Consider the following 57671-nt stretch of genomic DNA (forward strand, 5'->3'; position numbering starts at 1 on the left):
AGAAAACAGATTACCTATCATTTATTTAGTAGATTCTGCAGGGGTATATTTACCAATGCAAGATGAAATTTTTCCAGATAAAGAACATTTTGGTCGCATTTTTCGTAATAATGCTGTAATGAGTAGCATGGGGATTACCCAAATTGCTGCCGTTATGGGAAGTTGTGTTGCAGGTGGTGCCTATTTACCTATCATGAGCGATGAAGCGATGATTGTAGACAAAACGGGAAGCATTTTCTTGGCAGGAAGCTATTTAGTGAAAGCGGCTATTGGAGAAAGTATCGATAATGAAGTATTGGGTGGTGCAACAACACATTGTGAAATTTCGGGAGTTACCGATTTTAAAGCGAAAGATGATGCCGATGCCTTAAAAAGAATCAAAAGTATTGTTGGTAAAATTGGTGATTTTGACAAAGCAGGCTACAACCGTGTGAAAGCAGCAAAACCTACTTTAGATCCGAAAGATATTTACGGAATTTTACCAAAAGCAAGAAACGAACAATATGATATGAAAGAGATTATCAATCGTTTGATTGATAATTCTGAGTTTGACGAATACAAAGAGGGTTACGGGCAAACAATTATTACGGGATATGCTCGTATTGATGGTTGGGCAGTAGGAATTGTTGCCAATCAACGTAAGATTGTAAAAACAACTGCAGCAAAAACCAAACCGAGCGAAATGCAATTTGGTGGTGTAATCTATTCGGATTCTGCCGATAAAGCAACTCGTTTTATTGCCAATTGTAACCAAAAGAAAATTCCGTTGGTCTTTTTACAAGATGTTACAGGATTTATGGTTGGTAGTAAAAGTGAACATGGCGGAATTATTAAAGATGGTGCCAAAATGGTAAATGCTGTTTCTAATTCGGTTGTACCAAAATTCACTGTGATTGTAGGAAATAGTTATGGTGCTGGAAACTATGCGATGTGTGGAAAAGCATATGACCCTCGATTGATTTTTGCATGGCCAAGTGCAGAATTAGCAGTAATGGGTGGTACACAAGCTGCAAAAGTTTTAGCACAAATTGAAGCTGCTTCTTTAAAGAAAAAAGGACAAGTGGTAGATGAAAAAGTAGAAAAAGAATTATTCGACAAAATAAAAGCACGCTATGATGAGCAGGTTTCTCCTTATTATGCTGCTTCTCGTTTATGGACCGATGGAATTATTGATCCTTTAGATACACGTACTTGGATTTCTATGGGTATTGAAGCGGCAAACCACGCTCCTATTGAAAAACCGTTTAATCTGGGTGTGATTCAGGTTTAAAAAAGTTGAAAAATATAAATGAAAGTATATTATAGCACTGAAATGTTCTCTACCGATAAATCAAATGAAAATAGTCTTTTACAGAATGAAATTTCTGAAAATGATACTTTAGAGAAGATTATAAATAGGATACATGAACAATCTCAAATTCCTAAAATAAAAAAAATAACTTTAGATGATGATAGGGCTTTTGAAATTATATATGATCATTACTATTTCTTTGAAAATACAAGTTCAAAATACCATTTTGTAGATGATTACACAAAAAAAATAAACGAATTAAGCGATTTTTCAAAGGATAAAGAACTCACAATAATTATTGACCGTGGAGGATTGGTTAATTAATTTTGTATTTTCAAATGAACTGGATTATAAACCCATTTCAGATATTTTAGATCAGGGAAAGAGTATTGTTTTATTAAAAAATGTCCCTTTAAATGATGATATTTTATCGAGTATTGTTTCACATTTAGGTATTCCAATTACCGAATTAAGAAATAACAATAATAAAGATGTTTTTGATGTAAAGGTCTTTAAAAATCAAGGTTTGTTTCGCTCAATAGCTAATTCAAACCTTGATTTTCCTTTGCATACTGATTGTGCTGACTTTAAAGAGACTCCAAATGTAATTGGTTTACTCTGTGTAAATCCTGCACCTAAAAATCAAGGAATAAGTACATTTGCTTTTGTTTCTGATATAGTAAAAAAACTAGATTTCGATACTATTACTGTTTTACTTGAAGAGAAATGGGCTTTTAAAAATTATTTCAAACCAATTTTAACTCAAAAAAAAGAACAATTCCGTATTTGCTATGATAGAATTACTATGGAGTCTTATACAGAACTAAAGGAGGAAAAAATAAAAAAACTAGACTTATTAGATACTATTTTTAAAGAATGTACTTTAGAGTTGAAATTAGAATCTGGAGATTTAATACTTTTTAGAAATGATTTATTATTGCATGGAAGAACTGGTTTTAAAATAACGTCTAATCGTTTATTTAAAAGAGTACGCTTTCATTTGAATTAAAATTTATATATATATAAATCATTCAACACTTTCAAATACATAATCAATACATAAAGGTATTTTAGTCGCTGAAATTTTACTTAATTCTTCAACTGAAAACTCCATATTTCCTTGATTTCCGTAACCATATATCCAAAATGACATAGCTGTTGCACCAGCCTTCTCAAATTCCGATTTATGTTTGATAATAAAGTCTGCCATCCATTCCACCCTATTCGATTTTATTCTTTCAGGTGTAACAATACAACAAGAACCATAAGGAAGTTTCTTGTCTTTATATTTTCCGATTTTACCAACCTCATCAAATTCATTAGTCAATCGCATTTCAATGTCGGAAATTTTATTTAAAAGCTTTGGAGAAAAGTTTTCTCCCCATAAATGGCATTCTGGTTCAACCCTTTTATTTTTCAAATCATTTATAATTTTATCCGAACAATATACAAAATGCTTTTGAGTGGTTTTTGTTTTTTATTGCATTTTGTATATTGAAGTTTTTTAATCCGATTCTCTTAAGTCTAATTGATAATAATACTCATCGTATTCAAAAATAATTTTCTCTGATTTGTAACTATCATAATATAAAAAAATAGATTGAGATTCTTTTATAAAAATACAATCAATCATTAAATACAATTTTCGAGAAATTTTATCCGACATATTTTCTTCAGAATTTATTATCTCTTTTCCTTTAAAAAGGAACTCTTTAATTTTCTCAGAATTATCTATTATTGGTTTAAAATCTTCTGTATAAAATCGTAAATGACTTTTTGTTTTTTCTTCTTTATAGAAACCAATCTCAAAAAAAGCATCTGAATCTTTTTCAAAGTTGATATATTCAGTAGCAAACTCAATAAAGCCCTCGATTAGGTTAACCTTATACTCTTCATTATTCATAAATGCTTCGACTCTATTTGTAATATCAAAATCGATTGAAATTAAAGATTTCGCTAACCAAGTTATGTCCCAGATTTCACTTCTAAACTCTAAACTTGTTGTATTATTTAATGATTTATAAATCAGGTTTATGAATCTTTTATCAATGACAATTTTTTCATTACAATTTGGATTACTAACATCAACATAATTTTCTTTATCATCATCTGTAATAACTATAGCATTCTGACCTAAGTAATACAATGAACACTTATCATCACAAACTAGATAATTAATTACTATTTCATCATAAATGTTAGTTTTTCGTATCGCAATTATTGGATATTGTTCAGCCTTTACAAATAATTGACTCGATTCTTCTTTTAGACGACATTTCATTTTTTAAGTAACTTTTGATAAGAATTCCAAAACCATTTTATTCTTCCTATTTACTAACATTAAATTCGCTCTTTATTATTACGTTTAATATATAAATGACATGTTTATCTATTAAATACAAGTACTTAAATTATTATTTGTTTTTTCTTCGAGAACTTGCCCCTGCTTCTATTTTTTCTTCAAGAACCAAAAGAACAGTCTTTTTTAAATCTTCATAATTTAAATCTTCGTTAAATCCGTATCTAAAAGTTGAATGTGCTCCTCCTTTGTCCATTCCTAATACATATTTAGGCCCACCTAACTCTACCGAAACTGGCGAATTTTCTGTTTGAATTGTAAATTCTGTTTCTCCTTTCTCATTAGGTATGTAAAATACATGTTTGTAATATAATTGTCCTTCTTTAACCGCAAATCGTTCAAAAGCAAGTATCAATTTTCCATTCCATTCAAATTGATCAAAACAAAACATACTTTTCAAATTCCCCTCTAATTCCCCGCCCTTATAGGCTTGGTATAGTTTTTCTCTTAAAGGTTTTGCTTTTTCATATTCTTTTTTACCATAATAAACTTGAATTAATTTAGCATAAGATTGATAATCATTTGGAGCTATTTCAATTAATTCTTTATAAGCAATTTCAGATTTGTCATAGTTTTTATTTAGATATTCATACAATCCTATGTTATAAAGTATGGTTATATATGAACCTGATTCTTTAGAAATGATTTCACTCGATTTATAGAATGCTTCTAAAGCTTTTTCAAGTTGATTGAGTTGTACATAAACTTGAGGAATCATCACAAAAGCCCTTTCGGTTGGATCATTCTTTTCTGTAGCAGTAGTGTAGGCAATAAGTGCTTTATTATATTCCTTTTGACTAAAATAAGAATCACCTAAACCACTAAAATAGTTTGTGTTTTTGGAGTCTAATTCTATCGCAGTATTGAAAGATGTAATTGCTTTATCAAACTGTCCCATATAATTATAGGTCATTCCTTTAATAAAGTGAGCATCTGGATTTGATTTATCTTTCTTGATTGAAATATCCATTATTTTAATGGCATTATTATCATCTGCCTTCATATAATAAGCCATGCCAATATAATAAACTGCTTCAGCGGGATATTCATTTACTTTATCAGAATGCTTCGAAATAATTAAATCATAACTTTTCTCTTCATAAGCTTTTTTTAATTCACTTATAATTTGCTCTTGTGCATAATTACTTATCCCTAAAAGACAAATTGCAACTGTTAGCAGAACTTTTTTCATAATTATAAACTTTTTTAATGTATTATATTGTAATGTGTATTTTTTAGACTATTGATTATTCTTACAAATCTAATCTATCTTTTCACAACTTACAAATAGGCGTTTTGGAGAAGTTTTATGGCAATAGTAATCTATACTTATTTTTCTCTTTTAATTCGTAAATGTAAATATCATTTGTGGCAACATTCACATTCTTTCTAATTTCAATTGGCTTTTTTTTCATATGTTCCATGCCTTCATTTCGGGTTATATTTGAACTTTTTAACACTGAAATAATAGGATGGTTTAAACTTATAATATAATCAACTTTAGATTTCTTATTTTTTTCTATTCCGTAAATTTTAATGCCTTGAATTTCTAAATCACCGATTAAATACCCATAACTATCTGGAGCTAAAAAAGTATCTAAAAACAGGCTGTCATTTATTATTTCATACTTAAATTTCCCAATGAATTTATATTCTGCTTTTATTTCATAATTACAACTTATTAAACAAAATGAAACGAATAAAAAAACACCTATAATCCTTATAGTATACATTAATAATCCTTTTAATTTTCGAAAATCATTTTCTGTTTTTTTCATACTAAGCATAATTGAATTTAAGTAATATTTTCTATTTACATTTTAAAAAACGAACTCCTATTCATACAACTTATAGTTGTGTTTTCAATAGTTTCTATTATTTAAAGATTTACCGCTATCCTATGTCTATCACTATTTCACGAATTTCATTATTAACCAGTAAATGAAATGAAATCTTTTTAAACGATACTTTTAAATCTGGATCAAAATTCAACCCTTTAAGTTCATTATCTATTGGTATCATCACCTTTGCACCTGATTCGCTTTGAAATAAGCTTCCAAGAACAATATCATAATCTTTCAAACTAGCATTTGGTATACAAACGCTATTGCTTTCAATATCAACAATTACAACAGGAATTCCTTCAAACGCTTTTACGTTCCTAAAATACAATATGTAATGGTTTCGTTTTTCAGTTTCTTCAAAATTAGACTTCGACAAGAAAAGCTTAGCATCATCTATTTTCAGTTGGTTACAGTACACCTCGCTTTTTGTTTTTTCTCCTATTATTCTAGCGCTCCCAACAATATACTTACCAATAATTGGATTTTTATAGCTAATGATTAAAAAAAGTACGACTACAAAAATGGTGAAAAATATAAGTGTCTTTTTCATTTTTTTAAATTCATTAACCATCAATTGACATATACTTGGGTTGCATTCCTTCAAAATCTATTGTAACAAAATGTCTCATCGATTTAGCATCATACGTGATTGACCATTCGGTATTTTCATTTTTAATTTCCCCAATTGAAATTGCATCAGAATCAAATTGAGAATCAAAGTTTTCTAGTCCCGATTCTTCTAAATTATCTTCTAGTTCTTTCTTTAAAAAAGGAAGGATTATATTTTCTTTAATTATTATGTATTCGCTATCCAGTTTTTTAAAAAATATTTTCTGCTCGTCGGTTGGTCCTTTTTCATCAGCAGTAAGAATTATTCCTATTAAGTTACCTTGAAATTGCACTTGTCCAGCATAATAGCTTTTTGAAGTCACTTTTAAGCTTCTATAGTTTAATTCTCCAAAAAAGTCGTCAACAAACTTTGGTTTCATCTTAAAAATATCAAAAATTCCCATACTGTTTTTTAAAAAAAAATTAAATCTAAATTCCTTATTTTCTTTTCATTATTCTGCTTTGGAAAATTTATCTGTTTTAAAAATTATTTTTTATTTTAATGTGGAAATAGCAGCATTTTATTCAGTACAGTTAATGTCTTGATAATTTAGAAGTGATGGGTTCCCAATCATTATAGAAATTCCAGAAAACATCACCTACATTCTTAACTTCAAAACCTGACTTTTCTATTTCTTTTTTACTAAAATCAACAATATATATTCCTTTTTTGTCGCAGATTTCAATTAACTTAATTTTTAAATTAAAATCAGATTTTCTTTTTTCTAGAAGAATTCCTCTTGCGTTACAGTTTCCTTCTTGATATAATTTTTCTTGCTCATCATCTATATAAGTTCTCAAGAATTTAAATGTTAGTGTATCACCAACTTTATATTTTCTAAAAAAACTTTTATCTTCTTTATATTTTTCTTTATTTACTTTCCTCCAATATCTTTGGTAAGGTTTGATAAGCGACTTGAAATTAACCTTTTTATTGTTTAACTTTCTATGAAATGCTTTTAAAACAATTGAGCATATATCTCTTTTCGAAAATATTCCATTTTTGATAAAAAAATCTATAGCAGGCGGTTCTTCTAGTATCCAAATTATTTTTGATACTTCTATAGGAAGATATCCTGAAATAGAGGTTTCAGGAAGATTTTTAAATTCTTTTTTATCTTTTTCACTCCAAATATATTCCATGTATTCTAGTCCATCTTCAAGATTTAATGGAGTATAATTTTCATCATATTTTTTTAACTCTTCTTGTGAAAAAGTCACTTGCAAATGAAATATAATAATCAGTACAAAAAGTTTTTTCATAATATGTCTATACTATAAGCTTATCTATATTCTCTATATAGACAATTATAAATTCTATTTACTACAAACCTACTCCATCTTTTTATAACTTACAAATAGGATTTTTCTATTATTCTACTTGGAAAAATTCAACTGTTTCCTAAACATCTTATTTTCTTTGATTGTAAGTAAAGAAAACATTGCTACACTTAGTAATTAGATTAGCTTTTGTTTATATAAAATCCTTTTTCTTTAGTTGCTAAATTTTCAATTATTAGTTTTTTACCGTAACAGAAAATTATTTTTGCTTTTCCTTGATTTGTTTCAATTATTCTATCGCTCACTTTAAAAGCGTTTTTTGCTAACCAATCTCCAATATGAGTTCCTTCTGCGTATTTCCAATCTTGATTTTCAATAAAAGATTCCGAATTAAGATAAATACATCCGACAATCGCAAGTCCAATTATTGGACTTACTATTTTTAAAATTAGTTTTTTATACATACAAAAAAGATATTCTAATGACTATACTCAATTTGTAAAAAATATAATTATTGATTAGTAATAAATTTAAAATTCTCTGACTTTAAACTCTTTTTAAAACCTTTACAGAATTAGTTATAAACGTTTTTAAATCGTTTGTTTCATAAGTAATCTCTAAGCTTCCACCAGTTGCTTCACCTTCAGCTTCTTCTAAACCACTAAAAATCATTAAATAATTACCATTTTCTTTCAGTTTAATATCGGTTTCACTTCTTCCAGAAATGTGAGAGAAATTTTTATTTTTTAATTTAATTATGTTTTCCAAACGTAAAGTTTCGGATTCTGTAAGTTTGTCAAAACCATTTCCTAAATCAATGATATTATTATTTTTAATTTGCATTTTTTGATAATGGACACAGCCACCTGTCCCACAAGTTTCCCAATAGAATGAAATTATATTATTTTCAAAACTAGTAATTTCCTTCAGATGATTTTTTTCGCCTTCATCAAACAAATCTGCTTTAAAAATCATGTTTTCGGCAATTTTATTAATAACTTCATCTGTATAATTAGACAACTCTTTAGAAAAATGATTGTTTTTTAAATCTTCTGAAACCTTTGCTATTGTTATTTCTGTTTCTTTTAAAGTATCTTTTTTAGTTTCCAACAATATTTGAGAATTTACTGTTGTCTTTTCTTTTTTACAAGACAAAACTGAAATAGCTAAAAAGCTATATAGAAAGATTTTTTTCATTTTATTTTTTTGCGTTAGTATATTCTGTGAACACAAACCTAAACCATTCCTTCCAAACATGCAATACGTATTTATACGTAATTTTGACTGTTTTTTGTACGTAGAAATACGTAGAAATGACAATTCATTTACTTTTTCAAAGATAGTATAGTGGTTTTTATTTTTTGTGCGGAAAACTGTAGATTAAGAAAGTTTTTATTTTTGTGAATATTAGACACAGAATATAACGATAAACAGAAATAACTTAATCTCTTAACACAAAACAGATAAGTCTATCATCTTTTATCTATTATCTCTCGTCTGATTAATATCTATAGAGTATTTAAAAAAAATCTTACTTTTGAAGTCTATAAACAAAAATGACAACCATGAAAAAAATTGTATTACTACTACTTTTTATTTTTAACCTTACTTTTTCGCAAAAAAAAATAACCGAAAAATCGGAAATGTTCTATTATAGTCTAGACCTATATAGTGAGCATTATGCAGATAAAGAATTTAAATTATCCGCAGCTGTTCGCATCGAAAACTTTTTACCCAATTCTAAATTAGATATGGGATTCATAGAAAAAGATGAAGATCAAAAATATATAAACTATACGAGTTTATACTATGATAATGTTAGAAATACCGATTGGAAAACTTATGAAGTTAAAGGGACTATTAATCCTAAATCTAAAAACTTTTCAGTAAGTATTATTTGTAGAAACAAAGGCGATTTTTATTTTGATGATTTTAAACTTCAAATAAAAAACGATAGAGGCAAATGGGAAACTATAAAACTTGAAAACCCTGGTTTTGAAGAAGGAATTAATTTAAAACAATGGAACAACTTTGTGAACAATGGGAATCAAATTGAACCCGAAAACTTCACCTATACGCATACTACAGAAAAACCATTTAAAGGAAAATCTTGTTTGCATATTAAAGGAACTGATATTTTAGGAAGTTCATCTCATGGTAAATTTTTAGAAGCCAATGGTGTTCAATTGTATTATGAAACTTATGGAGAAGGAGAACCGCTATTGCTATTGCATGGAAACGGTCAGTCTATCAATGCTTTTAGCAAACAAGTAGAAGAATATGCAAAACATTATAAAGTGATTCTAGTAGATTGTCGTGGTAGGGGAAACTCTGGCTATCAAGACGATGTGGAACTTACTTTTGATGTAGAAATTGAAGATTTGAAACAATTTTTAGAGAAAATAAACATAGAGAAAACACATATTGTGGGTTGGAGTGATGGTGGCATTTTAGGTATATTAATGGCTATTAAACATCCAGAAAAAGTAGATAAAATGGTTTCTATGGCTGGGAATATATTTCCAGCTGGTATGATTGATAAAGAAGAATTAATGGATTACATTAAACAACTTGAAAAATTAAATGACAAGCATCAATACGACAAAAATATAGATTTCATATATTTAGATTATAAATATCCAAATCTTGACTATAAAGATTTAAATGTAATAACGAGTAAATGTCTAATTATGGCTGGAGATCGTGACGAAATAAAAACAGAACATACAGTGAAAATTTTTGAAAACATTCCCAATGCACAGTTGGCAATTGTTCCAAACGCTACGCATTATCTACCAAGTAAAAATCCAGAATTATTTAATCAAATTGTATTGCGTTTTTTGAAAGAGTAAATAAAAAATAAATGGCATTAAAGTTGTAACACAACATACAACTATTTAAAAATCGAACTCGTCTATTTAAGTAAAATCAAAAACTATGATTCAAAAATTACACGCCCACAGCAACCAATTGCACTATAAGACGATAATTAAAACCTGTAGTAAAGGAGTAATTGTATTTTTTTTATCGCTGTTTTTAGTACAATGCACCTCTGTAAAAAAGCACAATGCTAAAATAGACAAGGAAATAAGCGTGAAACAACTGCATAAAGATGTCGATTTTACCTATAGAAAGTTACAAAAATTACAACCACAACTCTATCAATATATAAGCAAAACAGCACTAGATGCTAAATTTGATAGTTTGAAAACTACCATTACAAAGCCATTAACGAGTTACGCTTTTTTCACAAAACTAAGCCCTGTAGTAGCCAGTATTGGTCAAGGGCACACGTTTACGTATCCTAACATGAAGCGTTTCACAAAAAAGGAATCCAAACTACTCAAAAAACAAGACGGTCCATTTAGTCAATTCGAATTTGAAATTTTCGACAACAAACTTTATGTGGTCAATAATGAATCTGATTTGAAAGTCATTAAAGTGGGCGATGAACTAACACAAATTAACAACGAACCTGTGCAACCGCTTATTGAAGAATTCAAAAATTGGATCACTTCCGATGGGTATAACACAACATTTAAAGATAAGTTTATCGGACAACGTTTAGGTACATTCTATACTTTTAAAAACCAATATCAAGACAGTATTGCTTTCGAGTTTAATCATGAAAACTCCTATTGGGTGAAAAGGAAAGCCAAAGACAGCGCAACGCATACAATAAAAACTACAAAAGAGAAACTTACTACAATTCAGAAAGACAGTATTTCAAAAGTAAATAAACATTTAAGTAAATTAGGCTATAATAAGCTTACTAAAAAATACCATCGCGATTTGTCGTTTACAGCAAAAGACAGTTGCACAGCAATTATGAAAATTAAGAGTTTCACCGTTGGTAATTATCATGGTTTCTACAAAGAATCTTTTGAAACACTAAAGCAAACAGGAACACAAAACTTAATTATCGATTTGCGCTATAATTTTGGAGGTCGTTTAAACGAAATTGAAGAACTATATAGCTATTTAGCTGCCGATTCTACATATACTTTTTCTAGACCATCGCAAGTAGCAGGAAAAACTAGTATGTTCCAAATGGATTATTTTAAAGGTTCTAAACCCTTACTTTTCACAGTAAAAGCTTTAGTTTCTCCAATTGTGTATGGCTATCTATTTTTTAGAACCAATAAAAAAGACGATGGGAATTATTACATTACTTCATCAAAAGAGAAAAAAGCAAAAGAAAATAAATTTACAGGCAATGTATATGTATTAATTAATGGAGGAAGTTTTTCAGCTTCAAGTATTTTATCTACAAAATTGAAAGCCAATAAAAGAGCTGTTTTTGTAGGAGAAGAAACGGGAGGCGATTATAATGGTACTGTGGCTGGGTTTATGCCTAAAATTACGTTACCCAACTCTAAAGTAAAAGTACGTTTAGGTTTAATGTATGTAAATGCAGTTGAAAAAACAGAAGTAATTGGTCATGGAATCTATCCCGATGTTGCCATTTCACCAACTATTGATGATAGAGTAAAAGATAATGACCCAGAAATGAATTATATTTTAGAGACTATTAAAACCAAAACAACAGCAGAAATAACCGAATAGAAAATATAGAATTGTTTTTGTTTTATTGAGAGTTACCTCAAGGTTCGGGATTTATGCTTTATTCTTTTGTAGGAATTATAATAATAGGTTTATTTTTCTAAATCTACAAGATGAAGATACAATCCTAGTACTATTCATTTTGATTATTTTTTTTTCTGAGTTGATGTAATATTTACTTCTAAAAAACTCAGGTATTTGATAACCTGTCCCTTCTCTATCAAGCATCAACTCCTTTTTTAAGAATTGATCTAATAATTGAATAAATATATCAAATTGATTTGAGCATAAAAGTTTAGTGATTTGTTCACTAGAACATTCATTAAAAAGCAAATATTCACTATAATTTTCTAAAATATATCTATCAAACAAATCCATTATTTGAATAAATGAATCATTATCTTTTGCACTAAAGCGATAACCTTCTAAAAAGTAAAGAAAATCATCATACCTACAAATATTCATCATTTTACTATACCTAATTATAAAATTGATAAATACAATTTCTTTTTTTGGTTTTATCATAATTTAAAAGCTACCTTTTATCTATATACTCTAACAATAATCGCTTTAAAATATCCAAAGAATCAATATCATTTGAACACTGATGCCTAATTATACTATGCCATTCAAAATGAGAATAAGAACTGTAGTAATTATCTATAATATATTCTCTAAAATCCTTAAAAAAGCTAGTAAAATTCAAGTCAATTTCCATATTAAAAAAACCAACTCCTGTAAAATAATAATATGCTTGCTCAATATTTTTAATTTTCACGTAAAAGTGATTATTTATAATCTTAAGTACTAATTCTTTAACTTCCATTCTCTAAAAATTTAATTCTGAATTAATTTAATAACAGAAAAACCTCCTCTTAATCAAATAATGAAGAAATGCTTCACTCTACTCATACATAAAAAACAAATCTACTATTATAATTTAAAATTTACTTTTTAATAAAGTATAATTTCTTTCTCTATTATAAAACAAAAAAGGTCATCCTGAGAAAACTATTATTATTTATTGCTATGCAGGTATAGAAAATATTTCCGTTTATCGTATTTTTACATCGATCGCTAATACAAAATGCTCTTTCAATAAAAGTAAAGCTTTTCATTTCCAAATACATCCTTTTTAAATCGGTAAAATAGCCTATATTTGCTACATGTTACACGATTTTTTTCAAGCTTTCAAAACCGATATTTCAAGTATTTCATTACCTGAAAAATTCACTTTTCCTTTTTACTACGAACCCCACGAACTGAGTATTCTGGCTACAAAAGATTTACAACATTATTTGGAAACCCAAACAAATTTCATACACAATTTCGGACTACAAGAAGCCCAAGAAGGTTTGGTAATCGGAAAAATGTTTGGTGTTTTAGTTTGTCAGAACCAAGAAGGACAATTAGGCTATTTATGGGCCTATTCTGGAAAACTAGCAGAAAGTAATGAACATCTTTATTTTGTGCCACCCATTTTTGATATGCTTCCAAAAGATGGATTCTACAAAATTGAAGAAGAAGTGGTTAATGGAATTAATCGCGAAATTGAAGCACTCGAAAATGCTACCGATTATATTCTTGCGAAAGAAAATGGAAAAACGACACAAGAGAAAGCAGCTGAAGATATTCTGAAACAAAAAGAACGTATTAAAACTTTGAAAGCAGCTCGAGATCAAAGAAGAAAAGAGCTTTCGAATAATCTAACAACAGAAGAGCTAAATAAGTTAGAGTTAGAACTTTCGGAAGAAAGTAAGAAAGAAAGTATTTTGCTTAAAAAAATGACAAAATACTGGAACTATAAAATAGAAGCTGCTAAAAAAGAAATAGCTGTTTTCACCAGTCAAATCAAAGTACTTAAAGAGATCCGAAAACAAAAATCGGGAGAATTACAACAACAACTTTTTGATAGTTATGCATTCTTAAATCAGGCTAAAAAAATTAAAAGTGTTGGTCAAATTTTTGATAATAATCCACCAGCAGGAGCAGGAGAATGTGCCGCTCCAAAACTATTACACTATGCTTTTGAAAATGATTTAAAACCTATTGCAATGGCAGAGTTTTGGTGGGGACAATCACCAAAATCGGAAGTACGAAAACATAAAAATTTCTATCCTGCTTGCCGAAGTAAATGCGAACCTATTTTAGCACACATGCTAGATGGCATTGTGTTAGAGGACAATCCTTTTTTAGAAAATCCTGCCGCTGGGAAAGACATTTCTGTCGTTTTTGAAGACGATTATTTGGCTGTTATTAATAAACCGCCAGAATTCTTATCGGTTCCAGGAAAAAATGTAATCGATTCTGTTGCTAAAAGGGTAAAAGTTTTATATCCAACTGCTACTGGTCCTTTAATTGTTCATCGTTTGGATATGTCAACTTCTGGTTTGCTATTAATTGCAAAATCGGAAGCCATTTATAAAGAATTACAATCACAGTTCATAAAACGTACTATTAAAAAACGCTATGTTGCAATTTTAGATGGTATTGTTTCTAATGATGAAGGAGTTATCGATTTGCCTTTGCGGGTAGATTTAGACAACCGACCAAATCAATTGGTGTGCTATGAACATGGTAAACAAGCTCGAACTGAATATAAAGTAATCGAAAGAAAAGATGGAAAAACACGCATTCACTTCTTCCCTATTTCAGGTAGAACACATCAGTTGCGTGTGCATGCTTCCCATTCGTTAGGACTAAATTGTCCTATTGTGGGTGATGATTTGTATGGTACAAAATCGGATAGATTGCACCTTCATGCTGAAGAAATTACTTTTTTTCACCCTATTGTAAAAGAAAATATAACTATTTTTGAAGCTGCTGAGTTTTAATCCTGAAAAAATGAGAAAATTATTTTTTGTATTGTTTTTTATGTCCTTAAATGTGTATTCACAATTTAAAATTGATTATGCAGAAATTAAATTAAAATATAGAAATCATGATAAGAATGAAAATTATTTTGAGGTATCAAAAATAATTAACCAAGGAGAATATGCCGATTTTACTTTTCTAAAAAAAGATAGTTCACTTGTAACAATACATTTAAAAAAATTAGAGGGATATACAGAAGAAGATTTCAAAAATATTACAAATGATTTTATCGTTGATTACAATTCTACAATGTTCAAAGCTTGGGAAAATTGGAATTTATACTATGATGAAAAAAACAAAGTTCTTCTAATTAAAATTTTTAACAATCATTCAAAAGAAAAAATTGAGAGTATTAGTATTACAAATGATTCTGAGTATATTAACAATATGCTTCCATTATTCACAACTAGTCATTAATCAAATTATATAAAAATGAAAAAACTACTAATCATAGGGTTACTTGCTATTGGAATCCAAAACCTAACTGCACAAAATTTTACCCGTAGAGATTCCCTACATGGTGGATTGCGTTTTGAACGCAACTGTTTTGATGTGCAACGATATGATCTAAATATCAAGATTAATCCAGAAGAAAGGAATATTGTCGGTTATAACGAAATTACGTTTAAAGTAGTTGAACCTACGACAAAAATTCAATTGGATTTGTTTGATAATATGCAAGTTGATTCTATTGTTTGGAACAATCAAAAACTAACCTATAAAAGAGAATATGATGCTGTTTTTGTTAGTTTTCCAAAGGAATTAGCAAAAGACACCAATGATAAAGTCCGTTTTTACTATTCGGGAAAACCGAAAGTTGCTAAAAATGCTCCTTGGGACGGTGGCTTTGTATTTAAAAAAGATAACAACGACAAACATTTTATCGCTGTCGCAGTGCAAGGAACAGGTGCTAGTTTATGGTATCCAGTAAAAGATTCACAAACAGATGAACCTGACAATGGTGCTTCTATTAAAGTAGCGGTTCCAAATGGTTTAATGAATGTATCGAACGGTCGTTTTAAAGGTTCTGAAGCTATTGAAAATGGTTATACGCGTTGGGATTGGGAAGTAATTAACCCTATAAACAACTATACTATTACCGTAAATATTGCCGATTATGTTCATATTCAGGATAAATTAGACAATCTCGATTTAGATTATTATGTTTTAAGAGAAAATGAAGCGAAAGCCAAAAAACATTTTAAAGCTGATGTAAAACCAATGATGGATTGTTTTCAAACAAAATTTGGTCGCTATCCTTTTTGGGAAGATGGTTATAAATTGGTGGAAACTCCCTATTTAGGAATGGAACATCAAAGTGCTGTTGCCTATGGAAATAAATACAGAAAAGGATATTTAGGCAGAGATTTATCGGGCACAGGAGAAGGAATGAGTTTCGATTTTATTATTATCCATGAAACAGGTCATGAATGGTTTGGAAATAGCGTAACGAGTAAAGACATTGCCGATATGTGGATTCATGAAGCTTTTACAACCTATAGCGAAACTGTTTTCATTGAATGTGCCAAAGGATATGATGCTGCGATGAACTATATTAATGGTCAATCTAATAATGTACAAAATGACCGACCAGTTATTGGTCAATACGGTGTGAACAATGAAGGAAGTAGCGATATGTATTACAAAGGAGCTTTACTTTTAAACACGCTTCGTCATGTAGTTGATAATGACACGAAATGGTGGAACATTGTGTTGAAATATTCTGAAACTTACCGTAAAAAAATTATTGATACTAAAACTGTAGTTGACTTTTTTAATAAAGAAACAGGACGTAATTTAACACCTATATTCGATCAGTATTTGAATTATACTACAATTCCAAAATTAGAAATTAAAGCCTATAAAAAACGCTTTCAATACCGTTGGGTTACTGATGTAGCTAATTTCGAAATGCCTGTTGATCTTTTAATTGGTGATCGAAAAATACGATTAAATGCTAGCAACGAATGGCAAAAAGCAGGAGAAGTGATTACTAATTTTAATGATATAAAAGTACTAACAAATCACTTTTTCATTAAAGTGAATGAGTAATACCATTTATCATTTGAATTTACTGGAATAAAACACCCTTTTTTCCTTGATATGAAATAAAAACGTAGCGATGCTATGCTTTTCTATTTCATATCAAGAAAAAAACCATCATTTTCTTTTACAGTAAATTCAAATCACAACTAGTATAAAACAAAAGGAGCTTTAATTAGCTCCTTTTGTTTTTTCTAACGTTTCCAAACGGTTAATTTTTCCTGTTTCAGTTACGACAAATTTTGACAAAAACGCAATAGCTTTTGGTTTTTCAAACTTATCCAAAACATCAAATAATGAACTTGGAATTTCTTTTTCTTCGGATTCTATAATTAATATTAATTTTTGCCCTAATTTTTCATCTTCAATTCCTGCAACAAAAAAACGATTCGTTATTTTTTCTTGTAGTTTTGCTTCAATCTGTTCTGGAAATAGCTTCACTCCTCCACTATTAATCACATTATCAAGTCGCCCCAACCATTTGAATTCTGATTCTGAAATGATTTCAACACTATCATTGGTTACAATCTCTTCTTCAAGAATTTTTGTCGCATTAATAACTAAACAACCACGATCGTCTTTTTTTACAAACACATTTGGCAATGTTTTAAAATTATCTTCTCCAATTTTACGAACTCCAATATGTGTTATTGTTTCTGTCATTCCATAAGTTTCATAAGCAGCTACAGTTGTGTGCTGTAACTTTATTGCTAACGCATTAGAAACAGGTGCTCCACCTATAATTATTTTTTTAATTTGATCTAATTTATCAAATGAATTTTCTACTTGCAAAGGCACCATTGCTACAAAATCATACTCTTTTTCTATTAATGGTTTTCCATCTACCACAACTGTATCTAACTCTAAACCTAGAATTAAAGCACGTACTATCATCATTTTTCCAGCAATGTATTTTGCGGATAAACATAGTAGAGCTGAATTTCCTGGTCGTAAATTGAAAAAATCTCCTGTTGCTAAAGCCGATTGAATCATGGCTTGTTTTTTTAGCTTAATTACTTTAGGATTTCCTGTTGTTCCCGAAGTTTGCACTTCTATATATAAATCTTCATCCAACCATTCCAATAGAAATTCTCCAATGTGAATCTCTTCTTCATTTCCTTCTTTAATGAATTCATAAGCAATTGTTCGCATATCATCATAACTATAATAATAGCCATTTAATTTAAAACGATTGTGAACTTTTTTGTGGGTTAATTCTTGTATTATCATTTTAGCTTATTTACTTATTATCTAAATTTCCAGTTAATTTTTCTTTCCAATTTTTCCATTTATAAACTTTAGAAAACAAAAACAGTAACAGTGGAAAAATGATTAAAACAGGGAAAATAATTTCAAAACCAGCTGAAGGCTCTGAAATATCTTTAAAAACAGAATGTGTTTGAAATGCTGTCCAATCGGCTGTAACTAAAAGTGCTCCTACCAAATTATTGGCTGCATGAAAACCAAGAGCTAATTCTAAACCCTCGTCCATTATTGTCAGTATTCCTAAAAATAATCCTGTTCCTATGTAATAAACCATAATAATGTAACCCACTTTTCCAACTTCTGGATTCGCAATATGCATTAAACCAAATAAAATAGACGTCACTAATAATGGAATTAATCTACTTTTAGTAACCAATGCCATTCCTTGCATCATATTACCTCTAAAAAGATATTCTTCAAAACTTGTTTGCATGGGTACTAAAATTATAGCTAGAATTAAGAACACCATGAATTTTTCTGGTTTAAAATTCCAAACAAAACTTTCTGGATTAGTATAATAGGCTAATAGTGTCATTATTGTTGTAATTGATCCCCAAATAAAGAAAGAAAAAAAAATACGTTTCCAATCTACCTTAGATCGAGATGTGGTTAAGCTTCTTATCGTCTGACCTTGAATAAATTTTACCCAAAACAAAACACCTAGTAAACCTATAGAAAGCGGAGCAATAAGCATAATAAATGCACCATTCACTCCAAATGTTTTTATAATTTGTTGAATTAGTTCATTCGTATCTACACCTTCACTAGCAACATAATTCATTACCATTAAAGCTATAAATGCTACAGGAAATACAAAATATAAAATAGGATTAGCGGTGAATTTTTTAACTTGTTCTAAATACATTGACTTTGTTTTTATGATAGGTTATAAAATTAAGTATTTTGTTACAAAGAATAATATCATTTTCTTTGTATCTCAAAAAAAATTAAATTTATGATAACAATATACCACAATCCAAGATGTTCGAAATCCAGAGATGGTTTATGTGAGATTGAAACTTTAAACAAGCCTTTCACATTAAGAAAATATATGGATGAGCTTTTCACAAAAGAAGAATTAGAAGATGTGATTCAAAAATTGGGAATTGAACCTATAGAGCTTGTTCGAGTAAAAGAAAAAATCTGGATTGAAGAATACAAAGGTAAAACACTAACAAATGATGCAATAATTGATGCAATGCTAAAACATCCTAAACTTATTGAACGTCCTATAATTGTGAATGATAATAAAGCTGTTATAGCAAGGCCTTTAGATATGATTAACAAAATTCTATGATTTTTTTAACAAACAATTGGCATTCGTAGATTAAACCTAAGCATAAATTTGCGGTCTTAGAAAAATATACACAAATTTATCATGCTAAAAAACTACAACCTAATTCTTTTCTTTTTGCTTTCTGCATTAGCCTTTGGCCAACAGAAACCAGATGCTAAAAGAATAAAAATTACTGGAAAAATTTTCGAAAAAGGAACAACGCTTCCTTTAGAATATGCAACAGTTGTTTTTCAAGATGCCAAGAATCCTGAAAAACTTAATGGAACAGTAACCGATTTAAATGGAGAATTTAATTTCGAAGTACAATCTGGAACCTATAATGTTCGTTTTGAATTTATTTCATTTAAAACGGTAGAATTTAAAAATAAAACCTATAATACAAATACCGATTTTGGTACAATATATCTTGAAGCAGATATTGCTCAACTTCAAGGTGTAGAACTAATTGCAGAGCGCTCTACAGTTGAAATTAAACTTGATAAGAGAGTGTACAATGTTGGAAAAGACATGATGGTAAAAGGAGGAACAGTTAGTGACGTTTTAGATAACGTTCCTTCTGTTACTGTAGATCCAGAAGGTAATGTTGCGCTTAGAGGTAATGAAAATGTTAGAATATTAATTGATGGGAAACCATCTGGTTTAGCTGGAATAAATATTGCTGATGCTTTAAAATTATTACCTGCCGATGCTGTTGAAAAAGTAGAAGTAGTTACAAATCCTTCTGCTCGTTATGATGCTGAAGGTAGTGGAGGAATTATTAATATTATCCTTAGAAAAGGAAAAGCACAAGGATTGAATGGTTCTTTTGTAGCTTCTGCTGGTGATCCAGAAAGCTATAGTGGTAGTGCAAGTTTAAACTATAGAAGTGATAATTTTAATTTGTTTTCGAATACGGGTTATAATTACAGAACTTCTTTAGGGAATTCTTTAACTAATTCGACCTATTTTGACAATACTGGTGCTGTTAATAACTACATCGATGAAAGAAGAAATAACGAACGTTTAAACAAAGGGTATAATACAAACTTTGGTGTTGAATTATTTATTGATAAAACAACAAGCTGGACAAACTCATTAACGGTCCAGAATAGTAGAGGTGAAAACCCAGATAACGTTTTCTTCTATAATTATGATAATGCTAGAAATGCAACTTTTACAAGAAATCGTTTTAACGATCAAAGAAGTAAAGATTTCACTTTTGAATATGCTACAAATTTTACTAAAAATTTCAAAAAAGAAGATCATAAGTTAACTATTGACATGTCTTTTTCTGAAAATAGAGAAAATGATAATGCAATTATCAACGATCAAATTCTAGGCGATCCGAGTACTGCTTTCACAGAGAGAACTCTTAATCCGCAAAATCAAAATCGTAACCTTTTTCAAACTGATTATGTTTTGCCATTAGGTGAAAATTCTCGTTTTGAAGCTGGTTATAGAGGTAGTTTTCAAAAGAATTTAACCGATTTTGATATTAGCGCTTTAGATGCAGGTGGAAACTGGGTAAGAAATGATGTTTATTCTAATTTATTGGAATATAAAGAAAACATTAATGCATTCTATATGCAGTTTGGCTCTAAAATTAATAAGTTTTCTTATTTCTTAGGACTACGTTTTGAAGATAGTAATATTGAAGTAAATTCAATTTCTGCAAATGATTACAATACTAAGAACTATAATAACTTCTTCCCTACTGCTACTGTAAATTATGAATTTTCAGAAACAAGTAGCATGAGTTTAAGTTACAGTAAAAGAATTAACAGACCTAGAGGACGTTTCTTGAATCCTTTTTCAACTTATTCAAGTAGAATTAACATATTTAGAGGAAATCCAGACTTAAATCCTGCTTACACAAATTCAATTGATTTAGGCTATTTAAAAAGATGGAACAAAGTTACTTTCAATACATCTGCCTATGTTAATATTACAGACGACTCTTTTCAATTTATTAGAAGAGAATCTGGTTTAATTGCAGATGGTGTTCCTGTTATTGAATCAACTCCTATTAATCTAGCTACAGAACTTAGAGCTGGTTTTGAATTTAATATTAATTATTCTCCATTTAAATGGTGGAAATTAAACTCTAATTTTAATCTTTTCAGAAATGAAACAAAAGGAGATTACCGCTATATAAATTCTGTAAACACAGAAGTAGTACAAAACTTTGATAATACTGCAACAAGCTGGTTTACTCGAATATCTTCTAAAGTAACTTTACCTTATAAAATTGATTGGCAAGTAAACGCTACATATCATGCTCCTGAAAATAATGCACAAGGAAGAAGGTATGACATGACAAGTGTTAATCTTGCATTTAGCAAAGATGTTTTAAAAGACAAAGGTACTATAGCACTTAATGTGAGTGATTTATTTAACACTAGAAAAAGACGTTGGGAAACCAACTTAGAGAACATTACTAGTTATTCTGAGTTCCAATGGAGACAAAGACAAATTAATCTTTCTTTTACTTACAGATTTAACAAAAAGAAAAATGAGAGAGAAAACAACCGTAGAGATGACGGTGGTGGAGACGATTTCGTTGGATAATATATAAAAAAAGGACTGCAATAGCAGTCCTTTTTTATTTTGAAACATAGAATATTATTCTTGTTCTGCTTGCTTTTTTGCCTTTTTCTCTTTGATTAATTCAACAATAGCACCACCTAACCAATAAGGTACGAATGAAGCTAAGAAAATCATTAACCAAAAACCTATAGTTAAAATAGTTAAGAAAAGTAAAAAGCCTAAATACTGATCAAATTCAAACATATTTTCCGGAATTTTAGTGAATTCTTGCCAAAGATACTAGTATTTATTTTTTTTAGCAATATAATAACACTTTTTATTTCTTTAGAATTTTTATAAATCGTATTTTTCATAAATATAGAAATGAGCCATGAAATATAGAATTGAAAAAGATACTTTAGGAGAAATAAAAGTTCCCGAAAATAAATTATGGGGAGCGCAAACCGAACGTTCTAAAAACAATTTCAAAATAGGAACAGCAGCATCGATGCCTATTGAGGTTATTAAAGCTTTTGGTTATCTGAAAAAAGCAGCAGCATATACAAACACTGAATCTAAAATACTATCTCTTGAAAAAAGAGATTTAATATCAAAAGTATGTGATGAAATAATTGAAGAGAAATTAAACGATCATTTCCCTTTAGTAATTTGGCAAACAGGATCTGGAACACAATCGAACATGAATGTGAATGAGGTAATTGCAAATAGAGCACAATTACTTAGTGGAATGCAAATTGGAGAAGATCCTATTTTAAAAGCCAATGATGATGTGAACAAATCGCAATCTTCTAATGATACTTTCCCAACAGCCATGCATATTTCGGCATTTATGATGCTTGTTGAAAAAACAATTCCAGCAATTGAAAATCTTTCAACAACCTTTCAGGAAAAATCAGAAACATTCAAAGATATTGTAAAAATTGGTCGAACTCATTTAATGGATGCAACACCTTTAACATTAGGACAAGAATTTTCTGGATACACCCAACTACTCAAAAACGGATTAAAAACTTTAAAAAATTCCCTTAACAGTTTATCAGAGTTAGCCCTTGGAGGAACTGCCGTAGGAACTGGTTTAAATACGCCTAAAAATTATGATACCGTTGTTGCAAAATACATTTCAAAATTTACAGGATATCCATTTATAACAGCTCCCAATAAGTTTGAAGCACTCTCAGCTCACAATGCAATTGTAGAAAGTCATGCTGCATTAAAACAACTAGCCATATCATTAAATAAAATTGCAAACGATATTCGAATGTTAGCTTCTGGACCACGTTCTGGAATTGGAGAATTATTGCTTCCTGAAAATGAGCCTGGCTCTTCTATAATGCCAGGAAAAGTGAACCCAACTCAGTGTGAAGCCTTAACAATGGTTTGTGCACAAGTAATGGGTAATGATGTAGCTATAACAATTGGGGCAACACAAGGACATTATGAATTGAATGTTTTTAAACCGATGATTATTGCTAATTTTCTTCAATCGGCACAGTTATTAGGAGATGCTTGTAATTCTTTTAACGAGAACTGTGTAAGAGGTATTGAACCTAATTTAAAAAGAATCAACGAATTAGTAAACAATTCCTTAATGCTTGTAACTGCTTTAAATACAAAAATAGGGTATTATAAAGCCGCGGAAATAGCACAAACGGCTCATAAAAACAACACCACTTTAAAAGTAGAAGCGCTTAGGTTAGGATATATTACAGCCGAAGAATTTGATAATTGGGTGAAACCCGAAGATATGATTTAACCTTTAAAACCATCTTTTCTTTTTAAAGTAAATCAACATTGCTATAACAATAACAAACATTAATGCGATAATTACATAATAACCATAATTATAATTTAATTCGGGCATATATTTAAAATTCATACCATAAATACCAGCAATAAATGTTAATGGCAAAAATACAGATGAAATTACTGTCAAGGTTTTCATTACTTCATTCATTCTATGACTTTGAGCTGTATAGAAAAAATTACTGGCACTATCTAATGTTGACATATCATACTCAATCTGTTCTAAAAGCTCTAATGTTTTTTGATGTAATCGTCCAAAAAAGATATAATTTGAAGCCTCAATCCCGTTAAACTCATCATCTTCCTTTATAGTTTTTATGGTAAACAAAGCATCTCTTAATGGAGTTATTGACCTTTTCAATAATTGAAAAATTTCACGTAATCTTTCAATTTCTACCATGATAGAAGGATCATCAGCTGTTTTTGAAGCCAATAGTAAAGTTTCAATTTTATTTTCTTTGTTCTCTATCGTAATGTAAAAATTTTCGATAACAGCATCTAAAAGTAAATACATCAGGTAATCCACTTTTTTCTTACGAACAATCCCTGTGTTTTCTCTTAATCTTTCTCTAATATGTGTAAAAAAATCACCTCTTTTTTCCTGAAAAGAAACAATCAAATTATCTTGAAGTAAAAAACTAATCTGTTCAATTAAAATAGTATTCTCATTGTCATTAGGTAGAATCGATTTAATACTAAAGAAAAGAGAATCGTCCAATTCATCCAAGCGGGTTCCTCTAGCAATATTTAAAATATCCGAAACAATTAAACTATTCAATTGAAGAGTATCTGCTAAAGATTTGATAACTTCAACATTATTCAAACCATGAATATTTAACCAATTATTTGATGAAATATTTCTTAAGTCTTTAAACTTATTTACCGTGATTGCTTCATACTCTTTTACATCTTTTTCGTTATAAACAAAAAGTTGTATTTCGGTTTCTTTGTCCTTAAAAAGCCCAGTATATTCTAAAGGTTGTAAAATTGCTTTTCTTCCTTTCTTGTATCTTAATTTTCTCAAGAGCTATAGTTTTAAGGATAAAGATAGTAGTTTTTCAAATTTGGTCTCTATTTTTGTAAAAAAAACTTCATGCAAAAACTTTTCATAAACATTAAAGAATTATTACAAGTACGAACTTCTCCTATTGATAAAGTTTCTGGGGCTTCAATGGCAGATTTACCTAAGATTGACAATGCCTTCCTACTTATAAAAAAAGATAGTATTGAAAATTTTGGACCAATGTCTGAGTGTCCAAATTTAGAAAACATTGAAATTATAGATGCTAAAGGAAAAGTTATTCTTCCAACATGGGTCGATAGTCATACACATATTGTTTATGCAGGAAATAGAATTCAAGAATTTGTAGATAGAATTAATGGTCTTTCTTATGAAGAAATTGCCAATCGCGGTGGTGGAATTCTAAATTCTGCTAAGAAATTAAATGAAACTTTTGAAGAAGAAATTTATGAACAATCAAAATTACGACTAGAAGAAGTAATGCATCAAGGGACTGGAGCAGTAGAAATTAAATCGGGTTATGGTTTAACTATTGAAGGAGAATTAAAAATGCTTCGTGTAATTAAACGCTTAAAAGAAAACTACAGATTACCTATAAAGGCTACGTTTCTTGGAGCACATGCATTCCCAATAGAATACAAAGAAAATCATTCAGATTATATTGATCTTATTATTAATGAAATGTTACCTAAGATTGCTGCAGAGAATCTAGCCGATTATATCGATGCATTTTTAGAAACAGGGTATTTTTCTGTAGAAGAAACTGTAAAAATCATGAATGCAGGTAAAAAATATGGCTTAATTCCGAAAATACACGTTAATCAATTTACAGCGATTGAAGGTATTAAAGCATGTGTTGAAGCAGGAGCTTTATCTGTAGATCATCTAGAAATTGTGACAGACGAAGATATTGAGGTTTTAAAAAACAGCAATACTATGCCAGTCGCTCTACCAAGTTGTTCGTATTTCATTAGTATTCCTTATACTCCCGCCCGAAAAATGATGCAAGCTGGTTTACCAATTGCACTCGCAACCGATTTTAACCCTGGCACAACACCTTCTGGAAACATGAATTTTGTTGTTGCAACGGCTTGTATAAAAATGAAAATGACGCCAGAAGAAGCAATCAATGCTGCTACAATAAACGGAGCGTATGCAATGGGCATTAGCAAAACGCATGGTAGTATTACTAAAGGAAAAAAAGCAAATATTATTATTACAAAACCGCTTACATCCTATTATCAAATTCCGTATGAATTCGGAAATAATTTAATTGAAAAAGTAATGATCGATGGCGAGTTTATTTAAGTTTGCTCTTTAAAAACAGTCCTCTATAAAGCAAAGAAGTATATTGACTTGTAATTCAATATACTTCTTTTCATAAAACAACTACCATAGAAACTAAAAAAATAATCTATAGTTATTAACCAATTTTATAAAACTAAAAAATAAATACTTTCTAGTACAATTAGTTGTTTCATGCTGATTTAGTAGGTATTATAATAATGGTTGAAATATTTTTTAAATAGGATAAGATTTTTCAATATTTTTTAATAAATGTTCTGCATGATAAAGTTCAAGCGTAAAAATTAAATAATATACTCTATTCAATATTACTTGTAATCTTCCTTCGTTTTTATATTTTTTTCTTAATTGATACAATTTCAATGGTAATTCTAGATCAGTCGCTGTATAGGAAACTCCTGTATAGGCTTGAATACTTTCTAGAAATGAAAAACCAAATTCTAATGTCGGTTCAATCATCGTTCCTTCTCCAAAATCATTCCAAGTTATTAGCTGTATAAAATCTGTAGGAGAACTATCTGCTAATGCCAATGTTTCATTGAAAGCTGTTAACCCATCATGAGGAATTTCCCAATCTAAACTCGGGTCGTCTCTCCAACCGCCTTCTAAATAGTAATCATTAAACCCAGGATAAACTCCACCCACAGTTTGAATATTGTTTTGAGCAGTATATTGATAATATCCATTAAGCGTCATTAAATGATTTCGGTCAACCCAACTAAACTCCCCACCAGCATTATTTCCCAATCTATAACTCGCTTTCCAAAGGCTCATTAACCTTGGAGTCGAATTCATTTGCGACATAATTGTAGCCCAATCTGATGGTTCTGTAATGTAATTTGGTCCAAAAAGAAATAAAAGTTCATTATTATTACTCTTTAAATAATTAGGGCTTGTAAAATAGGTATTCTCAATATACTGCAAATCGGTAACAGCAGCTGCAAGATTCGCACTTCCTACATTTTGTTTAGATAGATACTGTGCTGTTTTGTCTTCATACATTATTGCAAATTTTAACCCAACTTGTTCAATTTCATTAATAAAAGAGTTCGTGTTTGTTTTTAACATATCGAAATCATTCACATTTCTAGCACCATACCAATCAAAAATAACTCCATCAATACCCGATAATTTCATCAATAATAAATGATATTCCTGTAAATCATTATCCTTAGACGAATAAGGTCCAATTAGTGGATAATAATGCGACGCAATTTCTCTTTTTCCTAAAGCATCCACATTATTAGGATTTCTATTCGTCATTGTCCAATGTTGTCCCCAAAAACCATCTGTTTCTAAGCTTGCAAACCAAGGCATATAGTGTACATAAACTTTTTTAGGATTATTCTTCGAAACCACAACTGGAGATGGATAATTTTTCCTAAAAAGTTCTTCTTGATAAATGCTTTCAAGGTCTTCATTTGTTAATTCATCTTTTACATCAATAATTGAATCTTCAGAACAACTTCCAATGATAAAAAGTAAAAAAAACAGGCTAGCAATTTTAATAAATTTTCCCATAATTTCTAAGCTTTTTAGTTATACTTAAATTTACGTCATTAATTTTAACATTTGTTTAAGTTTAGACGAAATACAAACTGCTGAAGACCAATAACTTAAAAACATCGACGAAGTGTATTATTCATAAAAAAAAACAACACATATTGTTTACTATTTTCACTTATTCAAAGAACAAAATAATCAAAATGAGTACTTTATGTATTACAATTCAGTAAGAACAATTCACAGTTCAGTGAATTTCAATTTTAAAACAATCCTTACTCAAATACTTTTGTTTCATCATTTAAGACATAAACAATGGAACAAGTAGTTAAAATCTTTATTTATATTCATGCTTTTTTTGGAGGAATTAGTCTCATTACTGGCATTGCGAGTATTCTTTTAAAAAAAGGAAATAGTCAACATAAAAAAACAGGAAAGCTTTTCACATTTGCAATGCTTGTCAGCACCTTAATTTCTATACCAATCTCTTGCCTACCCAATCATGAAAACCCATTTCTTTTCTTAATTGGACTTTTTACTATCTATTTGGTTTTAACTGGAAACAGAGCACTAACTTTTAAAACAAAAGAAAAAGCAGAAAGAAAAGACATCATCATTTCAGGAATAATGCTTGTTTTTTCTATTATTGCACTTTTTATAGGTATTTATGGTTATACTCAAAGCATTGAAAATAGTATTCTCTATTTGTTTTTTGGTAGCTTTAGTTTATATATGACCATTAAAGATTTTATTTTTTACAAGAAAAGAACCCCGAACGATTGGTTGAAAAATCATATTGGAAAAATGATAGGAGCAACTATTGCTTCAATAACTGCTTTTATTGTAGCTGGTTTAGAAATAGGAAGCTTAATTAGTTGGATATTGCCTTCAATAATAGGTACAATTTATATTTATTATTGGAAAATGAGATTGAAAAAAAAGTAGTACGTTTGTTATAGAGTACAAAAACTATAGGAATGCAACATCGTTCAAAAATTCTAACAATTATAATTTCCGCTTCTATATTTCTGTCTTTCATTATTTTGATATCTTTTTTAGCCTATCAAAAAAACAAAGACTCCCACAAAACTTACGAAACAAAGGAGTTTGTTTTATTTTGCGGAACAACAAATTTAACTAATAATGCGGCTGAAGGTAAAGATCTTTTTAATACAAATTGTGCAGCTTGTCATCATTTAGACAAAAATAGAACAGGACCAGCATTAAGAGGTGTGAAATATAAATTTAATGATGCTAATTTCTTACTACATTTTGTAACAAAGGAAGATTCATTACTTCTAATAAAAGATACATTAACAATACGATTAAATAAAAATTCTTCATATCAATTCGATCATACTTTTAAATTAACAGAAAATGAAGTTCACTTTTTATTAGATTATATGGAATAGAAAATGAAAATATATACAGCATTACAAAGAGGTGAATATCACGAAAATTATTGTGAAGATAGTTTGTATTATGGAAAATATGGTAAAGATAAAATGCTTTTCGCAGTTATGGACGGATGTACAACTGCTATGGAAAGCCATTTTTCCTCTACATTAATTTCTAAAATAATAAAGAAAATTTGCTTAGAAAAAGGATACAAAGATTTTGTTGCATATTCTCATAAAAAATCATCCCTTGAAACTGAATTAAAAAGCATTATGTCTGATTTAATGCAAGAACTAAAAACCATTAAGAATCAATTATTATTAGACACAAAAGAGCTCTTAACAACATTATTACTCCTTTTAGTAGACCAAACAACGAATGAAGGAATTCTTCTTGCTATTGGTGATGGATTTGTTAACATTAATGGCACAATTACTGATTTGGAACAAGACAACAAACCCGACTATCTAGGATTTCATTGTAATGATGATTTCGAAACTTTTTATACTTCTCAAAAACAAATTACTCCGATTAACACCATTTCTGATATAACAATTGCAACCGATGGCATATTTACTTTTGAATCATTTTCGAAAAATAAAACAGATGAAGATTTAAATTGTATTGACTACTTAACAAAAAATAAAGCACAAGAAGAAAGTAATGAAATGCTAACATTAAAACTAAAATTCATTGAAAATCAACTAGGTAAAAAACCTACTGATGATTTTACGATGATACGAATAATAAAATAAATACGATGGGTGGTTATTATTTTCCAAAAATTCAAGGAGAAATATTCGGATTAAAAACAGGGTTACTTACTGATTTAATAGTATGTGAACACACATGTAGTATTAATTACCCTAAAAAGAAAGAACAATGGCTTTTGGGTTATGATATTGGTTTTAACAAAGGTCAAAACATCAGAAACTATATAAAAGAAAAATCTAAAGAAGAAAACTTCGAGATGAATATCAAAGCCGTTTTATTTTTACAGAAACAAATGCCTAATTATGGGAATTTTAAAAATGAATTAGACGAATATCTAAAAAATATAGATAAATGGGATAAATCAAAAATTGAATTAACAACTATCCTTCATGCAAACCAATTATTGTTGGAAGAAAAACTACAAAGAAGTTTGAATTTAATCTCATGTTATTATAAAAACAATTACAGATTAGCAACACAAATGAAGTTTCATCTTTTAGAAAATCAACTTTCTAAAATTAGAGTTGCAAAACAAAAACAAGAAATTGATAGTAGAAATTATTTAATTCAAAAAACCGAAATTCAATCTAAATTTAAAAATTGGTTGAATGAAGTTCATAAATAATTATCATCTCAATATAACTTTAACTCAAAACGAAAAGCCTCTACTTATAATAAAGTAAAGGCTTTCTATTTTTATTCTTCTGTAAATGTTTGTGCTTTAGAATAAACTCTCCATTTTTCTATACAATCTTGTATATCGGTTGGAATTTCTGTACTAAAACGCATGAATTCTTTAGTTATAGGATGTTCAAAACCTAATGTTCTAGCATGCAAAGCTTGTCTTGGCAATACTTTGAAACAATTATCTACAAACTGTTTGTATTTTGTAAAAGTTGTTCCTTTTAAAATTAGATTACCACCATAACGCTCATCATTAAAAAGCGTATGTCCAATATATTTTAAGTGCACACGTATTTGATGTGTTCTTCCCGTTTCTAATCGACAAGAAATAACAGTAACATAACCCAAACGTTCAATCACTTTAAAGTGTGTTACAGCATGTTTTCCTTGATCTCCTTCTGGATAAACCGACATTTGCATACGATTTACAGGATGACGGTCAATATTTCCTTCAATTGTACCTTCATCTTCTTTAATATCGCCCCAAACAATAGCAATATATTCTCTTTCAGAAGTTTTTGCTGCAAATTGCTTCGTTAAATAATCCATAGCTAATTCCGTTTTAGCTACTACCAAAAGTCCTGTCGTATCTTTATCAATACGATGTACTAAACCTGGTCTTTCAGAGCTATTCATTGGCAAATTCTCAAAATGAAAAGCTAATGCATTCACTAAAGTACCCGAATAATTCCCATGTCCAGGATGTACAACCATTCCTGCTGGTTTGTTAACAACAATCACCTGATCATCTTCATATACAATATCCAAAGGAATATCTTCTCCTTTAAGCAAATGTTCATACGGTGGATGTTCAAGCATTACTCTAACAACATCTAAAGGTTTCACTTTATGGTTAGATTTTACTGCAATATCATTCACAAATATATTTCCAGAATCGGCAGCTTTTTGTATTTTACTACGTGTTGCATTTTCAATTAAATTCATTAAAAATTTATCTACACGTAGCGCTTGTTGTCCTTTTGAAGCTTCAAAACGATGATGTTCATACAAATCATCATCCACACCTTCAACTTGGTTATCTTTTATCATTACTATAAATTTGGGTCTTCTTCTAATTCGCTAGGCATTTCACCTAAATTTGTTCCGTCAAAAATATCTTCACCATCTCCTAACACAAAATCGATGGTTGAATTCTTTTTTATTTTATCTCCTGCATTAAGACTTTTCCCATTAATAGAAATGCCTAAAACAACATCTTTTGCAATATAATTTCTATATGTTTTTCTACCTTCTTTTAATCCTAAAGATTTAAAATTAGCACTCATTTGTCGATACGTTTTATCTTTAAAAGGCGGAATTAGTACATCTGTAAATCCTCCAGAATTAACCTTAACGTAAATTTTTCTTCCATCCTTAACTGTCGTCTTTGCTTTAGGATCTTGTTCCACAATTGAAAAAGGAGGCATATCTTTTCTAAAATCTACTGTATCTAAAAGTAAAAGTTCTAACCCTAATTCTTTCAATTTTTCATCGGCAATTACAATTTGCATCTTCGATAAATCGGGCACAGTAATTTCTTCACCATGACGTGTTTTAACATCTAAAAATTTAACCAATACAAATCCTAAAACAATTACAATAACAAAAGCGATGGCTAATTGTATTAAAAAAGTTTTACTTTTTAAAAAATTCAGAACATTCATAATTAACAATATTTCAGCAAATATAAGAAATCGAAAAGATTTTTAGTTTGAATAAATAATGTAATTTTGTGCTTGTTCAATTTAAAAATAATAAAATGAAAAATGTGGCTATTATAATGGGAGGATATTCAAGCGAATACAAAATCTCATTAACCAGTGGTAGTGTCGTATATGAAAATCTAAACAAAGAAAAATACAATGTCTATCCTGTTCATATTTTTAAAGAAAAATGGGTTTGTGTAAAAAACAATATAGAGTTTCCAATAGATAAAAATGATTTTAGTACTTCTATTAATGACAAAAAAATAGCTTTCGATGTTGTTTTTAATGCTATTCATGGAACACCAGGAGAAGATGGATTAATGCAAGCCTATTTAGAGTTGTTAAACATTCCTCAAACTTCTTGCGATTATTATCAAGCTGCATTAACATTTAACAAAAGAGATTTATTATCGGTTTTAAAACCATATGGCATAAAAACTGCCACTTCACATTATCTTAATTTAGGAGATGAAATTAATGTAGATGAGATTTTAAAAACTGTAGGATTACCTTGTTTTGTTAAACCAAACAAATCGGGTTCTAGTTTCGGAATTTCTAAAGTAAAAACCAGAGAAGAATTTATGCCTGCTATAGAAGTTGCCTATAAAGAAGATAATGAAATTATTATTGAAAGCTTTCTAGATGGTACAGAAGTTTCTGTTGGTGTAATAAACTTTAATGGTGAAACAAGAGTATTACCTATAACTGAGATTGTTTCAGAAAACGACTTCTTCGATTATGAAGCTAAATATCTAGGCAAATCACAAGAGATTACACCTGCTAGAATCTCAGAAGAACTAAAACTGAAAATTGAACAAGTTGCTAAAAAAGCCTATGAAGTTTTAAAAATGAAAGGCTTCTCTAGAAGTGAGTTTATCATCGTAAATGATGAACCTCACATGTTAGAAATGAATACTGTTCCTGGTTTAACCAACGGAAGCATACTACCGCAACAAGCAATTGAAGCAGGAATTCCATTGCCTATTTTATTCGAAAACGCAATAGAACAAGCATTACAACGTTAATATTATAAAAAAACTAGTAACCTGAAAAGCATACTTATGAAAAAATATCTGATCCTTTTATTATTAATAGTACAAAGCGGATTTGCTCAAGAAAAAACAATTCCTAAAAAAGATTTAGAAACTATTAAGTACGAATACAACTGGAAAAATGAAAGCTATCTAATTGTAAATTACAGGTTTCCAAAAGATTATTGTCCTTATGAGAATTATGGTGAATTAGATAAAAGTTATGCTTATCTAAATAGTAAAGTATATAGCAAATTAGACCTAAAAAACCATCGCAACGTTTTTGTTTATGCAGATAAATTGGCTGCAAAAAGTATTTTAGACAAAAAAAATCATTATGATGATGTTGGTTTGTATTTTTTAAAGAAACTTTTAGTCATTAAAGGAAGTTGCTATGGTGTATTAATCATCAATAAAAACGGGCAATACAATTATATTTTAGGAGAATATTCTAGTAAGGATATTCAAAACCTAACCGATTCTTTAAAATAAGACAAAATGAAAAAAGCTATTTTCCCAGGTTCATTTGACCCTATAACTAACGGTCACTATGATATTATAAAAAGAGGAGCTTCTCTTTTCGATGAAATTATAGTAGCTATTGGTGTAAATGCAGAAAAAAAATACATGTATACTCTTGAGGAACGCAAACGCTTTATTGAAGAAGCTTTTAAAGACGAACCAAAAGTAAAAGTGATAACCTATAAAGGACTTACTATTGATTTGTGTCAAAAAGAAAAGGCCGATTTCATTCTGAGAGGACTAAGAAACCCAGCCGATTTTGAATTTGAAAAAGCGATTGCACACACTAATAGAAGCTTGTCTAAAATTGAAACTGTTTTTCTTTTAACTTCTGCACGAACTTCATATATTTCTTCGAGTATTGTTAGAGATGTTTTAAGAAATGGTGGAGACATTACAAAATTGGTTCCTCCATCGGTAATGAATAAAAAATAACAGATGACTTTAAAAACTATTTTTTCTGTTACACTGCTATCAAGTTTAATTGCTTGTAATGATTCTAATAAAGTTAAAAAATCAGATTACTTAACTCTAGAAGAACAAGAGGTTATAGAAAATAACGATACTATAAATACAATTATTACAAGTACAAATCTAACCACTACTTCAAACAAAGTAATTCTTACTGGTCTAGATAGTATTCGTTTAGTTTCTATGTATAAAATTAAGCCCGAATCAGACAAAAACATTAATTACTATGAAGATAGCAGTTATTATGGCTACCATGATAAAAGTGAAGACAGCTATAATTATTTTATGCCCGGATTAGATATTATTAATGGATACAACTTAATAAACATTGCGCATTATAACTTAGGCAACGAGAAAACAAGTTTTCTTTTCAAAAAGCCAGTTTTAATAAAAACGGTCTATTATCCTGGTGTCAAAAAAGATTCATTACTAAAGAAACCAATTCAAAGAGACTACTTCATGGTTTCTGTCTATGATGAAGACACTAATAATGATACATTAATTAATAAAAAAGATTTACGCAAGTTGTATCATTTTGATAAATTCAATACTAAGAAAACGCAATTACTTCCTTCAGATTATGGAGTTATTAAATCTACTTATGATTATAAAAATGATATCATGTATATTTATGCAAAACACGACAGTAATAAAAACGGAACTGGAGATAAAAATGAAGCAATGCACATCTTTTGGATAGACTTAAACGATCCTAAAGAAGCTAAAAAAATGTTATAGAAACTTAGTGGTTAAATTTTACATTTTTATATCAGAATAGCTTTGTCAAAAATTAAATTTTCAACAAAGCTATTCATTTTATTATAATTCAATTAAGTATTCGATATATTACTAATTAGATTTTACATAATTAAAAACAACTATTCTTAAAAAGAGCAACTTGTCTGTCTATATCTGTAATTAGCTAAAGTACTATATGTATCTGAATAATTATTATCATATTGCGTATAATTCGAAGCATAATCATAATAATACACGCTAGAATTTTGGTAACTTGTTGTTGAAACAGTGCCTCCATTATATTTCATTTTATTCAACCAAGTTGTGATGGTTACAGGTTGATTAAATAAAGAAGGGTCAACTACATTCCAAACACCATTAACAGAAATTAGAGGAGCTACGTGATATCTCCATGCAATACCACATACTCCAGTAGACGAGATATTCACTTTTAAATTTCCATAAGCAAAAATCTTATAACAATCTTTACTCGTACTATTCATGTGTTTTCTCATCATGTGGGCTCTTGCATAACAACCATCATTTGCATATTGAAAAGGAATACATAAATTTTGATTATTTATAGCGCAACTTTTATTTTTCATAGCGTTAAAAAAGTTGACAGCCTCAGTTGTTGTAAAATCAAAACTAGAAGCTTTTTGAGTTGAAACTTTTTTATTTAAATCCTCAATGGTTTTAAATGGTGTTTCTTCATATTTCACATTTGAATTCCAATTCTTTTCTTCACTATTTGAAATCTTAACTACAGAAATTATTCTTTCTGGATCATTTTCATCAAAATAAATTTTAATTGGAGTTCCGCTTGAAATACTTTCTTTAATATCATTAAGATATGGACTATCATTTTCTACATAAGAAGCACCTGCTTTTATTCCACAATAAAAAAAGGTTTTGGAAAATGAAGCTTCACAATCGTCACATTTTTTAATTAGACCTATTGTATAATCTTCAGAAGTTTGTGGATTTACTTCTTGAGGGTTCCCTTCTTGTTCACCGTTACAAGATCCTAGTACAATTGCCAAACCTAATAGTAAGGTTAGCTTTAAAAGATTTTTTTTCATGTTATTTGTTTATTTGTTTCTTTATTGTAATGCAATTTAGCAAACAAAACCAATACTTAAGTGGCAGATTTTCTGTAGTTTATTCAAAAATTAAAGTTTTATAACAATCCCGTCTTATTTTGTTTAATTTATTTAAATTTTAGAAAAAAAATTATCTTTGATATGGTCTATAAAAAATTAAACTATGAAACCAATAAAGAGAATTGCTTTTTATATCCTTTTAGGCATTATTTATTATTATTATTCTTTCTTGTTCCTCACTTTCCAAGCTATTTTTATTGATTTTCATCTAACACTAATTATTAGTTTTGGAACACTCAATCTATTATTTGCTTTCCTATTTTTAAAATGGAATATACTTATCAACTGTATTACAGCATATCTAATTGCAGCTATTAGTTCACTTCTAGTTGAATTTGTGGGTCCTATATTAATTACCAAACTAAACCTATTTCCTAGTTCTGATCCTTATGGAATGTTTACAGCAATTCTAACCAATGCAATAAGTTTACTATTTTTATGGGAAATTGCTTATCAACTAAAAATTAAATTCAAAAAACAAAGAGCAAGTCCAAAAATGAATTAGAAACACATTACAGCACTATGCCTTTTCTTAAAATTGAAATGCTTACTTTTGCACTTTTATAATAAAAGTCAAAAAAAATAATGCAAAAAGTACTCAATCTTTTCGATTTCAAACAAAAAGTAGATTACAAAACCGAAATATTAGCAGGTTTAACCGTGGCAATGACCATGATTCCTGAATCTTTATCTTTTGCCATTTTAGCTGGCTTTCCTCCTCTTGTTGGTTTATACGGAGCTTTCATTATGGGAATAATAACGGCTATTTTTGGAGGAAGACCTGGTTTAGTGTCTGGTGGTGCTGGAGCAACTGTAATTGTTTTAATTGCACTAATGAACTCTCACGGATTAGAATATGTATTTGGAGCTGTAGCCTTGGCTGGAGTCATTCAAATAGTGGTTGGATTACTTAAATTGGGGAAATTTATTCGCCTAGTTCCACAACCTGTAATGTTTGGATTTGTAAATGGTTTAGCTGTCATTATCTTCATGTCGCAATTGGAACAATTCAAAACAATCGTTAATGGAAAAACCGAATGGTTAACTGGAGCTCCGTTTCTAATTATGGCTGGCTTAGTAGCATTAACAATTGCTATCATTTTAATTTTACCAAAAATAACAAAAGCAATTCCAGCTTCTTTAGTCTCGATAATAGTAGTATTTGCTATTGTATTAATTTTTAATATCGATACCAAACAAGTAGTTGATATCGCTAAAGTTAGTGGCGATTTGCCTCCTTTTCATATTCCACAAATTCCTTTCACATTAGAAACCTTGAAAGTTATTTTACCGTATGGTCTAATAATGGCTGCTGTAGGTTTAACAGAAGGATTATTAACTTTAAACTTAGTAGACGAAATTACAGGAACAAAAGGAAATAGTAATAGAGAATGTCTAGCACAAGGAACAGCAAACATTGCAAACGGATTTTTCTCCGGAATGGGTGGTTGTCCAATGATTGCACAAACTTTAGTCAACCTATCATCTGGTTCTAGAGCTCGATTATCAGGTATTGTAGCGGCTTTAACTATTTTAGTCATTATCTTAGTTGGAGCACCAGTTATTGAATTATTACCAATGGCTGCTTTAACAGGAGTTATGATTATGGTTGCAATAGGAACATTTGAATGGGCGAGTTTTAAAGCGTTTACTAAAATGCCGAAACATGATATTTTTGTAATGTTGGTTGTAACGTTGATTACGATATTCCTTCATAACTTAGCTTTAGCCGTTTTAATTGGTGTTATTATTTCTGCCTTAGTATTTGCATGGGAAAGTGCAAAACGCATTCGTGCTAGAAAATATGTAGATGAAAATGGTGTGAAACATTATGAATTATTTGGACCTTTATTCTTTGGTTCTACCACCGCTTTTGGAGAAAAATTCGATGTACAAAATGATCCTAATGAAGTTATTATTGATTTTGCAGAAAGTAAAATTACCGATATGAGTGCCATAGACGCTGTAAACAAAATTACAGAACGTTATGCTGCCATTGGTAAAAAAGTCCATTTAAAACACCTAAGCCATGATTGTATTGACTTGCTTAAAAATGCAGAAGCAATAATCGATGTGAATATTATGGAAGATCCAACTTATAAAGTACTTCCTGGTAAGGCATAAGCTTTTTTTTAACTATATAGAGTTAAAAATTTTAATCAATATATTTTTTTGTGAAAGTTTTTTGTACTTTTAAACTATGTAATATTTTTATGCAATGGAACTAAGTCTTTTAAATAAAAAAATGGAATTAATACAATGGCTTTCAACTATTGAAGATTCATCTCTTATTGAAAAAATAATGGAATTGAAAAAAAAAGAAAGTAAAGATTGGTGGAATTCAATTTCAGATAATGAAAAAAAATCTATTGAAAAAGGAATACAAGATGCTGATTCTGGCAAATTAAAACCTCACTCTGAAGCTAGAAAACTTTATGAAAAATGGATATAAAATTCATTGGACAAATCATGCTTTAGAGGAGTTAAATGATACATTTTTCTATCTAGAAAAAAATTGAACAGCAAAAGAATTGCACTCCCTAGTTACACATCTTGAAGAAAAATTGATTTTAATTTCACAAAACCCATATTTATTTCAGCTATCTGAATTAAAAATAACAATATCGAAATAATTTCATTTTTCTCTAATAGGCAAAATCCGAAAAGAAGTAAATTGAAGTAAATCAATTAGGTATAAAAAAATTAAAAAAGGCTAAAAATAAGTATCTGATTTTTAGTTTTTTTTATACAAAAAAAACAGAAAACGAATCGGTTTACTTTTTTATCTTTACGAAACAGTTTATACAATTCATCAACCTTAAATGTAACATTTTGTACCAACGAAAGACTGCTATAAAAAATGATTGTTCCATAGAAAAAGCACTGAATGTAGTTTCTGGAAAATGGAAACCCGCAATTTTAAGTGAACTACTTAAAACAAATTTAAGATTAAAAGACATTCAAATAGGTTTACCCGAAGCTTCGAAAAGAGCATTAACCCAACAGTTAAAAGAAATGATTAAAGATGGACTTATTGAAAAAGAAGACTTCAATCAATTTCCAAAAAAAACGGAATACTCAATCACATCTTTAGGAGCACAATTATCTACTGTCTTTGCTGCGCTTTCAAAATTTGGCGATAATTTATAGGGCAAAAATTACCCCTTATTTGATAAGCAAATTAAACACTATAGATTTGTTTTTTTAAACTAAATACATAAAAAAATGAATACCAAAGGTGTTATACTACAAGGCAGTTCTAGAAGTGATGGAAATACAAACAAAGTTGTTACTTTTATAAAAGACAAAACAGGATTTGATACTATCGATTTAAAATCAAAGCATATTAGCTATTTTGACTATGACTTTAAAAATCAAGAGGATGATTTCATACCGTTAATGAATGAAATTGTAAATAACTATGATATTATCATTTTTGCAACGCCTGTTTATTGGTATGCAATGAGTGGAATTATGAAAATCTTTTTTGATAGAATAACAGACTGTTTAAAGGTTGAAAAGGAAATTGGCAGAAAACTAAGAGGAAAAACAATGGGAATGATTAGTTGTGGTTCCGATTCTGAACTGAAAGAGGGATTCGAAATGCCTTTTATAGAAAGTGCAAACTATTTAGGAATGCATTATTTAGGAAGTATTCACACTTGGATAGAAAACGAAATGATTTCTGAATTGGTTCAAAAAAAACTAAACTCTTTTATTGAAGAAAACATAAAAAACTAAGTGCTATTTTATAATCTAAACATTACTTATCGCGTATCTAATTCATTTTAAAAACTTCAAAATATTGGCGATTCTAATAAGCTTAATACAATTCCAATATTGTTGAAGAATGTAACAAAACCGTTATTTTTCACACCAATAGATAAAACAACAAACATATGAATTGGATTCTTTCTATTTTTATCCTAATCGTCTTACTGTACATCATTAATCGAAGAAGGATTATTAAAAATAATCGCTTACAATTTAAACATCTAAAAGACAATTGGGGCAAACAAAAAGAAATAGAAAGCTTTAGTTTTTCTTTAATTAGTCGATATTTCAAAAACAATAAACACAAAGAAAAAGCATTTCATCTCATTAGCGATAAAATTGAGAATGATTTAGATTTAAATACTGTTTTTACATTTATAGACCGAACCACGTCCAAAGTTGGACAACAATATCTGTATTATAAACTAAGAACAATTCAAAGCTTACAAAAGTTGAAGGACTTTGATGGTTTGGTTAATTTATTCACCAATAACACAAACTTCAGAATACAGTGTCAGTTTCATCTACTAAAATTGAACAACTACAATGCCTACGATTTGGAATGTTTAATTAATGATGAGAAAATAGAGAAACCATCCTATTTAAAATACGTTTATCTCTTTGCTATATTAAATATTTCTTTAATTTTATTAGGTTTAATTTTTCCTCTATTATATCTTTTTATTATTCCCGTTTTTTGTATTAACCTTTTTTTTCATTATCAAAACAAAAACAATATAAATTATCATTTAAACGGTATCGATCAACTTTCTATTGCTTTAAAAGTGAGTAAAGAATTATTCAAAAACGAATTAATTACAACTTATTTTAAAGACACATTTACAGCAAAAATTGAAGCTATAAAATTGAAAACTGAATTTATACGTTTTGAAAAAAACGTAGATAACGAGTTTGTTTTTATCGTCTGGTTTCCTCTAGAACTCATAAAAATACTTTTCAATATAGAAACCATTATTTTTTATAAGTTTATTGATGCCATTCAACACGAAAAAGACAGTATTGATAAAATGTATCAATTCATTGGGGAAGTCGATTGTGCTATTTCTACAGTCGCGCTAAAAACAGAAAATCAAACATTTTGCACACCCGAATTTACTACAGAAAAAACAATTATAGTAGAAGCAATACGTCACCCATTAATTAAAAATTGCATAACAAACGATTTATCTTTAGTTGATAATAGTTTACTTATTTCGGGTTCAAACATGTCTGGAAAAACTACTTTTATTAGAACAATTGCAATAAATAGTATTCTAGCGCAAACCTTAAACATTTGTTTTGCACAACGTTTTAGTGCACCCTTTTTAAAACTTTTCTCCTCTTTAAGAGTATCCGATGATTTATCTGAAAATACTAGCTATTACTTACAAGAAGTGCTAAATATAAAGGAATTTATAGACTTATCGAAAGAAGGCACTACTTCTCTATTCTTATTAGATGAAATCTTTAAAGGAACTAACACCACTGAAAGAATTGCAGGCGCAAAAGCGATATTAAAATACCTTAACAAAGAAAATAATATTGTAATCGCAGCAACACACGATTTAGAACTTAATGACTTATTAGCAAACCAAAATTTTAGCATTCATCACTTTAGTGAAACTATTGAACACAATGCCTTATTTTTTGATCATAAACTTAAAAAAGGAAAACCGACTACAAGAAATGCAATTAAAATATTAGAGCTATATAATTATCCGAAAGAAATAATCGAAGAAGCCAATAAGACAGTTACTAATATGGAGAAATTGAATTAATCCAATGGTTGTAATTAGTCTTTATAAACCTTTTCATCAGTAACTTAAGATTAACAAACGGTTATAAACTGCAACGCTAGAGCAAAAAGAATTAACCTCAAAGAAAGACGATAATAATACAATCTAAAGACGTTGAACCTTGAGTTAAAAGAGCTATTTTTTTCAATTATAATAAGCGTACTTACAAGCTACTTTTATATTTTACGAATTTATTCATTGAAAAGTAATAGCAATTTAGCCTAAGAATTAGCCATATTTTTAGTAATATTGCGCAACAAATAAACAAACATCAAATAAATGAAAAGAAATCAATTAACTATCACGTTGGTTTTAATTCTCTTTTTACTCATTCAAAGTTTTAAAAACTCTGATAGTATAACAGATTATTACAAACCAGACCAACATCATTCAAAAATTATTTTAAGATCAACAGGAGTGGCAGCCAATGGTTTAGGAGACCGAACAGGTAGTCCAATAAGTAGTGGAAGCACTTGCGCTCAATGCCATAGTGGAGCAGCATTTTCTCCAACTATTGCATTAACCATTACAGATAATGGTGGTGCTACAGTAACCAATTATACTCCTGGAGAAGAATACAATTTATCGTTTACAATTACTAATACTAATGGAACACCTGTAGGATATGGAATGCAAGCTACTGCTTTACAAAGTGGAAACACTGCAGCTGGAACATTTTCTACTCCTTCTGCGAATGCACAAATAAGTAGTTTTAGTAGTAGAAGCTATTTTGAACATATCTCAACGAGTACAAATCCAACTTTTACTTCTAAATGGACTGCACCTGCAACAAATTCTGGAGCAGTTACTTTTTATTTTACAGGAAATGCAGTAAACGGTAACGGAAGTACAAGTGGAGATGCACCGAGTCCAGCAGCATCATTAGTTTTAAATGAAACTTTATCTACTACCGATTTCGACTTTCAAAATAATATTAAGTTAGTACAGAACCCTATGAAAGAGGCTTTGAAAATTAATTTCACAGAAAGTCAACTAAATATAGATTTACAAATTTTTGATGTTTTTGGAAAATTAGTTTTTACAAAGAAATATGAGAACACAAACGCAATTAATGATGATATTCCTTTAAAAACAGGAATTTATTTCGTTAAACTAAAAAATGAAGACAATCTTAAAGCGACTTTTAAACTTATAAAAGAATAAAACTATTGCAATAGAATTACTTAAGCTAAAAAAGCTAAAAATCATGAAAATGGTTTTTAGCTTTTTTGTTTTAATAGTTTAAGAAACAAAGTCATTAGTCAATTTGAAATAACTCCTATTACTAGAAAATCAGGAATAAAATTAGATACTAAGCAACCTTTTTTTTATTAAATGTTGTAAATATTCTATAGGGAATTTCGAAAAAAGTAACCATTAGAAATAAAACAAAAGGAATAATCATTACCGTTTTCAATACAAACTCATTACAATTCATTAAATTTAGTATTCTACTCAAATTATGATTAAAATACAATACTGAATTACTAGGATAAGCTATATAACTTATTTCTTGAAAAAACTGAGACCAAAAAAAAATACTTAAAAGAATCAATAATCCTAATGTGAATCTATTTCGAACTATAAAACAGTATAACAATAGATACAGGAAGACATTTCTTAAAGCAATTAAACACAGAAAGTTTCCTTCATTATAACATAATCCAAAATTCACTAACAAGCTACAAACTATCGAAGTGATAACTATGAATTTTATAAATATTGAAAAATAGTTCATTTAAACATAAGTGCATTCCTGTTTTTTTTAAAACATTAAGAGATTAAGAAACTTAATCCCTTAATGTTAAAAAACAACATCGAATAGATGAAAATGTATTAACTTCTATTGTTTTCTTTTCTAGAAGTAAATTTCGGATGTGTTTCTGCCTCTTCTTCTTCTTTTTTCACAACTTGTCTTGCTACTTCAATCTTATACTTCTTTCCTTTCATTTTTTGGTCTTTAATCTTACCCAAAACATCTTTCACTTTTGTATAACGAACAGCAACAAATGAAATAAAATCTTTCACTTCTATCAATCCAATATCTTCTTTTTCTAATTCTCCCTTTTGAGAAAGGAAACCAACAATATCAAATTTATTCAATTTGTTCTTTTTCCCACCACTAATATAAAGCGTTTGAAAAACAGGTGCTTTTGGTAATGATTTAGCATCAGAAACATCTAGCCTACGTTTACCATAATCAAAATAGTCCGATTTCTTTTCGGTCTCATGAATAATCACATAAGCCGTACCTGTAGCCAACATACGAGCTGTACGACCATTACGGTGCGTAAATTCATCTTCTTTAGCTGGTAAATGGTAATGAATAACGTGATTCATTTCTGGAATATCCAAACCACGCGCTCCTAAATCGGTTGTAATTAAGTAGGAAACACTTCCGTTTCTAAACTGAATTAAAGCACGCTCTCTTTCGTCTTGATCTAAACCACCATGATAAAAAGTAGAAAGTATTCCTTTGGCTAATAACATATCATAGATGCGCTCTACTGCTTCTCTATGATTACAAAAAACAATAGCCGATTCTGAATTTATTGAACAAATCAACTGAAAAAGCGATTCCAATTTATCTTTCGACTTTGAAAACACAATACGAGTGTCTAAATTTTGATTCGGTTTTACATCATCAATAAAATCTACAATTGTTGGATTAATTACTTTCGTATATTTTGGTATTTCAACACCAGAAGTAGCCGAAACCAATACTCTTTTATTTAATTTAGATAGTTTACCAATAATATAAGACATCTCTTCATGATAACCCAATTGCAACGATTTGTCAAACTCGTCTAAAACTAATGTTTTTGCATTCTCTGTTTTAAAACTTCCTCTATCTAAATGATCTGCAATTCTTCCAGGTGTTCCAATTAATAAGGCTGGTGGATTGCTTAAGTTATTAATTTCTGTATCTATAGAATGTCCTCCATAGCACATATTAACTTTATAATGGGTACCCATTTTTTTCCAAACTTGTTCAATTTGTAATCCTAATTCACGAGAAGGAACTAAAATTACAGCTTGTACGCCTTTTACATCTTCATCTAACATTTGAAAAATAGGTAGCAAAAAAGCTAATGTTTTCCCTGAACCTGTTGGAGAAAGTAATAAAACGTTGTTATCATTCAAAATAGCATTTTGCGCTACTTCTTGCATTTTGTTTAGCCTTTGAATGTCAAGATTCAAAAGCACATTATTGGAAAGTGGATTTCTATTCATTTGGCAAAGATAGGTTTTGATTTAGGAAATCCGAATTTTGACCTTCAATTAATTATATAAATTCATTTTTTAGTACATTTGAGAAAACTACTGTATCATGAAACTCTTCCTGTATTGCTTGTTATTTGCATCTTTTCTCTTTTCGCAAAATAAAGAGTTAAAACTAATAGAATCTAAAGAAGAATGCCAAGAACCAATTGGATACACTGATGGAATTAACCAAAGAATTATTTCTTCAAAAACAGTAAATGACACATTATCTATGGAGATTCAATATATAGAAAATTGTGGCAATGGAGCTATTATAAATTATGCAATAAAAAAAGATACTATCTTATTCAACTTTAATCATGATTTCTCTAAAAATGAGTTTGCTAGTTGCGACTGTGTTTTTATTAATAAATTAAAAATTTTAGACCCTAAAATCACAAAACCAGTTGTCAAAATCAATCCTTGGTTAGGCAAACGCGAGCTGAAACTCTCCAACAACTATTACTTACCTGTAAAATATATGATAAAAGAAAAAGACTCTTTAGTTATTCATGATGGGCAAGGTTACAATTATTCAAGAACTTATTATGATTCTGGAAGTATTAAGATATTATGGATACAAAAAAATGCATACTCAGAAAGAATTCTATACTATGAAAACGGAATGATAAAATCTATCCGTCAAAATTTATCCGATTATGACCATTATATTCTTCAAGAATTTGATACTACTGGTAAGCTAATTAAGTTCGAAAATACTATTGATGTAAGTTCTATAAATCCAACACAAGAACAACAAGAAAAAGGAGCTGTCTCAATTATTTCTAAGGATAAAAATCTAAAAGTAAAGTAAAACAGCCTTTAAAAAGTACCCTTAAATTATTTCTTTAATAAATTGTAGAAAAAAGGTAACTATACTAACATAAAAAGCTAAAAAACAGTTCAAATTTTCAGGAATTCATCAATTTCCTTTTACTGTTTTCTATACGCTATCAAATTAATTAATTTCTTTTTTTAGTACATTTGAGAAAACTATAGTATCATGAACCTAACTATAATCGTTCGATTAATCCGTTTATCATTTCCAATTATAATAATTAGTATCCTTTTTAAAATCATGCATTGGCCATATACTCAATTATTAATGACAATTGGATTAGGAATTATTGTACTTCTCTACCCTGTTCGATTCTATCTAAAAAAAGAAAAAAGAATTATTGATTATGTAAAACTACTTGTCGCTATATTTCTTCCTTTAAACATCTACCTCAATTTATTTCATCTACCATCGCACTATATCCTACCAATTATTAGTAGCACAAGTTTTTTGTTATACCTACTTCTTGAATTATATAATAACTATATAAATAAAGAATCTTCAAAAGAATTAACTGTTTTTCCTTTTGGGGTTTTAAGTGTAATTATCGCTATCCTATTACTAGGTGTTTTTTATAGAATATCGCACTTTGAAAACGCAACACCAATTTTAATTACTGGGTTTGTTTTATTGTTTTTATATTTCATTGTAGATACTTTTAAGCTAAATAAATGAGGGTTTATCTATAGCTTTTAAAGATCTGAAACGAAGTAATTGTATTCAATAATAAATCAAATATACAATCGTAATTATTTGAATCAGAGAACGCTCTTTTTTACATGAATTATTAAAATCAAACTTAATTAACAAAAATAATTAAATGTAAAAACCAAAATATCGTTTTTTAGTGTAACTTTAATAAAACTTTAACTTTTTACCGAGCAGCTAAAAAATATTTTAACCTTAACCAATTAAATAGTATGCGTTTATTAACTACACTAACTCTATTATTTTCCGTTTTTAGTTTTTCCCAAAATTTAAAAACACCTTTCGAAAATGGTAATGGAAATCAATCTACAACCTATGAAGATTGTATTGCTTATTATGAAACTTTGGCTCAAAAATTCAACACTATCCAAGTGGATGAAATGGGTTTAACCGATAGTGGTGAACCTTTACGTATGGTTACTTTTTCTCAAAACACAAATTTCGATTATTATCAAAACAAAGCGGTTATTTTAATTAACAACGGTATTCACCCAGGAGAACCAGATGGTATCGATGCTACAATGATGCTTTTTCGCGATTTAGCTACTGCAAAAATAAAAGTACCAAAAAATACAATGATTGTTACCATTCCAATTTATAATATTGGTGGAAGTCTGAACAGGAACTCTAACTCAAGAGCCAATCAGAATGGACCTGAAGCCTACGGTTTTAGAGGAAATGCTCGTAATTATGATTTAAATCGTGATTTCATAAAATCGGATTCTAAAAATTCGAGAAGTTTTCAGGAAATATTTCATCTCATAAATCCAGATATGTTTATTGACAATCATGTTTCTAATGGAGCCGATTATCAATATACTTTCACTTGCATTGCTACACAACACCAACGTTTGGGTGGAAAATTAGGTGAGTTCTACAAAAATGAAATGCATCCTACCATTATGAAAGACCTAAAAACTAAGAAAATTGAAAGCATTCCCTATGTAAATATTCATGGAGATAAACCAGATAATGGTTTTGCACAGTTTATGGATTCTCCAAGATATGCAACAGGTTACACTACCCTATTTAATACGCTCGGTTCCGTTCCAGAAACACACATGCTAAAACCCTACAAAGATAGAGTTGCTGTAACTTATGAATACATGGTGAGTACAATTAATTATGTAGAGGCAAACGTTCAGAAAATAAAAAAAATGAAAGCAGACAATCTAAATAGCTATAAAATAGGCATGAAATATCCTTTGCAATGGGAAATAGATTCGTCTAAAGTTTCTAAAATAGAATTCAAAGGCTATAAAGGTGCATATAAACCAAGTGATGTATCGGGAAAAGATCGTTTGTATTATGACAAGAAACAACCATTCACTAAAAACATCCCTTACTATAATGATTACAAAGCCACAAAAGAAGTAATTATTCCTAGCTATTATGTTGTTCCAAAATCGCAATGGGAAATTTTAGATTTATTAAAATTAAACGCAATCCAATTGAGACTGATAAATAGCGATACAATTATAAATGTTGAAAGTTATAAAATTGATTCTTATGAAACTTCAAAATATCCTTATGAAGGTCATTACGGACATTACAACACAAAAGTTTCAAAATTGACAGAACAAGTTGCGTTCAAAAAAGGAGACTATATTATTAAAACACAGCAAAAAGGAGTAAAATACCTTCTTGAAACTTTAGAACCCGAAGCGGTTGACAGTTATTTTAATTGGAATTTTTTCGATGCCATTCTTCAACAAAAAGAGTACTTTTCTGCCTATGTTTTTGAAGATTTAGCAAAAGAAGTTTTAGACAAAAACCCGAAATTAAAATCGGAATTAGAAGCTAAAAAACAAGCAGACAAAGCCTTTGCAGAAAATGGTGCTGCACAATTAGATTGGGTTTATAAAAATTCTGTCTATTATGAAAAAGCACATTTACAATATCCTGTTTATAGAATAAAATAATACTCGTAGCAGTTATTAGTTGAATTTAAACTGATAATGTATTGATATAAAAAAGCGTTTGGAATTGCAATTCCAAACGCTTTTTCATTGTATCGTAGCCAGTAATTACATTTATAATTTTAACTTCTCCTTTAACTCTTTTATCTCTTCTTCTAATTTAGCAATATATTTTCTTTGGCTTTCAAGTAAATGATCTGGTATTGAGTATATGTGATTCGTTCCTAGGTAAGTTCCCTTAGAATTATCTCTAAAAACAAAAAAATTAGCATCTTCATTCTCATAAATTTCTTCAACAGCCACTTCCAATAAAGAAGCTATTTTCTCCCATTCATTAGTATGTATCTTTATTTGTCCTTTCTCTCTACGATTGTAGTTAGACACATCCATGCATAAATGTTCTGCCATTTGTTGTTGAGATAAACCTTTTCTTTTTCTCGATTCTATTAATTTCGTTTTTTCCATGATCTAAAATCTAATATTGCGAAAATACGCAAAATAATCGCAATATGAATTGTCACTTTTTTAAAAAATATTGAAGAAATTCGCTATGTAAATAATGGAAGACATAAAAGCAATAAACAATATTAAATTTTAACAATTTTTACATATTTTATGTATTTAGCAAAGAGAGGGTTTTACTTACATTTACGAATGCATTATTCTGATAATAAAAAAATTAAAAAAATTGTTGCAACGATAGTCAAAAACTACAATTGACTTTAAATGCTTGTGGTGTTATAAACATAAATTTATTAAAGATGAAACTAGAAAGTTTAAAAACTGAAAAATTCAGAAAATTAGAAAGTAATGAGTTAGGTAATATTAATGGTGGAAATAATATTAATTTAGCTCAAGACACAGGCACTGGTGTTACAGTTACTTGGACAAAAGCAGAAAAAAAGACTGATGACGTTTGTAGTGATTGTTAATTAAGAATGTTTTAATCTAAAGAGGTTGTGAATTACAACCTCTTTTATTTACACATCATTACTATGAAAAAACACATATCATTACTATTACTATTACTTAATAGTTACTCTATTGCCCAAAACGCTGAAAAAATAAATTTTAGATATAGTTATGATGGCAAATTAATAACGGCTGTAGCCACTATTCCCTATGATTTTTTATTTAAAGGTGTCGAAAAATCGAGTTTTACAAATAAAAAACCATATTTAAAAACTCAGAATAAAGCAAAAGACAAGTATCTGTTTAGCCAGGTAAATAGTGAAAAAAAAGAGTATATCGATTTTTTTATTACTACTGCTAATTTTAAGGAAAATAGTTTTTATAAAAAAAATAATTTACAATTATTCTATCAGCATCAAACCAAAGAAGATTCTGTAAAAGGGTACAGTGTTTCATATTCCCACAAAAAAAATAAAATAAACGAGTTATTTTTTGAAATAAACAATAACGAATATTTACGAATAGTAACTAATGATACTTCTTTATTTAAAAATATAAAAGACAGATTATTTGTAGGGTTTGAAAAATTTTTATTAACAAATAAAACACAGCCCTATCTGTTTTTAAAAGTTCTCGATAAGTTTTTATACAAAGACTATTATGCACAAGTAGATTTAATAAAAACCTTTGATAAAAATGTATATTCTAATGAATCTCTTTATGGTACCATTTTGGTAAGTTTACATACAAATAACGGGGCTTTCGATGATATTAAACATTTTGTAAAACCTTATAAGAGAAGAGAGATTGATACTACACTCTTAAAAGAATTGTATGCTTATTTAGATGCATTGCCTAAAGATTTAGATGCAGTAATGTTTAACGAGTTTCATGTATTTCCGCATACCAGATACAATTTCATGTATGTTTTAAAAGATTTAAAAGAAAAAGGCTATAATTACTTAGCACTTGAAACATTACCAGCACCTACAGAAAAAGATAGTTTAATTACCAAGCCAGAAAGTATATCGGGTTATTATGTAGAAGAGCCTACTTGTTCTTTAATGACTAATTACGCCATTAGTCTAGGATTTAAAATTGTGGCTTATGAAGAAGCAGAACAATGTGATAATGCAAAAAGTGAAGGAATGATAGGAGTAGGTAATTGTCGCGATAGCATACAGGCTTTAAATATTGCTAAAATTTATCAACAAGATAAAAAGGCAAAAATAGTTGTTTTTGGAGGTCACGCACATATAGAAAAAAAAGAGCGATTCGACTGGAAATTTATGCGTATAAGGCTTCAAGAACTATATCCTGAAAAGAAATTCTTTTCAGTAGATCAAACAAAAATCATAAATATTAATTTATATGAAAATGAAATTGACATTAACCAACCCTTAATTTATGATGAAGATGACGGACAATTTGATGCTAGAATAGTAAGTCCCTATTATAAAAAATATTATGAATGGTATTATAAGCCTAATGCTTTTATGAATCATAAAATTACCTTACCGAAAGAGAAAGAATTTTACAGTGTAGAAGTTATTCCTATCTATACTAATAAAGAAATATATTTTCCCATATTCAAATGTAAGAAAGAAGATTTACAAGGCTATGAAATTTACATACCAGAAAATATTCCGTATAAAATAATTTATAAAGATAAAAACAATAAACGAGTATGATTATTTTACTAACAATAGGTTATGAAAGAACTTCAGACGAAATTGTAGATTATTTTTTATTTCATAAAAAGGATTTTATACGTATTAATTGTGATAATTTAAAGGATAGTGATTTTTTTTCATTTAATTATAAATTAAATGAAAATGCTACTACAATGAAGATTGATAATGTTGAAATTAATTTAGATGCAAAGAAAGTGATTTGGAATAGGAGAATATCAAAAAGAACAAATATTGATCGATTTATAGATAAAAAATTTGATTTTGATAATCTAAGGCTCTTTTCACATTTTGTTTTTAAAGAATGGGAAGCCTTTCTTAAAATTTTTGTAAATAGTTTGTCAAAAAATACATTTTGGTTTGACTATCCTTTTGTAAAAGAAGATAAAATAGACGTTTTATTACTCGCCAAAAATAATGGATTAACAATTCCAGAAACTATTATCTCAAATTCCCATGCTGAAATAAATAGCAATTATATCACTAAACCGTTATCTCAAACTGTAGGCTTTAAACATGGAAATATGTTTTACTCTACCTACACAACAATCGTAAAGAAAGTAAAACATAAATTTTTACCTTCTTTGTTTCAAAAAAAAATTGACAAAAGGTATGAAGTAAGAACATTTTATTTAGATGGTGAATGTTATAGTATGGCTATTTTTTCTCAAAGTGATAAACAAACGGCTGTAGATTTTAGACAATATAATTATAAAAAACCTAATAGAACTGTTCCTTATAAATTACCAAATGATGTTGAAGATAGTTTAAGGGGATTAATGAAAGACATGAATTTAAAAACGGGTTCTATTGATATTATTAAAGGAAAAGATGATAAATACTATTTTTTAGAAGTTAATCCTGTTGGACAATTTGGTATGACATCTAAACCTTGTAATTATAATTTAGAAAAAAAAGTTTTTGAAAAATTAATTGAATATGAACAAAATTTTTAAAAATATCATTTCTCCATTAACATTACTTTTAACTAAAGGAGAAAGTTTTGAAGAGAAAAAATTGAGTGCTGAGATTTATATTGCAAAAGGATAAAAAAAACAGGCAGCACAGAAATGGTTGTTATACCTCACTATAAACCAATTGTAAAATTTGAATTATGACCTATAAACTTTTCGCAAATTGTATTCCTGTAAAAGGATCTAGTAAAAGTATCATAATGGATATTCAAAGGAATAACTATAAAAACATTCCAAATTCTTTATTTGAAATCTTATCTCAAAATGAAATTTTAGATTTTGAAAAGTTGAAAATTGAATTTAATAATACCAATATTATAAATGAATATAAAAATTTTCTAATCAAAAATGAATTTTTATTTGAATGTTCAATTAATGAAGTCCAAAAATTTCCTAGAATAGCTACTACATTTGAAAAACCATATCATATTTCAAACGCTGTTATAGAATTTTCTGAGGAGAGTTTTTTAAATTTAAGTGCTATAAAAGAGAGTTTTGATAATTTAGGAATTCAAGATTGCTTCTTAATCTTTTATGAAGAAAATAATCAAAAACTATTAAATTTTTTAGAGTTATTTAATGATAGTAGATTACTATCTATACAAATAATTACAAAATACAGCCCAAATATAAATTACCAGAAAATCAGCACTAAATACCCTAGATTAACAAATGTCATTTTACATTCTTCATTAAAAAACAAAAAGAAAGAATTTATTACTTACACGACAAAAAAAATGTCCAATTTTAATTTTTGTGGTGCAATCAATGGTTATTTCACTATAAATATTGACACTTTTACAGAATCTCTAAACCACAACTCTTGCCTAAACCGTAAAATAACCATCGACAAAGACGGAAACATTAAAAACTGTCCTTCTATGGTGCAAAGTTTTGGCAACATTAAAGACACCACATTAGAAGAAGCGTTGCAGCACAAGGATTTTAAAAAATATTGGAACATTACCAAAGACCAAATAGAGGTTTGCAAAGATTGTGAATTCCGTCATATGTGCACCGATTGCCGTGCCTACGTTGAAGACCCAGAAAACCAATATTCCAAACCTTTAAAATGTGGCTACAGTCCCTACACCAACGAATGGGAAGAATGGAGCACTAACCCACTGAAACAAAAAGCAATTGAATACTACGGTATGCAGGAATTGGTGAAGGGATAAGTGTTTTTTTTTTTTATGAAATTTCTAATAAAATGCTTTACAACAGGACAAGATTGGGGGCTTTTTAGGTTCGAGACCTAAACTTTTAGGTAGGTAGACGTAAAATTTTAGGTAGGATAGCGTAAACTTTTAGGTTCGAGACCTAAACTTTTAGGTGGGTAGACGTAAAATTTTAGGTTGGTTGACGTAAAATTTTAGGTCCTAGACCTAAACTTTTACCCTCATTGACCTAAAAATTTGACTAAACGACCTAAAAACCTGATTATGGAGAGTTGATTGTTAATAATACGATGCTTCCAGCATGACAAGATTGGATGTTTTAATGCTTAATGATTGATTGTTGAGGGTAAATTATTGCTTTGTGGGTAAATAGGCACGCAGATTTTGCAGATTCACCTAGATTAAAGTACTTTTTTTATAGAAAATGAATCAAAAATAAAAAAGCGATCCAAAAAGCACAAATGGTATTACTTTTAGAATCGCTTTTTTTTAATTTTATACTTTAATTACTCCGTCACGCAACGTGTTACTAAAGGTTATGCTTTACAGCAACCGTCTAAATTTTCATAGGCTTCAGAATCGGCTTTAACATCATCTGCATCATAACCCATTTTACTAATGGCTTCTCTAATTGATTGCAAATCTGTTTTTTTGCTGTTGTAATAAACAGTAAAAGTCATTGCTTTATCGTCTAGCTCATACATTTTAACACCTTTAATGTTCAGCATTTCAACTTTAAATTTCTCACCGCAAGTCTCACATTTTTTACAATGATCGCAATGCAAAAACGTTTTAATGACCGCTTTTTGAGTTCCCTTTTGAGCAAAAGCCGCAGTTGAAAAACTAAACAGTACGACTAGAACAAAAAATATTTTTACTATTGATTGTTTCATAAATCTTGATTTTTTTAATGATTGTGACCTTCATGATCTGCTTCTGAATGATCATGTCCTTCATTTGCTGCTTTTGCTTCAACTAAATCCATTTCACAAACACCGCATTTTCCTTTTGCTTCATATTCTTTCCCTTTTTCACAATCCATTGGGCAAACATAATGTGCATGCGCATGATGCATGTCTTCTCCAGCTGCATGGTCATGACCTGCATGTTCTTCTGTAGTTTCAGTATTTTCTACTTTTTTTTCTTCATTTTTACAAGACATTACCGATAAAGTTGCTAATGCAAACATCATCATTACAATTGTTTTTTTCATTTTTAAACTTGTTTTTATTATTAATATAGTGTTTTCTTTTTAGTATAAAACCTAGCTTTAATTTAAGTACTCAAGTATGATTCCTTTGAGTAAAAATAGTTTTTTTTACATCTCCACGAAAGCTAAACGGAAGAAAAAGCTTTTTTTCACTTCTATTTTGTATTCTAATATAAAAAATTGATTTAAAATTTCATTTTTTGAATCCTAACAGCATTCAGGATTGCTAATAAAGCTACACCCACATCTGCAAAAACAGCTTCCCACATGGTTGCTAAACCTCCTGCTCCTAAAACCAAAACAATAGCTTTAACACTAAACGCTAAAATAATATTTTGCCATACAATTTTCTTGGTTTGTTTGCCAATAGCTATTGCCATTGGAATTTTGCTTGGCCTATCGTCTTGAATTACTATATCTGCAGTTTCAATGGTAGCATCACTTCCTAATCCTCCCATAGCTATTCCTGCGCTACTTAGTGCAACAACAGGAGCATCATTCACTCCATCACCAACAAAAGCAACAGTTTGCTTTGTCGCTAATATTTCTTTAACCTTGTTTACTTTGTCTTCTGGTAATAGGTTTCCAAAGGCATTCTTTATGTTTAGCTTTTGTGCTACAAATTGCACAACAGTATTTTTATCGCCACTTAACATGGTTGTTTGTATTCCTAAGTCTTTGAGTTTTTTTATGGCATCGAAAGCGTCTTCTTTAATACTATCGGCAATGGTTATATATCCAACAAATAGACCATCATAAGCAACTGCAATAGTGGTATATACAATGCTTTCCGGATCAATAGTATAAGAAATTGAGAATTTGTCTAATAATTTAAAATTGCCTACTAAAATTTCTTTGTTATTCGTCCTAGCTCTTAATCCATGCCCTGCAATCTCTTCAACTTCCTCGAAGATTATTGTTCTATCTACTTCTCCAACAAATTCACGAATAGCGGTTGCTACAGGGTGCGTGCTTTGGCTTTCTAATGCATTAACTATTTTTAAAATTTCATTTTTATTAAGTTCTGACTTAAAAACCACATCTTGAACCTTAAAAACACCTTCCGTTAATGTTCCTGTCTTATCCATAACTACATTTTGAATGATAGCCAAAATATCTAAGAAGTTGCTTCCTTTCACTAGAATACCGTTTTTACTTGCTGCTCCAATGCCACCAAAATATCCTAACGGAATGCTAATAACCAAAGCACATGGACAGGAAATAACTAAAAAAATTAAGGCCCTATATAGCCATTGACTAAAAGAATATTCTGGAACAAACAAGACGGGTAAAAAACAAATTAAAACGGCTAAAAGAACCACAATAGGAGTATAAACTTTAGCAAATTTTCTTATAAATAATTCTGTTGGAGCTTTTCTTGAAGTAGCCTCTTCCACCATTTCTAATATTTTAGACAACTTACTATCTGAATAAACTGTTGTAACCTTTATTAGAGAAACTGTAGTGAGATTGATCATTCCTGCCAACACAACATCTTCTTTCTTTTTAGTGTCGGGCTTGCTCTCTCCTGTTAAAGCCGCTGTATTAAAGGAACCAAAATCTGATAATAAAATTCCATCTAGTCCAACTTTTTCCCCAGGTTTTAGTTGAATTATTTGTCCAACTTGTACTGTTTCTGATTTTACTTTTGAAACCTTATTGTTTTCATCGAGAAGAGTTACCTCATCTGGTCGTTGATCTAATAAACTTTTTATGTTTTTTTTAGCTCTAGTAACGGCTAAAGTTTGGAATATTTCTCCAACCGAATAAAAAAGCATTACAGCCACTCCTTCAGGATATTCGCCTATTGCAAAAGCTCCAATTGTTGCTATTGACATTAAAAAAAATTCTGAAAATATAGTCCCTTTTTTAATGCTTAATAAGGCTTCTTTTAATACAGGAAATCCAACAGGTAAATAAGCAATACTATACCATAGTATTCTTGCCCAACCTGAAAACCAGGATTGAGAAAGATATATATCGAAATATATTCCTAATACCAATAATAGAAATGAAATTATTGCTGGCAAAAACATTTTTAAAATACTCTCATTTTGAGCTTCATGATCATGACCATTTTGGTCACTATGGCTATGAGTTTCTTTGGCCTCATGTGAGCAGCAATTCATGGAATCTAATTTTTTTGACATGATACTATTTTTATTTTAAAATAGCACTCGAAATAATTATAAATTCAAGTGCTTATAAAGTTAAACATTATTTTGTTCATGGGCTAAGCATTACACTGTTGAATCAAACATCATAACTAAATTAAAAACGAACAACAGAAAATATAAAATGCTTATATTGTTTGTTTCTTTGTAAAATTGTTAATCCTGAGTTAAACCAATTCAGTATTGCAAAAGACAACAATTTAACAAATAGTCTCTTCAAAATAATTAATGCGAATGACCTCCTCCGCCTTCATTTTTTATCAAATGACTTTGTATATAATAGGCTCCTTTTAGGGCTATTTTTGCTTCTTTTTCTATTTTTTGTAATAGATTAATTTGAACATAACCCAATTGGCTCGCTCCTGTTTTTACTTCAATTCGTTGAAAGTGAAATTCTTTTTCTTTTTCTCCTGTTTCGAGTTCAATGGTTTCCAATACAAATATAAATTCTCTTCCATCTGCTTTTACAACAGCATCAACAGGTAATGCATACACACTTTGCGCTCCAATATCGATTAGTGCGTTGACATACATTCCAGAGATTAATTTTTGATCTTTGTTGTGTATATCGGCATGAACTGCTACTGCTTTTGTGTCGTTTTCAAATGCTTTTCCAACACTAAAAACTGTGCCTGTAACTTCTGTATTATCTTGATTGGTGAGTATAAAACGTACTTTTTGCCCTTTTTCAACTTTATACAAGTCTTTTTCGTAGACTAATAAATCAACATGCAATTTAGAATTATCTACAATAGTTAGCAATGGTTTTCCAACTTCAACATTACTTCCAATCTTTATATTAATTTCTGTAACATAGCCCGAAATTGGAGCTACTACACCAACTATTGTGGTTGCAATTCCATTTGGGTTAATATTGAACACGTTTAACTGTTTTTGCAATGAACTAAAACGTGCTTTTTCTATCTCATAATCGGATTTCGTCTTTTGAAATGTTTTTTTGGAATTTACTTCTTCTTCATTTAATCTTTTCTGTCTTTCGAATTCTAATTTTAGAAATTCTAAATTACTTTTAGAGGTGAGGTAGCTTTCCTGAAGTTTCGCAAATTCTGGACTTTCAATTGTTACAATAGTTTGTCCTTTTTTTACAAATTGCCCTTCTTCTATTAAAATTCTTTTAATAATTCCAGTTGTATGCACAGAAACATCTGCTTGATTTTGAGGTGGCAATTTTGTATAACCATTTGCACTAATTACCTCATT

General features: G+C 29.2%; 58 protein-coding genes and 1 pseudogene (2 of these 59 running past the window's edge). 34 read left to right on the forward strand and 25 right to left on the reverse strand.

All coding sequences use genetic code 11. From position 1 onward, the window contains the following. The 3 genes in view from L2Z92_RS19890 to L2Z92_RS19900 are tightly spaced (at most 18 nt apart) and all read left to right on the forward strand, a layout consistent with a single transcriptional unit that may run on beyond the window. Positions 1-1270, forward strand: partial view of an acyl-CoA carboxylase subunit beta gene (locus tag L2Z92_RS19890; RefSeq protein ID WP_236456477.1) — the 3' portion only. It extends 374 nt beyond the left edge of the window; the window shows 1270 of its 1644 coding nt (coding positions 375-1644); the start codon falls outside the window, past its left edge; it ends in the stop codon at positions 1268-1270. Between the two features lie 18 nt (positions 1271-1288). Then, complete coding sequence (locus tag L2Z92_RS19895) at positions 1289-1615, forward strand: hypothetical protein (protein WP_236456479.1); 327 nt, start codon at positions 1289-1291, stop codon at positions 1613-1615. Then, positions 1596-2300, forward strand: coding sequence for a TauD/TfdA family dioxygenase (locus tag L2Z92_RS19900; protein WP_236456481.1), 705 nt, complete (start codon positions 1596-1598; stop codon positions 2298-2300). Before L2Z92_RS19895 ends, L2Z92_RS19900 begins: the two co-directional genes overlap by 20 nt. A gap of 18 nt (positions 2301-2318) precedes the next feature. Here L2Z92_RS19900 and L2Z92_RS19905 read toward each other — a convergent pair whose 3' ends face one another. The 9 genes from L2Z92_RS19905 to L2Z92_RS19945 form a co-directional block, all read right to left on the reverse strand. Then, entirely contained in the window at positions 2319-2711 is a 393-nt protein-coding gene (locus tag L2Z92_RS19905) for a hypothetical protein (RefSeq protein WP_236456483.1), read from the reverse strand. Positions 2712-2795: 84 nt separating this feature from the next. After that, positions 2796-3572: a hypothetical protein gene (locus L2Z92_RS19910; RefSeq protein ID WP_236456485.1), complete on the reverse strand. Its 777-nt coding sequence runs from the start codon at positions 3570-3572 to the stop codon at positions 2796-2798. Positions 3573-3705: 133 nt separating this feature from the next. Then, positions 3706-4842 carry a tetratricopeptide repeat protein gene (locus tag L2Z92_RS19915; protein WP_236456486.1) on the reverse strand — a complete coding sequence of 379 codons (1137 nt, stop codon included), beginning with the start codon at positions 4840-4842 and terminating at the stop codon, positions 3706-3708. Positions 4843-4957: 115 nt separating this feature from the next. Next, a complete protein-coding gene (locus tag L2Z92_RS19920; RefSeq protein WP_236456487.1) occupies positions 4958-5428 on the reverse strand; it encodes a hypothetical protein in 471 nt (156 codons plus the stop codon). 115 nt (positions 5429-5543) lie between these two features. Further along, positions 5544-6044, reverse strand: coding sequence for a hypothetical protein (locus L2Z92_RS19925; RefSeq protein WP_236456488.1), 501 nt, complete (start codon positions 6042-6044; stop codon positions 5544-5546). 13 nt (positions 6045-6057) lie between these two features. After that, on the reverse strand, positions 6058-6483 hold the full coding sequence (locus L2Z92_RS19930) for a hypothetical protein (protein ID WP_264554458.1): 426 nt from the start codon (positions 6481-6483) through the stop codon (positions 6058-6060). A gap of 154 nt (positions 6484-6637) precedes the next feature. Then, positions 6638-7366: a DUF6794 domain-containing protein gene (locus tag L2Z92_RS19935; RefSeq protein ID WP_236456490.1), complete on the reverse strand. Its 729-nt coding sequence runs from the start codon at positions 7364-7366 to the stop codon at positions 6638-6640. Between the two features lie 200 nt (positions 7367-7566). After that, positions 7567-7848, reverse strand: coding sequence for a hypothetical protein (locus L2Z92_RS19940; RefSeq protein ID WP_236456491.1), 282 nt, complete (start codon positions 7846-7848; stop codon positions 7567-7569). 82 nt (positions 7849-7930) lie between these two features. Beyond that, complete coding sequence (locus L2Z92_RS19945; protein WP_236456492.1) at positions 7931-8581, reverse strand: hypothetical protein; 651 nt, start codon at positions 8579-8581, stop codon at positions 7931-7933. Between the two features lie 368 nt (positions 8582-8949). Between L2Z92_RS19945 and L2Z92_RS19950 the strand changes: the two genes are divergently transcribed. Together L2Z92_RS19950 and L2Z92_RS19955 are read left to right on the forward strand one after the other, a co-directional pair. After that, positions 8950-10236: an alpha/beta fold hydrolase gene (locus L2Z92_RS19950; protein ID WP_236456494.1), complete on the forward strand. Its 1287-nt coding sequence runs from the start codon at positions 8950-8952 to the stop codon at positions 10234-10236. 85 nt (positions 10237-10321) lie between these two features. After that, on the forward strand, positions 10322-11950 hold the full coding sequence (locus tag L2Z92_RS19955) for a S41 family peptidase (RefSeq protein WP_236456495.1): 1629 nt from the start codon (positions 10322-10324) through the stop codon (positions 11948-11950). A 75-nt stretch (positions 11951-12025) separates the two neighbouring features. Here L2Z92_RS19955 and L2Z92_RS19960 read toward each other — a convergent pair whose 3' ends face one another. Continuing rightward, complete coding sequence (locus L2Z92_RS19960) at positions 12026-12472, reverse strand: hypothetical protein (RefSeq protein ID WP_236456496.1); 447 nt, start codon at positions 12470-12472, stop codon at positions 12026-12028. A gap of 10 nt (positions 12473-12482) precedes the next feature. Further along, entirely contained in the window at positions 12483-12773 is a 291-nt protein-coding gene (locus L2Z92_RS19965; RefSeq protein ID WP_236456497.1) for a hypothetical protein, read from the reverse strand. 340 nt (positions 12774-13113) lie between these two features. On the opposite strand from L2Z92_RS19965, the gene L2Z92_RS19970 reads away from it, so the two are divergent. From L2Z92_RS19970 to L2Z92_RS19980, 3 genes are read left to right on the forward strand one after another with little or no spacing between them, the layout of a single operon-like run. Next, positions 13114-14781: an RluA family pseudouridine synthase gene (locus L2Z92_RS19970; RefSeq protein ID WP_236456498.1), complete on the forward strand. Its 1668-nt coding sequence runs from the start codon at positions 13114-13116 to the stop codon at positions 14779-14781. Between the two features lie 10 nt (positions 14782-14791). Further along, positions 14792-15238 (forward strand): hypothetical protein, encoded by a 447-nt coding sequence (locus L2Z92_RS19975; protein ID WP_236456499.1) that lies wholly within the window; start codon positions 14792-14794, stop codon positions 15236-15238. Between the two features lie 15 nt (positions 15239-15253). Continuing rightward, the gene (locus L2Z92_RS19980; RefSeq protein ID WP_236456500.1) at positions 15254-16873 is read left to right on the forward strand and encodes a M1 family metallopeptidase; all 1620 of its coding nucleotides are present in this window, start codon (positions 15254-15256) and stop codon (positions 16871-16873) included. A gap of 162 nt (positions 16874-17035) precedes the next feature. On the opposite strand, the gene L2Z92_RS19985 is transcribed toward L2Z92_RS19980, so the two are convergent. Continuing rightward, on the reverse strand, positions 17036-18094 hold the full coding sequence (locus L2Z92_RS19985) for an AMP-binding protein (RefSeq protein WP_319800386.1): 1059 nt from the start codon (positions 18092-18094) through the stop codon (positions 17036-17038). Between the two features lie 10 nt (positions 18095-18104). Beyond that, entirely contained in the window at positions 18105-18995 is an 891-nt protein-coding gene (locus L2Z92_RS19990) for a CPBP family intramembrane glutamic endopeptidase (protein WP_236456501.1), read from the reverse strand. A gap of 90 nt (positions 18996-19085) precedes the next feature. On the opposite strand from L2Z92_RS19990, the gene arsC reads away from it, so the two are divergent. Next, positions 19086-19427 (forward strand): arsenate reductase (glutaredoxin), encoded by a 342-nt coding sequence (gene arsC, locus L2Z92_RS19995; RefSeq protein ID WP_236456502.1) that lies wholly within the window; start codon positions 19086-19088, stop codon positions 19425-19427. A gap of 81 nt (positions 19428-19508) precedes the next feature. Continuing rightward, positions 19509-21974, forward strand: coding sequence for an outer membrane beta-barrel family protein (locus L2Z92_RS20000; RefSeq protein WP_236456504.1), 2466 nt, complete (start codon positions 19509-19511; stop codon positions 21972-21974). A 54-nt stretch (positions 21975-22028) separates the two neighbouring features. Here L2Z92_RS20000 and L2Z92_RS20005 read toward each other — a convergent pair whose 3' ends face one another. Then, positions 22029-22196 (reverse strand): hypothetical protein, encoded by a 168-nt coding sequence (locus L2Z92_RS20005; protein WP_236456506.1) that lies wholly within the window; start codon positions 22194-22196, stop codon positions 22029-22031. A gap of 127 nt (positions 22197-22323) precedes the next feature. Between L2Z92_RS20005 and fumC the strand changes: the two genes are divergently transcribed. Next, on the forward strand, positions 22324-23706 hold the full coding sequence (fumC, locus tag L2Z92_RS20010; protein ID WP_236456507.1) for a class II fumarate hydratase: 1383 nt from the start codon (positions 22324-22326) through the stop codon (positions 23704-23706). Positions 23707-23709: 3 nt separating this feature from the next. Here fumC and corA read toward each other — a convergent pair whose 3' ends face one another. Beyond that, a complete protein-coding gene (gene corA, locus L2Z92_RS20015) occupies positions 23710-24780 on the reverse strand; it encodes a magnesium/cobalt transporter CorA (protein ID WP_236456509.1) in 1071 nt (356 codons plus the stop codon). A 69-nt stretch (positions 24781-24849) separates the two neighbouring features. Here corA and hutI point away from each other — a divergent pair, with 69 nt between their 5' ends. After that, positions 24850-26085: an imidazolonepropionase gene (hutI, locus tag L2Z92_RS20020; RefSeq protein ID WP_236456510.1), complete on the forward strand. Its 1236-nt coding sequence runs from the start codon at positions 24850-24852 to the stop codon at positions 26083-26085. A 213-nt stretch (positions 26086-26298) separates the two neighbouring features. Here the strand turns inward: hutI and L2Z92_RS20025 are convergent, their stop codons facing one another. After that, positions 26299-27603, reverse strand: coding sequence for a glycoside hydrolase family 71/99-like protein (locus tag L2Z92_RS20025; protein ID WP_236456511.1), 1305 nt, complete (start codon positions 27601-27603; stop codon positions 26299-26301). A gap of 297 nt (positions 27604-27900) precedes the next feature. Between L2Z92_RS20025 and L2Z92_RS20030 the strand changes: the two genes are divergently transcribed. The 4 genes and pseudogenes from L2Z92_RS20030 (at position 27901) to L2Z92_RS20045 (ending at position 30322) form a co-directional block, all read left to right on the forward strand. After that, on the forward strand, positions 27901-28530 hold the full coding sequence (locus L2Z92_RS20030; RefSeq protein WP_236456512.1) for a DUF2306 domain-containing protein: 630 nt from the start codon (positions 27901-27903) through the stop codon (positions 28528-28530). 200 nt (positions 28531-28730) lie between these two features. After that, a pseudogene (locus L2Z92_RS20035) lies at positions 28731-28997 on the forward strand (c-type cytochrome); the annotation flags it as partial. Positions 28998-29000: 3 nt separating this feature from the next. Next, complete coding sequence (locus L2Z92_RS20040; protein WP_236456513.1) at positions 29001-29738, forward strand: protein phosphatase 2C domain-containing protein; 738 nt, start codon at positions 29001-29003, stop codon at positions 29736-29738. Between the two features lie 5 nt (positions 29739-29743). Next, positions 29744-30322, forward strand: coding sequence for a hypothetical protein (locus L2Z92_RS20045; protein WP_236456514.1), 579 nt, complete (start codon positions 29744-29746; stop codon positions 30320-30322). A 71-nt stretch (positions 30323-30393) separates the two neighbouring features. Here L2Z92_RS20045 and L2Z92_RS20050 read toward each other — a convergent pair whose 3' ends face one another. Both L2Z92_RS20050 and L2Z92_RS20055 read right to left on the reverse strand, forming a co-directional pair. Then, the gene (locus tag L2Z92_RS20050) at positions 30394-31431 is read right to left on the reverse strand and encodes an RluA family pseudouridine synthase (RefSeq protein ID WP_379677454.1); all 1038 of its coding nucleotides are present in this window, start codon (positions 31429-31431) and stop codon (positions 30394-30396) included. Between the two features lie 2 nt (positions 31432-31433). Next, the gene (locus L2Z92_RS20055) at positions 31434-32045 is read right to left on the reverse strand and encodes a PASTA domain-containing protein (RefSeq protein WP_236456515.1); all 612 of its coding nucleotides are present in this window, start codon (positions 32043-32045) and stop codon (positions 31434-31436) included. 95 nt (positions 32046-32140) lie between these two features. On the opposite strand from L2Z92_RS20055, the gene L2Z92_RS20060 reads away from it, so the two are divergent. The 4 genes from L2Z92_RS20060 to L2Z92_RS20075 are packed head-to-tail and all read left to right on the forward strand — an operon-like array spanning position 32141 to position 34849. Continuing rightward, positions 32141-33112, forward strand: a complete 972-nt coding sequence (locus L2Z92_RS20060) for a D-alanine--D-alanine ligase (protein ID WP_236456516.1) — start codon at positions 32141-32143, stop codon at positions 33110-33112. Positions 33113-33148: 36 nt separating this feature from the next. Further along, positions 33149-33610: a hypothetical protein gene (locus tag L2Z92_RS20065; protein ID WP_236456517.1), complete on the forward strand. Its 462-nt coding sequence runs from the start codon at positions 33149-33151 to the stop codon at positions 33608-33610. A 6-nt stretch (positions 33611-33616) separates the two neighbouring features. After that, complete coding sequence (coaD, locus tag L2Z92_RS20070; protein WP_236456519.1) at positions 33617-34075, forward strand: pantetheine-phosphate adenylyltransferase; 459 nt, start codon at positions 33617-33619, stop codon at positions 34073-34075. A 3-nt stretch (positions 34076-34078) separates the two neighbouring features. After that, positions 34079-34849: a hypothetical protein gene (locus L2Z92_RS20075; protein ID WP_236456520.1), complete on the forward strand. Its 771-nt coding sequence runs from the start codon at positions 34079-34081 to the stop codon at positions 34847-34849. Positions 34850-34995: 146 nt separating this feature from the next. Here L2Z92_RS20075 and L2Z92_RS20080 read toward each other — a convergent pair whose 3' ends face one another. After that, positions 34996-35931: a protein-glutamine glutaminase family protein gene (locus L2Z92_RS20080; protein ID WP_236456521.1), complete on the reverse strand. Its 936-nt coding sequence runs from the start codon at positions 35929-35931 to the stop codon at positions 34996-34998. A 184-nt stretch (positions 35932-36115) separates the two neighbouring features. Between L2Z92_RS20080 and L2Z92_RS20085 the strand changes: the two genes are divergently transcribed. The 7 genes from L2Z92_RS20085 to L2Z92_RS20115 all read left to right on the forward strand — a co-directional run bounded on the left by L2Z92_RS20085 (position 36116) and on the right by L2Z92_RS20115 (position 42746). Then, complete coding sequence (locus tag L2Z92_RS20085) at positions 36116-36517, forward strand: hypothetical protein (protein WP_236456522.1); 402 nt, start codon at positions 36116-36118, stop codon at positions 36515-36517. Positions 36518-36597: 80 nt separating this feature from the next. After that, complete coding sequence (locus L2Z92_RS20090; protein WP_236456523.1) at positions 36598-38136, forward strand: SulP family inorganic anion transporter; 1539 nt, start codon at positions 36598-36600, stop codon at positions 38134-38136. A gap of 121 nt (positions 38137-38257) precedes the next feature. After that, positions 38258-38464, forward strand: coding sequence for a hypothetical protein (locus L2Z92_RS20095; RefSeq protein WP_236456524.1), 207 nt, complete (start codon positions 38258-38260; stop codon positions 38462-38464). Between the two features lie 380 nt (positions 38465-38844). After that, a complete protein-coding gene (locus L2Z92_RS20100) occupies positions 38845-39162 on the forward strand; it encodes a winged helix-turn-helix transcriptional regulator (RefSeq protein ID WP_236456525.1) in 318 nt (105 codons plus the stop codon). Between the two features lie 75 nt (positions 39163-39237). Further along, complete coding sequence (locus L2Z92_RS20105) at positions 39238-39753, forward strand: flavodoxin family protein (RefSeq protein ID WP_236456526.1); 516 nt, start codon at positions 39238-39240, stop codon at positions 39751-39753. Between the two features lie 158 nt (positions 39754-39911). Beyond that, positions 39912-41564, forward strand: a complete 1653-nt coding sequence (locus tag L2Z92_RS20110; protein ID WP_236456527.1) for a MutS-related protein — start codon at positions 39912-39914, stop codon at positions 41562-41564. A 297-nt stretch (positions 41565-41861) separates the two neighbouring features. Continuing rightward, positions 41862-42746 (forward strand): choice-of-anchor V domain-containing protein, encoded by an 885-nt coding sequence (locus tag L2Z92_RS20115; protein ID WP_236456529.1) that lies wholly within the window; start codon positions 41862-41864, stop codon positions 42744-42746. Between the two features lie 672 nt (positions 42747-43418). Here the strand turns inward: L2Z92_RS20115 and L2Z92_RS20120 are convergent. Beyond that, entirely contained in the window at positions 43419-44816 is a 1398-nt protein-coding gene (locus tag L2Z92_RS20120) for a DEAD/DEAH box helicase (protein ID WP_236456530.1), read from the reverse strand. Positions 44817-44913: 97 nt separating this feature from the next. On the opposite strand from L2Z92_RS20120, the gene L2Z92_RS20125 reads away from it, so the two are divergent. The 3 genes from L2Z92_RS20125 (at position 44914) to L2Z92_RS20135 (ending at position 48314) form a co-directional block, all read left to right on the forward strand. After that, the gene (locus L2Z92_RS20125; RefSeq protein ID WP_236456531.1) at positions 44914-45660 is read left to right on the forward strand and encodes a hypothetical protein; all 747 of its coding nucleotides are present in this window, start codon (positions 44914-44916) and stop codon (positions 45658-45660) included. A 189-nt stretch (positions 45661-45849) separates the two neighbouring features. Further along, a complete protein-coding gene (locus L2Z92_RS20130) occupies positions 45850-46359 on the forward strand; it encodes a GldL-related protein (protein WP_236456532.1) in 510 nt (169 codons plus the stop codon). 245 nt (positions 46360-46604) lie between these two features. Beyond that, complete coding sequence (locus L2Z92_RS20135) at positions 46605-48314, forward strand: M14 family zinc carboxypeptidase (RefSeq protein WP_236456533.1); 1710 nt, start codon at positions 46605-46607, stop codon at positions 48312-48314. A gap of 111 nt (positions 48315-48425) precedes the next feature. Here the strand turns inward: L2Z92_RS20135 and L2Z92_RS20140 are convergent, their stop codons facing one another. Continuing rightward, on the reverse strand, positions 48426-48776 hold the full coding sequence (locus tag L2Z92_RS20140) for a helix-turn-helix transcriptional regulator (RefSeq protein WP_236456534.1): 351 nt from the start codon (positions 48774-48776) through the stop codon (positions 48426-48428). 296 nt (positions 48777-49072) lie between these two features. Between L2Z92_RS20140 and L2Z92_RS20145 the strand changes: the two genes are divergently transcribed. From L2Z92_RS20145 to gwsS, 4 genes are all read left to right on the forward strand, one after another. Then, positions 49073-49243 (forward strand): hypothetical protein, encoded by a 171-nt coding sequence (locus L2Z92_RS20145; protein ID WP_236456535.1) that lies wholly within the window; start codon positions 49073-49075, stop codon positions 49241-49243. A 63-nt stretch (positions 49244-49306) separates the two neighbouring features. Next, the gene (locus L2Z92_RS20150) at positions 49307-50914 is read left to right on the forward strand and encodes a hypothetical protein (RefSeq protein WP_236456536.1); all 1608 of its coding nucleotides are present in this window, start codon (positions 49307-49309) and stop codon (positions 50912-50914) included. After that, positions 50911-51870, forward strand: coding sequence for a grasp-with-spasm system ATP-grasp peptide maturase (gwsG, locus tag L2Z92_RS20155; protein ID WP_236456537.1), 960 nt, complete (start codon positions 50911-50913; stop codon positions 51868-51870). Before L2Z92_RS20150 ends, gwsG begins: the two co-directional genes overlap by 4 nt. Before the next feature lie 158 nt (positions 51871-52028). Then, positions 52029-53066: a grasp-with-spasm system SPASM domain peptide maturase gene (gene gwsS, locus L2Z92_RS20160; protein ID WP_236456539.1), complete on the forward strand. Its 1038-nt coding sequence runs from the start codon at positions 52029-52031 to the stop codon at positions 53064-53066. Positions 53067-53602: 536 nt separating this feature from the next. Here the strand turns inward: gwsS and L2Z92_RS20165 are convergent. From L2Z92_RS20165 to L2Z92_RS20180, 4 genes are all read right to left on the reverse strand, one after another. Continuing rightward, positions 53603-53959 carry a heavy-metal-associated domain-containing protein gene (locus L2Z92_RS20165; RefSeq protein WP_236456541.1) on the reverse strand — a complete coding sequence of 119 codons (357 nt, stop codon included), beginning with the start codon at positions 53957-53959 and terminating at the stop codon, positions 53603-53605. Between the two features lie 14 nt (positions 53960-53973). Then, on the reverse strand, positions 53974-54279 hold the full coding sequence (locus L2Z92_RS20170) for a heavy metal-binding domain-containing protein (RefSeq protein ID WP_236456543.1): 306 nt from the start codon (positions 54277-54279) through the stop codon (positions 53974-53976). 182 nt (positions 54280-54461) lie between these two features. Further along, positions 54462-56426: a heavy metal translocating P-type ATPase gene (locus tag L2Z92_RS20175; protein ID WP_236456545.1), complete on the reverse strand. Its 1965-nt coding sequence runs from the start codon at positions 56424-56426 to the stop codon at positions 54462-54464. Positions 56427-56675: 249 nt separating this feature from the next. Continuing rightward, positions 56676-57671: the 3' portion of an efflux RND transporter periplasmic adaptor subunit gene (locus L2Z92_RS20180; RefSeq protein WP_236456547.1), read on the reverse strand. It continues 246 nt past the right edge of the window; only the last 996 of its 1242 coding nucleotides appear in the window; its start codon lies off the right edge, out of view; the stop codon is at positions 56676-56678.

The organism is Flavobacterium jumunjinense (assembly GCF_021650975.2).
Classification (GTDB): domain Bacteria; phylum Bacteroidota; class Bacteroidia; order Flavobacteriales; family Flavobacteriaceae; genus Flavobacterium; species Flavobacterium jumunjinense.

Bases quoted from the DNA above. Each gene is read 5' to 3' on its own strand.
- L2Z92_RS19930 (WP_264554458.1), bottom strand. From the start codon at position 6,483: ATGAAACCAAAGTTTGTTGACGACTTTTTTGGAGAATTAAACTATAGA.
- arsC (WP_236456502.1), top strand. From the start codon at position 19,086: ATGATAACAATATACCACAATCCAAGATGTTCGAAATCCAGAGATGGT.
- L2Z92_RS19915 (WP_236456486.1), bottom strand. From the start codon at position 4,842: ATGAAAAAAGTTCTGCTAACAGTTGCAATTTGTCTTTTAGGGATAAGT.
- L2Z92_RS20025 (WP_236456511.1), bottom strand. From the start codon at position 27,603: ATGGGAAAATTTATTAAAATTGCTAGCCTGTTTTTTTTACTTTTTATC.
- L2Z92_RS19965 (WP_236456497.1), bottom strand. From the start codon at position 12,773: ATGGAAGTTAAAGAATTAGTACTTAAGATTATAAATAATCACTTTTAC.
- L2Z92_RS20055 (WP_236456515.1), bottom strand. From the start codon at position 32,045: ATGAATGTTCTGAATTTTTTAAAAAGTAAAACTTTTTTAATACAATTA.
- gwsS (WP_236456539.1), top strand. From the start codon at position 52,029: ATGACCTATAAACTTTTCGCAAATTGTATTCCTGTAAAAGGATCTAGT.
- L2Z92_RS20125 (WP_236456531.1), top strand. From the start codon at position 44,914: ATGAAACTCTTCCTGTATTGCTTGTTATTTGCATCTTTTCTCTTTTCG.
- L2Z92_RS20075 (WP_236456520.1), top strand. From the start codon at position 34,079: ATGACTTTAAAAACTATTTTTTCTGTTACACTGCTATCAAGTTTAATT.
- L2Z92_RS19925 (WP_236456488.1), bottom strand. From the start codon at position 6,044: ATGAAAAAGACACTTATATTTTTCACCATTTTTGTAGTCGTACTTTTT.
- L2Z92_RS20005 (WP_236456506.1), bottom strand. From the start codon at position 22,196: ATGTTTGAATTTGATCAGTATTTAGGCTTTTTACTTTTCTTAACTATT.
- L2Z92_RS20090 (WP_236456523.1), top strand. From the start codon at position 36,598: ATGCAAAAAGTACTCAATCTTTTCGATTTCAAACAAAAAGTAGATTAC.
- L2Z92_RS19960 (WP_236456496.1), bottom strand. From the start codon at position 12,472: ATGATAAAACCAAAAAAAGAAATTGTATTTATCAATTTTATAATTAGG.
- L2Z92_RS20120 (WP_236456530.1), bottom strand. From the start codon at position 44,816: ATGAATAGAAATCCACTTTCCAATAATGTGCTTTTGAATCTTGACATT.
- L2Z92_RS20080 (WP_236456521.1), bottom strand. From the start codon at position 35,931: ATGAAAAAAAATCTTTTAAAGCTAACCTTACTATTAGGTTTGGCAATT.
- L2Z92_RS20175 (WP_236456545.1), bottom strand. From the start codon at position 56,426: ATGTCAAAAAAATTAGATTCCATGAATTGCTGCTCACATGAGGCCAAA.
- L2Z92_RS20170 (WP_236456543.1), bottom strand. From the start codon at position 54,279: ATGAAAAAAACAATTGTAATGATGATGTTTGCATTAGCAACTTTATCG.
- L2Z92_RS19985 (WP_319800386.1), bottom strand. From the start codon at position 18,094: ATGATAATACAAGAATTAACCCACAAAAAAGTTCACAATCGTTTTAAA.
- L2Z92_RS20105 (WP_236456526.1), top strand. From the start codon at position 39,238: ATGAATACCAAAGGTGTTATACTACAAGGCAGTTCTAGAAGTGATGGA.
- L2Z92_RS20095 (WP_236456524.1), top strand. From the start codon at position 38,258: ATGGAATTAATACAATGGCTTTCAACTATTGAAGATTCATCTCTTATT.
- L2Z92_RS20040 (WP_236456513.1), top strand. From the start codon at position 29,001: ATGAAAATATATACAGCATTACAAAGAGGTGAATATCACGAAAATTAT.
- L2Z92_RS19945 (WP_236456492.1), bottom strand. From the start codon at position 8,581: ATGAAAAAAATCTTTCTATATAGCTTTTTAGCTATTTCAGTTTTGTCT.
- hutI (WP_236456510.1), top strand. From the start codon at position 24,850: ATGCAAAAACTTTTCATAAACATTAAAGAATTATTACAAGTACGAACT.
- L2Z92_RS20165 (WP_236456541.1), bottom strand. From the start codon at position 53,959: ATGAAACAATCAATAGTAAAAATATTTTTTGTTCTAGTCGTACTGTTT.
- L2Z92_RS20050 (WP_379677454.1), bottom strand. From the start codon at position 31,431: ATGATAAAAGATAACCAAGTTGAAGGTGTGGATGATGATTTGTATGAA.
- L2Z92_RS20135 (WP_236456533.1), top strand. From the start codon at position 46,605: ATGCGTTTATTAACTACACTAACTCTATTATTTTCCGTTTTTAGTTTT.
- L2Z92_RS19910 (WP_236456485.1), bottom strand. From the start codon at position 3,572: ATGAAATGTCGTCTAAAAGAAGAATCGAGTCAATTATTTGTAAAGGCT.
- L2Z92_RS19990 (WP_236456501.1), bottom strand. From the start codon at position 18,995: ATGTATTTAGAACAAGTTAAAAAATTCACCGCTAATCCTATTTTATAT.
- L2Z92_RS19980 (WP_236456500.1), top strand. From the start codon at position 15,254: ATGAAAAAACTACTAATCATAGGGTTACTTGCTATTGGAATCCAAAAC.
- L2Z92_RS20060 (WP_236456516.1), top strand. From the start codon at position 32,141: ATGAAAAATGTGGCTATTATAATGGGAGGATATTCAAGCGAATACAAA.
- coaD (WP_236456519.1), top strand. From the start codon at position 33,617: ATGAAAAAAGCTATTTTCCCAGGTTCATTTGACCCTATAACTAACGGT.
- gwsG (WP_236456537.1), top strand. From the start codon at position 50,911: ATGATTATTTTACTAACAATAGGTTATGAAAGAACTTCAGACGAAATT.
- L2Z92_RS20085 (WP_236456522.1), top strand. From the start codon at position 36,116: ATGAAACCAATAAAGAGAATTGCTTTTTATATCCTTTTAGGCATTATT.
- L2Z92_RS19950 (WP_236456494.1), top strand. From the start codon at position 8,950: ATGAAAAAAATTGTATTACTACTACTTTTTATTTTTAACCTTACTTTT.
- L2Z92_RS20110 (WP_236456527.1), top strand. From the start codon at position 39,912: ATGAATTGGATTCTTTCTATTTTTATCCTAATCGTCTTACTGTACATC.
- L2Z92_RS19935 (WP_236456490.1), bottom strand. From the start codon at position 7,366: ATGAAAAAACTTTTTGTACTGATTATTATATTTCATTTGCAAGTGACT.
- L2Z92_RS20065 (WP_236456517.1), top strand. From the start codon at position 33,149: ATGAAAAAATATCTGATCCTTTTATTATTAATAGTACAAAGCGGATTT.
- L2Z92_RS20145 (WP_236456535.1), top strand. From the start codon at position 49,073: ATGAAACTAGAAAGTTTAAAAACTGAAAAATTCAGAAAATTAGAAAGT.
- L2Z92_RS19940 (WP_236456491.1), bottom strand. From the start codon at position 7,848: ATGTATAAAAAACTAATTTTAAAAATAGTAAGTCCAATAATTGGACTT.
- L2Z92_RS19895 (WP_236456479.1), top strand. From the start codon at position 1,289: ATGAAAGTATATTATAGCACTGAAATGTTCTCTACCGATAAATCAAAT.
- L2Z92_RS19920 (WP_236456487.1), bottom strand. From the start codon at position 5,428: ATGAAAAAAACAGAAAATGATTTTCGAAAATTAAAAGGATTATTAATG.
- fumC (WP_236456507.1), top strand. From the start codon at position 22,324: ATGAAATATAGAATTGAAAAAGATACTTTAGGAGAAATAAAAGTTCCC.
- L2Z92_RS19955 (WP_236456495.1), top strand. From the start codon at position 10,322: ATGATTCAAAAATTACACGCCCACAGCAACCAATTGCACTATAAGACG.
- L2Z92_RS20115 (WP_236456529.1), top strand. From the start codon at position 41,862: ATGAAAAGAAATCAATTAACTATCACGTTGGTTTTAATTCTCTTTTTA.
- L2Z92_RS20030 (WP_236456512.1), top strand. From the start codon at position 27,901: ATGGAACAAGTAGTTAAAATCTTTATTTATATTCATGCTTTTTTTGGA.
- L2Z92_RS19970 (WP_236456498.1), top strand. From the start codon at position 13,114: ATGTTACACGATTTTTTTCAAGCTTTCAAAACCGATATTTCAAGTATT.
- L2Z92_RS20045 (WP_236456514.1), top strand. From the start codon at position 29,744: ATGGGTGGTTATTATTTTCCAAAAATTCAAGGAGAAATATTCGGATTA.
- L2Z92_RS20000 (WP_236456504.1), top strand. From the start codon at position 19,509: ATGCTAAAAAACTACAACCTAATTCTTTTCTTTTTGCTTTCTGCATTA.
- L2Z92_RS20130 (WP_236456532.1), top strand. From the start codon at position 45,850: ATGAACCTAACTATAATCGTTCGATTAATCCGTTTATCATTTCCAATT.
- L2Z92_RS20140 (WP_236456534.1), bottom strand. From the start codon at position 48,776: ATGGAAAAAACGAAATTAATAGAATCGAGAAAAAGAAAAGGTTTATCT.
- L2Z92_RS19975 (WP_236456499.1), top strand. From the start codon at position 14,792: ATGAGAAAATTATTTTTTGTATTGTTTTTTATGTCCTTAAATGTGTAT.
- L2Z92_RS20150 (WP_236456536.1), top strand. From the start codon at position 49,307: ATGAAAAAACACATATCATTACTATTACTATTACTTAATAGTTACTCT.